This window comes from Kitasatospora sp. Root107, assembly GCF_001424875.1.
In the GTDB taxonomy this organism is placed as follows: domain Bacteria; phylum Actinomycetota; class Actinomycetes; order Streptomycetales; family Streptomycetaceae; genus Kitasatospora.
In genome coordinates this window covers 1-55653 of sequence record NZ_LMCT01000073.1, presented here as the reverse complement: position 1 = coordinate 55653, position 55653 = coordinate 1, and the positions used below count along the sequence as shown (strand labels likewise).

Below are 55653 nucleotides of genomic sequence, written 5' to 3'. Positions count from 1 at the left end.
GGGTTGCGGCAGCTGCGGTCGACGTTGCCGGTCAGCGCGTCCAGCCAGACCACCCGGCCGGCCTCGAGCGGGTCGACGTCGATCATGCCGGGCTTGAAGTCCCGGGCGCCCGGCAGGTAGTCCATGCCGAGGTTGCGCCCGGCGCTGCCGCGCAGGATGTCCTGGATCTCCGGGTCCGGCTCGTGTGCGGCCACCTCGGGGTCGAAGTCCACCAGGACCAGCTCGGGCACCCGCAGGCCTAGCCGCCGGGCGAGTTCGCCGACCACCACCTCGGCGATCAGCGCCTTGTGGCCCTGGGCGGCGCCGCTGAACTTCACCACGTAGGTGCCCAGGTCGTCGGTCTCCACGATGCCGGGCACGGAGCCCCCGGCGCGCAGCGGGTCCAGGTAGCGAAGAGCGGTCACCTCGGTCAGCACACCGGTCAGGGTAACCCGGGGGCCGCTGTGGTTGGCTTGGATTAAACGGTGCTACCGGAGCAGTCAGAGGAGAGTACGGATCATGGGACAGGTGTACGCCACCACCGAGCGCAGCTACCCGGCGAGCCCCGAGCGGGTGTACGAGGCGCTGGCCGACTACGCGGTGACGCGGCCGAAGCTGCTGCCGGCGCAGTACAGCGAGTACGAGGTGCGGGCCGGCGGGACGGGCGCGGGGACGCAGGTGCACTGGCGCCTGCAGGCGACCGAGAAGCGGGTCCGGGACTGCCTCTTCAACGTGACCGAGCCGGGCAGCCGCACCCTGATGGAGACCGACGCCAACTCCTCGATGGTGATCACTTGGAAGGTCGTCGAGCAGGGCGCGGGCAGCAAGGTCACCGTGCAGGCGAGCTGGACCGGGGCGACCGGCATCGGCGGCTTCTTCGAGCGGACCTTCGCCCCCAAGGGCCTGAACCGGATCCACGACCAGATCCTCGTAGCCCTCGCGACCGAAGTGGCCTGATTTCCCGAACGAGTGGTTCTGATCGCCGGTCCGGGTGACAGCGGGATCACGTAGCGTACGCGCCGATCTAGGCTCACGGCCGTGCATATGACGATCCTTCATGTCTCCCAGCCCGTGGACGGCGGCGTCGCCCGGGTGGTGGTCGATCTGGTGCGGGGCCAGCGCGAGGCGGGCTGCCGGGTGCTGGTGGCCTGCCCTGCGGGTGGCCGGCTGGCGGCCGAGGCGGCCGCGGCCGGGGCCCTGGTGAGGCGGGCCGCTCGCCGGGTCCGGGGACCCTGGCGGAGGCGTGGCGGCTGCGCCGGATCGTCCGCGGGGCCAACCCCGATGTGCTGCACCTGCACAGCGCCAAGGCCGGCCTCGCGGGCCGGCTGGCCGTCCGGGGGGCCGTCCCCACCGTGTTCCAGCCGCATGCCTGGTCGTTCGCCGCCGTGCAGGGTCCGGTGGCGGCGGCCAGTCTGCGTTGGGAGCGGTTCGCCACCCGGTGGGCCCGTGCGGTGCTCTGCGTCAGCGGGCAGGAGCGGCGGGACGGCGAGCAGGCCGGGCTGACGGCCCGTTGGCAGGTGATCCCGAACGGGGTGGACCTGCGGCACCACGCGCCCGCCGACTCGGCGGCCCGCCGGGCCGCCCGGATGTCGCTCGGTCTGGATCTGGAGGACCCGCTCGCGGTCTGCGTCGGGCGGCTCTGTCGGCAGAAGGGCCAGGACGTCCTGCTGGACGCCTGGCCGGCCGTCGCCGAGCGGCTGCCGGGGGCCCGGCTGGCGCTGGTCGGCGGCGGTCCGGACGCCACCGCACTGGCCGACCGGGTGCGCGAACTCCCCGATCCGTCCAGGGTCCGGCTGGCCGGGGACGTCACCGACCCCCGGCCCTGGCTGGCCGCCGCCGACCTGGTGGTGCTGCCGTCACGCTGGGAGGGGATGGCGCTGGCCCCGCTGGAGGCGATGGCCACCGCCCGCCCGGTGCTGCTCTCGGACGTGCCCGGCGCGCGGGAGTGTCTGCCGCCCGAGCTGATCGGTACCGGTCTGGTCGAGCCGGAGAATCCGACCGAACTCGCACGTCTGATCGTGCAGGCACTGAGAGATCCGATCGAGTGCGAACGGCTCGGCCTGTTGGCGCGTGAACGAATGTCCGATTATCACGATGTCCGAGGGGTGGTCCGCCAGGTGGAGCTGCTCTATCGAAACCTTCTTCGGGACGGCGTTCCCGGCCCCCGCGCGGCGCAGCGCCGCGACACCCGTGTCCCAGGGCGGTCCTGATCGTTTCTCAGACCGTGAATGCTCGCCGCGAAGGTGCTGCCGTGTTCGCATCTCGACCGGGTGACCGAGGATTCAAAGTCCGAAAGTCTGATTAATGGGCGGGTGGAATGAAATGGCAAGTCAACTTCCTGCAATCAAGCCAGCGTTCGGTATTGTCTGATTTTGCCTGCTTCGTAGTCATTTCTGAGCGCGGTTCTCGGAATGACCCGAATGCCGCCCTTGGCAGCAGGTGCTACCTGGACCGCATCCGTCGGCCGGGATTAACTCGTCGGTCCGACTCCGGGTCCGGGTGTCCCGTCAAGGCGGGTACACAGCAGGGGAGTTCGCGCGCTGATGACCATTGACCACGAGAGTGTGCCACGGCCGGGCCGACCCCTGCCGCCCTCCCGACAGGTCACCACCGGGCTCCTCGACCGGCGCCCGCCCCGGCGCCCGGTCCAGGCCAGATCCGCTCCGCAGGTCGGGCGGCACCGTCGCCCGTTCCGCTCCCGACTGGCCCGCCCGGCCGGGCTGCTGGCCGCCGACGGCCTCGCGGTCTGCGCCGCCACCGTGCTGACCGCCACCGACCCGGAGCGACCACTGCTGGGCGCCGCCGCCGTGCTGCCACTGCTGCTGCCGCTCAACCTGACCGGCGGGCTGTACCGCAACCGGCTCACCCTCTCCGCACTGGACGAGTTCCCCGCGCTGGCCGCCCGGGCCACCGTCGCGACGGCCTTCGCCGTCACGCTCTCCGCCTGTCTGGACGGCTGGCCGGACAGCGGCCCGGCCACCCCGCTGCGCCTGCTCACCCTGGTGGCCGCCTTCCTGCTGGTCGCCTCGGTCGGCCGGGCCTTCGTCTACCACCTGCTCCGCAAGGCCCGTCGCCGCCGCCCCAGCCCCGTTCTGGTGCTCGGTGCCGGGCAGCTCGGCCAGCAGGTGGCCGCGGCCCTGACGGAGCGTCGGGAGTACGGGCTGCGCCCGGTCGGCTTCCTCGACCCCGACCCGGTGCTGCTCGCCGAGGACACCAAGCTCCCGGTGCTCGGCGGTCGCGAGGTGCTGGAGCGGGAGATCCGCCGCCACCGGGTGCACCACGTGGTGGCCACCGAGGGCGCCGCCGACGAGGCCGAGACCGCCGCCGCGCTGCGTGAGGCCGCCCGGCTCGGCTGCCGGGTCTGGCTGGTGCCCGCCCTGCGCGAGTACGGCTCGGTGGCCGACCGGAGCCGGGGGGACCACCTCTGGGGCTTCCCCTGTCTGCAGCTCGACCGCCCCGCTATGCGCCGGCACGGCTGGGCCGCCAAGCGCGCCCTGGACATCACCGCAGCCCTGTTCGGCCTGCTGCTGGTCTCCCCGGTGCTGGCCGTCTGCGCCCTCGCGGTCCGGGTGGACACCGGCCCGGGCGTGCTGTTCCGCCAGCAGCGCACCGGTCTCGACGGCAAGGTCTTCACCCTGCTGAAGTTCCGCACCCTGCGCCCCGCGAACGAGCACGAGTCGGCCACCCACTGGAACATCGCCCAGGACCACCGGATGAGCCGGGTCGGCCACTTCCTCCGGCACAGCTCGCTGGACGAGCTCCCGCAGCTGTGGAACGTGCTGTGCGGCGACATGAGCCTGGTCGGCCCCCGGCCCGAACGCCCGTACTTCGTCATGCGGTTCAGTCAGGCGTACCCCGAGTACGCCGACCGGCACCGGGTCCCGGTCGGCCTGACCGGGCTGGCGCAGGCGAACGGCCTGCGTGGCGACACCTCGATCGAGGCCAGGGCCCGGTTCGACAACCGCTACATCGAGAGCTGGAACCTCTGGCTCGACGTCAAGCTGCTGTTCCGCACCGCCGCCCTGATGCTGCATCCGGACGGAAGCTGAGCCGATGGCCCTGACCCTCCCTCAAGGACTCGCCTTACCCGGGCGGCTGACCGCCCGGCCCAGTCTGCTGGCCGCCGCCACCGTCCTGCTGGTCTGCGTGCCGACCGGCGACAAGGACGTCACCGCCGCCGTGCACGTCACGGCCGCCGACCTGGCCTCGCTGGCGCTGGTCGCCACCATGGCGCTGGGCCTGCTGCGCGGTCGGCTGCCCGCCCTCAACCGCACCGTCTGCGTGCTGTTCGGCGCGGTGGTCAGCTCGGCGGCGGTGGCCACCGTGCACTCGATCGACCCGCTGGCCAGTGCCACCGGTTTCGTCCGGCTGGTGCAGGTCTTCGTGCTGGTACCGGCCGCGGTGCTCTGCTCGCTGCGCGACCGGCGGGACCAGCAACTGGTGCTCGGCTCCCTGGTGCTGGCCGCGCTGGTGCAGGGCGTGGTCGGGGTCAAGCAGTTCCTGACCGGGACGGGGGCCTCGTACACAGGGCAGCCGATCCGGGCGATCGGCACCTTCGGGGCGCTCGACATCATGGCGATGTCCACGGTGGTCTGTTTCGGCCTGCTGGCCGCGCTGGCACTGGCCCTGGGGGAGCGCGGTCCCGGCGGCAACCGCCGTCTGCGGATCGGCTGTTGGGCCGTCGCCGGCTTCCTGACCTTCCCGCTCGCGGTCTCGTTCAGCCGGGGCAGCTGGATCGCCTGCGCGGTCGCCGCCGCCGTGCTGCTGCTGCGGGCCGACGCCCGGCTGGCGATCCGGGGCGCGGTGCTGACCGCCGCCCTCGCGGTGGTGCTGGTCGGCGGGCTCGGCCTCGGCGGCTCGGGGGTGACCAACCGGCTCTCCAGCATCGGCGCGGTCTCCGACACCCCCGACCAGTCGGTGACCGACCGCTACGACCTCTGGGGCACCGCCGGGCGGATCTGGCAGGACCACCCGGTGACCGGCGCGGGCCCCAAGGCCTTCCAGCAACTCCGGGACAGCCACGCCCCGTTGCGGCTCTCCTCGGGCAGCGACGCGGCCGACTCGCAGATCGGCTTCACCCGCGAACCGCTGCTCTCCCCGCACAACATGTACTTCCTGGTGCTGAGCGAGCAGGGCCTGGTCGGGGTGCTGGCCTATCTGGCCCTGTTCCTCACCCTGCTGGTCAACTGCCTGCGCCGGGTGGGGAATCCGGCCGCCGGACCCCGGCTGGCGGCCCTCGGGCTGCTGGTCTGGGTGCTGGTGGACTTCCTGTACGCCGACATCGGGGGGACCACCACGGTGCTCACCTCGGTGATCCTCGGCCTTGCCGCCCGAACGGCGCTGCCTGGCCCGAACGCCGGTGAGGCAAACCAGACATGAGTACGGATCAGCACGTCGCCGTGGTCGGGGCACCCGCCCCGCCCGGCCCCCCGGCGCCCGGGCGCGACTTCCTCGCCAAGGCCTTCGGGGTCACCGCGCTGCTCACCGCCGCCGGCTCCGCCTTCGGCCTGCTCCGCGACCTGCTGCTGGCCAGGTACTTCGGGGCCAACCAGGGCACCGACGCCTTCCTGGTGGCCTGGACGGTGCCGGAGACGGCCGCACCGCTGCTGATCGAGGACGCGATGGCGTTCCTGATGGTCCCGGCGTTCAGCCTGGCCCTGGTGCTGCGCGAGGAGAACCCGCGGGGTGCCGACCCGGTGCGGCAGTTGGTCCGGGCCACGCTGCCCTGGCTGCTGCTGGCGCTGTGCGGCCTCTCGGTGCTGACCGCCGTCGGCGCCCCGCAGCTGGTCCGGTTCCTGGCCCCCGGGCTGGTCGACCCGGGGCTGGCCGTCACCTGCACCCGGATCACCGCGCTCACCATCCTGCCGTTCGGCATCGCGGGCTATCTGGGCAGTGCGCTGCGGGCCCACCACAGCTTCACCGCACCGGCCGGCATCTACGTCGCGTACAACCTGGCGATCCTCGGCGTCCTGCTGGTCGGCCACACCGCCTGGGGCGTCCGGTCGGCCGCGCTCGGCGTCGCGCTCGGCAGTCTGCTGATGGCTGGGGTGCTGGTCGGCCCGTTCCTGCGCCGGCTCCGGGTGAGCCGCCGTCGGCCCCGGAAGTCCCGCCGGGGCGGCCCGGCCGGGCTGGTGCTGATCCCGCTGGCGATACTGCCGGTCGCGGGCTTCACGCTGACCCGGCAGTCCCAGGTGTTCATCGAGCGCCACCTCGGCTCCGGCCTGCCGCCGGGCACCATCTCGCACCTGAACTACGCGGCCAAGGTCTCCCAACTCGCGATGACCGCCGCCATCCTGATCTGCACCGTCACCTTCCCGCTGGTCGCCCGCGCGCTCGCCGCAGGCGACCTGCGGACCGCCCGGGACCGGGTGGAGAAGGACATCGGCCAGGCCACCGCGCTGGTACTGGTCGGCACCGCGTTCCTGATGGCCTGTGCGCCCTCGGTGGTGGCCCTGCTGTTCGAGCGCGGCGCCTTCACCGCCCACGACACCGCCGCCACCGCCGCCGTGATCCGGGTCTACAGCTTCGGGCTGCCCGCCCAGGCGCTGATCGGCGTGATGGTCCGGCCGTACTTCTCGGTCCGCCCGGTGGTCCGCCGGGCCGACGAGGACCCGGCCAGCTTCCGGGTGACCCGGCTCGACTGGTACCCGGTCGGCGCGATGGCGATCGGCCTGCTGGTCACCGTCACGGTCGGCCTGGCCGCCACCCCGCGCTACGGCGGCCTGGGCCTGGCAGCCGGGAACGCCGCCGGGATCACCACCACCGCCGGGCTGCTGCTCCGCGGGCTGCTGCTGCGCGGCATCGCGCTCCGGGTGCCGAAGGTGATCACCGGTCAGTCCCGCCTGCTGGCGGCCGCGGTGGGCGCCGCGGCCGTCGGGTACCTGGCCGACGGTCTGACCGCCTCCCCGCTGCTGGCCACCCTGGTCGGCGGGCTGACGGTGCTGCTCGTCTTCGCCGGTCTCGGCACCGCCTTCGGTGCGGCCGAGATCCGCGGACCACTGCTGGGGGGCCTCGCCCGGTTCGGCCCCGGCCCGCGCCCCCGGGCCGAACCGGTCGGGCCCGGCACCGCCGGCCCGCCCGCTTCCGGGCCCACCCACCACCTTCGGCCGCTGAAGGGAAGCTGCCCCATGGACGTCGACTCCGCCCAGCAGTTGCGCCTCCCGGCGCAGGCATCCGCCGGTCGCACCAAACGTCGGGCCGGGTCCGGCCGGAGCGCCCCGTGGATCCTGATGTACCACTCGGTGGCCGAGGAGGAGGAGGATCCGTACCTGCTCACCGTCAGCCCCGAACGGTTCGCCGCCCAGATGGCCTGGCTGCACCGCACCGGCCGACGCGGCGTCAGCGTCCGAGAGCTGCTCCGGGCCAGGGCCGAGGGCACCGCCGGGCAGCTGGTCGGTCTGACCTTCGACGACGGCTACGCCGACTTCGCCCGGTACGCCGTCCCGGTGCTGCACGAGTACGGCTTCACCGCGACCGCCTACGTGGTGCCCGACCTGCTCGGCACCGAGAACGGCTGGGACGTCGAGGGCCCGCGCAAGCAGCTGCTGACCCTCGATCAGGTCACCGAACTGGCCCGGGCCGGTTGGGAGATCGGCTCGCACGGCCTCGGTCACCAGGCACTGCCGGGACTGCCCGCCGACCGGCTGGCGGTGCAGACCAGGGAGAGCCGCCGGGCCCTCGAGGAGCTGATTGGCGGCCCGGTCACCGGCTTCTGCTACCCGTACGGCGCGGTCGACCTGGCCGCCACCCACGCGGTCCGGGACGCCGGGTACGACTACGCCTGCGCGATCGCGCACGGCGGGCTCACCGGCCGCTACGCCCTGCCCCGGAGCTATGTCGGCGACCGGGACGGCGCCTTGCGGCTGCGGGCCAAGCGCGGGCGGCACCAGGTCAGGGACGTGCTCACCGCGCTGCGCGCGCGCCGCCCGGGGAGGGCCGGCCGATGAAGGTCCTGCACGTGATCACCGGCCTGGCCTCCGGCGGCGCCGAGCGCCAGCTGGAGCTGATCCTCCGTCACCTGCCCGAGCGGCACCGCTGCGAGGTGGCCACCCTGACCAATCCCGGCACGGTGGCCGCCGCGCTCACCGCCGAAGGCATCCCGGTGCACGACCTGGCGATGCGCGGCAACCGTGACCTCGGGGTGCTGCCCCGGCTCACCGGCCTGATCCGGCACGGTCGGTACGACCTGGTGCACACCCACCTCTACCGGGCCGGGCTGTACGGCCGGCTGGCCGCCCGGCTGGCCGGGGTACGCCAGGTGCTGGCCACCGAGCACTCGCTGCACGCCACGGTGATCGAGGGCCGACCGGTCACCCCCGGCGTCAAGGCGCTCTACCTGGCCGCCGAACGGCTCGGCTCGACCACCGTCGCGGTCTCCCGGCAGGTCGCCGCCACGCTGGACGACTGGGGGGTGCCGCCGCAGCGGGTGGAGCTGCTGCCGAACGGCATCGAAACCGCCAGGTACAGCCTGCCGACCGCCTCCAGGGCGGCGCTCCGGCAGGGCGTCCGGGCCGAGCTGGGCCTGCCCCAGTCCGCCTGGGTGATCGGCGCGGTCGGCCGGTTGGTCCCCGGCAAGCAGTTCGGGCTGCTGGTCTCGGTACTGGCCGAGCTGACCAGGCTGGGCGCCCAGCACCCGGCCCTGCGGGAGCCCTGGCTGCTGCTGGTCGGGGCCGGACCCGAACGGGCGGCGCTGCTCAGGCAGGCCGGGGAGCTCGGGGTGCTGCACCGGCTGCTACTCACCGGCGAGCGCTCCGACGTGCCCGAACTGCTCACCGCGATGGACGTGTTGGCCGCCCCGTCGGCCGAGGAGACCTTCGGCCTGACCGTGCTGGAGGGCCTGGCCGCCGGACTCCCGGTCCGGCACAGCGCCTGCCCGGCGCTGGACGAGCTGCCTCCCGAGGCGGCCCCTGGAGCGGTCCGGCTGCCCGGCTCGGCCGCCGCCTACACCACCTCGCTGTGTGAACTCTGGAGCCGTCGCAGCACCGTGCTGCCACAGCCCCCGGCGGTCGCCCACTACGACATCGCCCGGATCGCCGACCGGCTGGCCCTGCTCTACGACCGCCTCGGGGGAGTGCCGGGCCGGGTGCCCGCACCCCCAGTCCTGAATCGAACGTTCTAGCCAAGGAGCTTCCCATGTCCGAACTGCGCAGGCGCTCGCGCACCCTGACCCGCCGTTGGTGGCCGGTTGCGCTCGCCGTGCCGCTGGGTGCCATGGCCGGCGCCGGATACGCCGTCGTCTCGCACCCCAGCTACACCGCCAACTCCTATGTGGTGGTGGTCCCGCAGGGCCCGGGCGAGGGCGCTGTCGCCGTCAACTTCGCCCAGGCGTACGGCCGGCTGGCCGGCCAGCCGCAGGTGCTGGCGGGCGCGGCGGCCGAGACCGGCCGGACCATCAACGAGCTGGCCGAGCTGGTCCGCGGCACCACCTCGCCGGACGCCCCGGTGATCGAGATCACCGGCTCCGGCGCCAAGGGCACCGACGCCGCGCGGGCCGCCGACGCGGTGGCCAAGTCGCTGATCGCCTTCGCCAACACCAGCACCAAGGAGACCGGCGTCAAGCTGGTCCCGCTGGCCGGAGCCGCCGTACCGGACCGCCCGGCCACCCCCTCCGCCCAGCTGGACGTCGCGGTCGGTGCGGCCGGCGGGCTGCTGCTCGGCGCCCTGGTGCTGATGACCCGTCGCCCGAAGAGCGCGAGCGCCGCCGAACCCGGCGCCCCGGCCGAGACCCCGTCCGAACAGACCGTCGCGCTCTCCCTGGAGGTCCCCAAGCGCCGCGCGGAGACCGCCGCCAAGGAGCCGCAGCAGACCGGGAGCCGAGGATGACCACCGAACTCTCGGTCGGCTCGCTGCCCGCGCAGAGCGGCGCGCCGCGCTGGCACACCGAGGTCCGCCGGGAGGACGACGCCCTCGACCGGGTCGCCGCCGAGTGGGACGAGCTGGCGGCCCGCTGCGCCACCGCCACCTCCTTCCAGTCGGCCGCCTGGCTGGCCTCCTGGTGGCGCCACTACGGGCGCCCGGGCGCCCTGGTGCTGGTGCTGGTCCGCCGGGACGACCGGCTGGTGGCCGCCGCCGCACTGCAACGCCGGGGCCCGTTCGGCGGGTTGACCAATCTCGGCGCGGGCCTGGTGGACTTCACCGACGTCCTGCTGGACGACTCCTGCGCCGACCTGGCCGCCGCCGAGCTGGCCGCCGCCCTGCCGCTGACCCGCCCCTGGCACTCGCTGGAGCTGCGCGAGGTCCGGCCGGAGGCCGCCGTCCAGCAGGTGTTCCGGCACTGGCGGGGCCGACGGCACCGGTTCGCCGACTCGCTCTGCCAGTACCTCCCGGCGGTCCCGATGGAGGAGCTGCTCAAGCGGCTGCCCGGCAAGACCGCCCAGCGCAGCCGGGTCAAGCAGCGGAAGATCGCCGAGTCCGGCGTCCAGGTCCGCAGCGCCACCCCGGCCGAGGTGCCGGCGGCGATCGAGGGCCTGCTCCGGCTGCACATCGAGCAGTGGCAGGACCGCGGCGTCACCCCCGAGCACCGCACCGAACGGTTCGCCGCCCACCTGTCCGAGTCCACCACCGGGCTGGTCGCCGCCGGCCGGGCCGCGGTCCACCGGTTCTACCTGGACGAGGAGTTGGTCGCGGTGAACCTGCTGCTGCTCAGCCCGCCGTTCGGCGGCCTCTACATGTACGGCGCCAAGCCGGCCCTGCGTGAGCGGCTCGACATCGCCGGTCTGCTGTTCGGCGCCGCGCTGGACGAGGTCAGGGCCGCCGAGATCCCGGTGCTCAGCCTGCTGCGCGGCCAGGAGCCGTACAAGCAGCGCTGGCGCCCCGACCAGCTCCCCAACCAGCGGCTGGTGCTGGGCCCCGGCCGGCTTGCCCCGTGGGCGGCAGGCCGGGCGGTCCGGGTGCTGGTCAGGCAGGCCCTGGTGCACCAGCTGCGCACCAGGCTGCCCGGGGTGAAGCGGGTGCTACTGGCCCGGATGCGGAGCTGACGGCGCGGCGGCGCCCTTCGACCCGGTCATCAGCTGCTTGAACGCGGCGGTCGACCTGGGGTTGCGGTCGCACTGCCAGAAGCCGTGCGGGCAGTAGTCGGTGACGGTCTGGTAGGCGGTGTCGTGAGTGCGCATCCACTCCACCATCCGCCGGACGAACTCCGGGTTGTCGCCGTTGCGGAACAGCCCCCACTCGGGGTACGAGACCGGCTTGCCGCGCTTGGCCGCGAACTCCACCTGGTCCTGCAGCCCGTACGGCTCGGAGATGTACTCGTCGAAGGTGCCGCCGGCGGGCTGGTCGTAGCTGTCCATCCCGATGATGTCGACCACGTCGTCGCCCGGGTAGCAGCGCGTCCACGGGATGGCGTCCAGCCCCCGGGTCGGGTTGAAGTCGAACCTGAAGTGCTGCCCGGGCACCGAGCGCATCACCGTCACGATCCGCCGCCAGTACGCCTTCCAGGCGGTCGGGTCGGGCTTGCAGCGGCTGGTGTAGGTGGTGCCGTTCATCTCCCAGCCCAGCGTCATGACGGTGTCCTGCCCGCCGAGCGCGACCAGCTTCCTGGCCAGCTTGAGGAAGTGCTGGTCGAACTCGCCCTTGTTCCCCCTGGCCAGCAGCCGGGCCACCTCGGCGTCCGGCGTGTTGTTCTCGTTCGGCACCAGCATCGGCACGCCGAGCACCAGCTTGCGCTGCGGGTCGGCCAGCTTCCACTGCGACCAGAGGCCGAGCACCACCGGCTCGCCCTCGACGTCCCCCCAGCCGTTGCCCGCCAGGTAGGTGTGGCCGACCTGCATGTCGGCGCCGTTCAGCCAGGTGGCCATCTTGGCGATGTTCGGGATGTAGTTGTCCCACGATCCGACGAAGGCGCCGAACGGCGGCTCGTGCCTGGCCCGCTGGACGGCCGGGCGGGGGGCCGCTCCGCGCGGTTCGATGGCGTCCGAGGAGAGCGCGGTGTGCCGCTCGGTCTGGCTCAGCGGAGTACCGGAGGGAACGCTCGCCGTGGTCACCAACAGCAGCGCGGCGGCGGCCAGCGTCAGGCGGGCCAAGCGCATGGGTCTTCTCCTCGGGGCGGCGTGCGGGGCCTGTCCAGGCCAGTAGGCACGACGGTAATCCCACAGACCGTCAGAAAAGCCTCATGTCACTCGATAGTGGTAGGTCGCGCGGGAGGGTTGGCCCAGCAGGGCCCCTGCCGGGGCCGCCCGCTCACCCGAAGGTGTTGCGTACCACCTCTGTAACAGTCCGTCCAGTGACCGCAGTCGCACCCCAGCCGCGCTCCGGACCGGTTGCCCGTTGGCCGACCTGGGCTTCTGACGTGCCGGTGAGCCCCGGAGGTCCCGTCGGCCCCGGGGGTGTTCCGCCGTGCCTGGCTGACGGAGGGCGCGCGGGTTGGATACGCTCCGCCCGTGTCCAGGAAGCCGCTGCGTGCCCTCACCCGCCGATCCGTGCTGCCCGCGCTCGCCGTGCTGGCGGTCCTCGGGGTGGGTGCCGCCGCGCACGCGAACCGCCCGGTGCCGTTCGGTGACCGCCTGGTGAAGCCGGGCGACGCGGACAGCGTGGAAGCCAGCCCGGTCGGTGCCCAGACCCGCTCGGCCGACAGCCTGGAGCTCCGGGTCGGCCCCGGACTGGAAGCCTTCGACCGGCAGAGCGGCGAACTCCTCTGGTCCTACCGCCGGGAGGGTGCCACCGCACTGCACCAGGCGATGGCCGGCGAGAGCGCCGTGGTGATCTGGGACGACGGCATGGTCACCTCGGTCCGCCCCAGCGACCACGAGGTCCGCTGGCACCGGGCCGTCCCCGGCCTGGCCGACTGGCTGCACGGCGAGGACGTCAAGGAGGGCCTCGAGCGCACCGAGGCGGAGAAGCAGGCCGGCCTGGTCCAGCGGGCCGCCGCAGCGCTCCAGACGGTCGGCGGCGACGAAGCCTGGGTGGCGGTGGTCACCCCCGCCCTGACCATGGGCTTCCGCGACAGCGACGGCGACCTCCGGTTCAACTCCCGCCCGCTGGCCGGGTGTTCGTACGACCCGCTGCGGGCGGTGCACACCGGGTACGCGGTCCTGGTGCCACGCTCCTGCACCGGCACCAACGGCGCGGGCAACCCGCTGCCCGGCGGGATCACCGGCTTCCGCCTCTCCACCCGCGGCTTCCAGCTCGAAGCCGGGCCCAACGTCCAGCTGCGCCGCCTCGACGACCAACGCGTCAGCATCGAGGACGGCCCCGTCCTGGGCGCCCGCACCTACGACACCAAGCTCGCGGTCCCCGAATCCACCTGCACCGTCCCCTTCGCCGCCCTCCACCCCACCCCGGGCTGCCCGGCCAAGTAGCCGCTGCGCTCAGCCAGAGCCGACCAGGGGCTCGGGGAACTGCGAGGAGATCTGGCGTTCGGGTCACTGCGAAAGTGCCTGACCATCTACGCAGGTGCAACGCTCCAAAGGTCGGCGCCGCCGTTCCCCGGGCCCCTGGTGTCACGTGGCTGAGCATCTGCCTGACGAAAAAGGCTCTGGACCGGTGCCGGTAGACTGGGCCGCATGGCTGTTCTCTCTGGGCATTAGCGGGCGCGCGGCGCCCGAGGCGCCTCACCCCAGCCCCGCCCCCATCCGCCGCCCCGCCTGTCTCAGGAGTTTTCCACAGCCATGATTTCCGCCAACGCCCTGGAGCTGCGCGCCGGCGCCCGCGTCCTGATCGAGTCCGCCAACTTCCGGATCGCCCCGGGCGACCGGATCGGTCTGGTCGGCCGCAACGGCGCCGGCAAGACCACGCTCACCAAGGTGCTGGCCGGCGAGGGCCTGCCGGCCGGCGGCAGTGTGACCAGGACCGGCCAGGTCGGCTACCTCCCGCAGGACCCGCGGACCGGCGACCTCGACGTGCTGGCCAGCGATCGGATCCTGTCCGCCCGTGGCCTCGACACCGTGCTGAAGAAGATGCGCGAGAACGAGGACCGGATGGCCAACGGCCAGGGCGCCACCCGGGACAAGGCGATGAAGAAGTACGCCAGCCTGGAGACCGAGTTCCTGACCAAGGGCGGGTACGCCGCAGAGGCCGAGGCCGCCACCATCGCCGCCGCGCTGGGCCTGCCGGACCGGATCCTCGGCCAGCAGCTGCACACCCTCTCCGGCGGTCAGCGCCGCCGGGTCGAGCTGGCCCGGATCCTGTTCTCGGACTCGGACATCCTGCTGCTCGACGAGCCCACCAACCACCTGGACGCCGACTCGATCGTCTGGCTTCGGGACTTCCTGAAGACGTACAAGGGCGGCTTCATCGTGATCTCGCACGATGTCGAACTGGTCGAGACCGTGGTCAACAAGGTGTTCTACCTGGACGCCAACCGGTCCCAGATCGACGTCTACAACATGGGCTGGAAGCAGTACCAGCAGCAGCGCGAGGACGACGAGAAGCGCCGTAAGCGCGAGCGCGCCAACGCCGAGAAGAAGGCCGCGACGCTCAACTCGCAGGCCGACAAGATGCGGGCGAAGGCGACCAAGACCGTCGCCGCGCAGAACATGGCCCGCCGGGCCGAGAAGCTGCTCTCCGGCCTCGAGCAGGTCCGCGCCTCCGACAAGGTCGCCAAGCTGCGCTTCCCGGACCCGGCCCCATGCGGGAAGACGCCGCTGACGGCGAGTGGACTCTCCAAGTCCTACGGCTCGTTGGAGATCTTCACCGACGTCGGCCTGGCGATCGACCGGGGTTCCCGGGTGGTCATCCTGGGCTTCAACGGCGCCGGCAAGACCACCCTGCTGCGGATGCTCGCGGGCGTCGAGCAGCCGGACACCGGCGAGGTGATCCCCGGCCACGGTCTGAAGATCGGCTACTACGCCCAGGAGCACGAGACGCTCGACCCGGAGCGGACGGTGCTGGAGAACATGCGCTCCGCCGCGCCGGACACCGACCTGGTGCAGATCCGGAAGATCCTCGGATCCTTCCTGTTCTCCGGCGACGACGTCGACAAGCCGGCCGGGGTGCTCTCCGGTGGTGAGAAGACCCGCCTCGCGCTGGCCTCGCTGGTGGTCTCCAGCGCCAACGTGCTGCTGCTCGACGAGCCCACCAACAACCTCGACCCGGCCAGCCGCGAGGAGATCCTCGGCGCGCTGCGCACCTTCTCCGGCGCGGTGGTCCTGGTGACCCACGACGAGGGCGCGGTCGAGGCCCTCCAGCCGGAGCGGATCATCCTGCTGCCGGACGGTGTCGAGGACCTGTGGAGCCCCGGCTACCTGGACCTGGTCGCGCTGGCCTGACGGCCGGTAGACGCCGAGTAGGTTCTCTGGCGTAGAAAATCCGGTCACCGACGGAATCCGGGAATGGGAGAGTCCCGGATTCCGTTTGAAAAGTTCCGCTGGCCGCGGAGCAGTGTTCATCCACCGGCTCGCCCGCGCTGATCAGCAATTTCGCCCCCCACCGCGCCCGGTCGGCTGCCTCGGTGGGGGGCGTGAGCACCCTCTGTGAGCGCCCTTGTGCGCAGCGATCACGACCGGCAGACTGCGCTTTCCCGGTATCGACCTTGTCGAATGGGTGGCCAGGAGCCTGGCTATGGGTGATCATGGGAATCTGACCGAGCAAAGCTACGAGGAGGCACGGGTGGCCGAGACTCTGAAAAAGGGCAGCCGGGTAACTGGTGCCGCGCGTGAGAAGCTCGCGGCCGATCTGAAGAAGAAATACGACTCCGGGGCGAGCATTCGCGCGCTTGCGGAGGAGACCGGCCGCTCCTACGGCTTCGTGCACCGCATGTTGAGCGAGTCCGGAGTGATCCTCCGAGGCCGCGGTGGTGCCACGCGTGGCAAGGGCAAGGTGGCTGCAGCAGCCGGGTCCTGACGCATTGTCAGGAAATCCGACCCGGCCGGGTAGTGCCGGCTGAGTTGCAGTGCCGATTGAGTGCAGTGCGGCTTTTGAGCAAGGCGCCAGCAGTTCAGTGAACAGCAAGCAGCTCGAGACGAATCGGCGGCCGGAGATCCGGACCGCCGATCGTCGTTCCCGGTGTCGTGGGAGTAGGTCCGAGTGGGCCTGTCCGGCGGCGCCGGTTTTTTGTTACTCTCCGGTAGCCAACCGCACCGTCGCCGGAGGTACCGCCATGAGCACCCCCATCCTGGACACCGACCCGCAGCTCTGGGAGCAGGCCGGAGTCCGGCTCGAACTCGACGGCGAGACCGCCGTGGTGACGCTCTGTCGGCCGGAGCGGCGCAACGCCCAGTCCCCGGCGATGTGGCGGGCGCTGGCCGGGATCGGCCGCAGCCTGCCGGGCACCGTACGGGTCGTGGTGCTGCGGGCGGAGGGCGTCTCGTTCTCGGCCGGTCTCGACCGGGCGATGTTCTCCCCCGAGGGCATCCCGGGGGAGCGGAACTTCCTGGAGCTCGCCGCCGCGGACGACAAGGACCTGGACGAGACCATCGCGTCCTACCAGGAGGCGTTCACCTGGTGGCGCCGGCCGGACGTGATCAGCATCGCCGCCGTCCAGGGGCACGCGGTCGGCGCGGGCTTCCAGCTCGCGCTCGGCTGTGACCTGCGGGTGGTCGCCGAGGACGTCCAGTTCGCGATGAAGGAGACCTCGCTCGGCCTGGTGCCGGACCTGGCCGGGACCAAGCCGTTGACCGAACTGGTCGGCTACGCAAGGGCGTTGGAGATCTGTGCGACCGGCCGCTGGGTCGGCGCGGAGGAGGCGGTGGCCACCGGCCTGGCCAACCTGGCCGTCCCCGCCGCCGAGCTGGACGGCACCGTCCGGGACCTGACCGCCGCCCTGCTGGCCGCACCGCGCAGCGCGGTGATCGAGACCAAGGCGCTGCTCCAGGGTGCGGGCGGCCGCTCCTTCGAGCAGCAGCGGGCCGCCGAGCGGGCCGCCCAGGCCCGCCGCCTGCGCGACCTGGCGGGCCTCGGGGACTGACGGCCGGTCACCTGCTGGCAGAGGGCTCACCCCGGCGGGGTGAGCCCTTTGCGCTGTCCGGAGGTCTCCGGCGGGCAGGGGTCGTGGCGGAATGTCAGAGTTGGGCTGATTTGCGATATAGCTTGACCGCACACAGAGGGAGCCCGCCATGCCCGACACCCCGACGCCCGCCGCCATGCCGAAGACCGACACCCACAAGGCCGCCGCCCCGCAGCCCGCCGAGGAACGCGGCCGTACCGCGCTGGCGGTCGGTGTGGTCGAGAAGATTGCGGGCATGGCCGCCCGGGAGGTCTCCGGCATCCACGCACTCGGCTCCGGCCTCTCCCGCACCTTCGGTGCCATGCGGGACCGGGTGCCAGGCGGCAAGTCCAGCATCGGACGCGGCATCAAGGCCGAGGTGGGCGAGAAGCAGACGGCGATCGACATCGCGCTGATCGTCGAGTACGGCGTGGTGATCCCGAAGCTGGCGGCCGAGGTGCGGGCCAACATCATCGCGGCGGTGGAGCGGATGACCGGCCTGGAGGTGGTCGAGGTGAACATCGCCGTCAACGACGTCCACCTGCCGGACGAGCCGGACACCGACGAGGAAGAGGAGTCGATGGCCGGCAGCGGTCAGCGGCCCAGGGTCCAGTAGAGCAACAGACAGGAGCAGAGGCGGATGAATCTCGGCCTGATCGGGCTGGTGGTGGGGATGGCCCTGGGCTTTGCCGGGTACTTCGGCGGGTTCGCCGCTTTCCTTCTGGTCGCCGTCCTCGGCGGCGTCGGCTTCGTGGCCGGCCGGGTGATCGAGGGCGACCTCGATCTCGGCGACCTCCGTGACCTGCTGCGCGGTCGCGACCGGCGCCGCTGATGTCGGCGGCCACGGTCTCCGCCGCGCTGCCGGCCGCCGAGCGCGGGCGGCTGCGGATCGCCGACCGGGTGCTGGTCCGGCTGGCCGAGCGGGCGGCCGGGCAGGCCCTCGGCCGGTCCGGCGCGGTCCGGCGGATCGCGGTGACCGGCCCGGGCGACCCGGTCCGGCTGACCCTCGGCGTCGAACTGCCCTTCCCGGCCGACCTGGCCGCCCTGGCCACGGCGGTCCGGGCAGCCGTGGCAGCCGAACTGGCCGCGCTGACCGGACGCACGGTCGGTGAGGTCGTGGTGGTGGTCGAGCGGCTGGTGCCGACGGTATGACAGTGGATCAGGTCCCGCTCAAGCGCCGCCGGTTGCGGTCGAACCGGACGGGCTGGACGGCGTTGGTGGTGGTGGCCGCACTGGTGATCGGTGGCGGCCTGCTGTACGACGCGGTGGCCGTCCGCACCGGTCACCGGGCCCGCCCCTGGCGGGCCGAGGCCGCTGACCAGCTGGCCACCCTGCACCTGGACGACCCGGTGGTGCTGATCTCCGCCGGAGTGGCCGTGCTGACCGGAGTGCTGCTGCTCGGGCTCGCGGTGGCGCCCGGGATGCGGCGCTGGCTGCCCCTGCGGCAGCCCGGCGCGGTGATCGACCGGGCCGGGGTGGCCGCACTGCTCACCCGGCGGGCCGGGCAACTGGACGGGGTGAGCTGGGTGAAGGTCAAGGTACGCCGCGCCAGGACCTGGGTGACGGTGGCCGGGCCCGCCGACCCGGCCGAGGTGCAGCGGGAGCTGCGGACGGAGTTGGCCCGGGTACCACTGGCCGGAGAACACCGGCTGGACGTCCGGACCGGAAAGGGGCGGCGATGAGCCGGAGCACGGTGAACCGGGTCCTGCTCGGCCTGGCCGGGGTCCTGCTGCTGGTCGGCGGAGCGCTGGTGCTGGCCGGGGGATTCGACCTCTACGGCCGGCTCGATGTACGGATGCCCGACTGGTGGCCGCTCACCTCACCGGACCAGCCGGTGCTGAGCGACGCCTCGCGCACCCGCTGGTCGGGGGAGACCTGGTGGTGGCCGGTGGTCTTCGCGGTGCTGGGGCTGACGGTCGCGCTGAGCCTGTGGTGGCTGTTCGCCCAGGTGCGGCGGAGCGGGCCGAGTTCGGTGCCGCTGCCGGTGGTGGCGGAGGGGGTGACGCTCCGGCTGCGCTCGCGCGCGCTGGCTGACGCGGTCGAGACCGAGACGGTGGCGCAGCCCGAGGTGGCCCGGGTGCAGGCCCGGCTGACGGGGCGTCCGAAACGCCTGCTGCTGCGGGCGGCGGTCCGCCTCACCCCCGACGGCGACCCGGCCTCGGCGGTCGACCGCTTCCTCACCGGCCCGCTCGCCCACGCCCGCATCGCCCTCGGCCAGGACCTCCCCGCCGACCTCCGCCTCCAGGTCGCCCGCCCCCGGCCCCCGGCCCGCCAACCGGCCCCCCGCCGGGTCATCTGAGGCACATGCCCAGGTGGCACCCGCCAGGGGCTCGGGGAACTGCGAGGAGATCTGGCGTGCGGGTCACTGCGAAAGTGCCTGACCGCCCATGCACGGATCACCTTTTTCGAGGTCGGCGTCGCAGTTCCCCGAGCCCCTGACCGTAGACGCCTTACTCTAGAGGGAGCGCAGGGCGCCGCCGTCGATCGGGATCATCACGCCCGTGAGGTAGGACGCGGCCGGGGAGAGCACGAACGCCGCGACCTTGCCGAACTCCTCCGGCGTGCCGTATCGGCCGAGCGGGATGGTGGCCCCCGCGCGGGCGCGGGCTGCGCCCGCGTCGCCGCCGAGCGCGTCGAGCTCGCGGAGCCGGTCGGTGTCGATCCGGCCGGGCAGCAGGCCGAGGACCCGGATGCCCCGGGGGCCGAGCTCGTCGGCGAGGGACTTGGCGGCCATCGCGAGACCCGGGCGCAGACCGTTGGAGATGCCGAGGCCGGGGACGGGCTGCCGGACCGAGGTGGAGAGCACGAAGGCGATCACACCGCCCTCACCGAGCGCTGCGGCTGCGGTGCGGGCGATCCGCAGGGCACCGAGTACGACGGTCTCGAAGGCGTGCTGCCAGTCCGCCTCGGTGGAGTCGAGCACGGTGCCGGCCGCCGGGCCGCCGACGCTGACCAGTACGCCGTCGAGGCGGCCGAAGGTCTGCTGGGCGGCGGAGACGAGCCGCTGGGCCGAGGTGGGATCGGCGTTGTCGGCGACCACGCCGTGCACCCGGCCGGGGGCGTCGAGGGCGGCGACCGCCGCGTCCACGGCCTGCTGGGTGCGGCCGCTGAGCACCACCTTGGCGCCGTCGCCGACCAGTTCGCGCGCGGAGGCGAGGCCGAGGCCCCGGGTCGCGCCGGTCACCACGTACACCCTGTCCTGAAGTCCGAGATCCATGAGGGCCATCCTGCCCGATCGACCCGGCTCGATCGACGCAGCGTCAGACGGTGACCAGTTCGGGCTCGGGCTCGGCGGCGGCCGGTGAGCGGGCCTCGCGGCGGGCCAGCACCACCAGGCCGACCGGGACCAGGCAGGCGAACAGCCACCACTGGACGGCGTACGCCATGTGCGGGCCGATCGAGGAGTGGTCGGGCTCCTCGAGCAGGATCGGGGAGTCGCCCTGGGCGGGGGTGGAGGCGGCGAGTTCCAGGTAGCCGCCGAGTACCGGGGCGCCGGTCAGTTCGGCCTGCTGGGTGCTGCTGATCAGGTGGAACTGACGGTCCGGCAGCTTGCCGCGGACATTGATGCCGCTGCTCTCCCGGGTCTCGTCCGCGCGCAGCCGGCCGGTGACGGTGACCTGGCCGGTGGGCGCGGCGGGGACCGCGGGGTAGCTGGTGGCGTCCTCGCCGGAGTCCACCCAGCCGCGGTTGACCAGCACCGAACCGTTGCCGTCGGCCAGCTTGAGCGGGGTGATCACGAAGTAGCCGATGCTGCTGCCGCCGGGCTCGGTCCGCTTGCGGACCACGAACTCGTGCCCGCCGTCGTACTGCCCGGTGGCGCTCATGGTGCGCCAGGTGAGGTCCTTGGGCACCGCGTAGCCGGGCTTGGAGACCGAGTCGAAGGGGACCGGTGCGGCGGTCAGGCTCTGCGCGATCAGCTCGTTGCGGGCGACCCGGGCCTGGTGCCGGTGGAACTGCCAGAAGCCCAGCTCGACCATGGCCGGGACGAGCAGCGCGGCGAGCAGGGCAAGGGCCGCCCAGCGCCAGGAGAGCAGAAATCGGTACACATCGGCAAACTACGCGCACTTACGTCGTGCTCACACACCGGGGTGGGGGACGACCTCGCGGAGCAGGTGCAGGAAGGCGTCCTCGCCGACCACCGGGGTGCCGAGCTCGCGGGCCTTGCGGGCCTTGCCGCTCCAGCTGCCCGCCTCGTTGGTGACCAGCAGGCTGGTCAGGCGGCTGACCGAGGAGGCGATGTGCAGGCCGGCCTCGATGGCGCGGTCCTCCAGCAGCTCGCGGTCGGTGGCGGTGTCGCCGGTGATGGCCACCCGCATGCCCTGCACCAGCGGGCTGCCGTCCACCCAGCGGCCCGGGTTCGGGTACGGGCAGGCGGGGCGCTTGCGGCTCGGGCGGTAGGAGGAGGAGAACCCGGACCGAGGCGGCGAGGAGGCGTCCTCGCCCAGATCGGTGACGGCTACACAGTTGGTCAGCGGCAGCGGCACCCCGGCCTGGCGGGCCAGTTGCAGGCTGGGGCGGAACGCCTCGGCCAGCACCCGGGCGTCGTCCAGCGCGTTGTGCGCCTGGCGCTGCTGGACGCCGAAGTACTCGGCCAGGCTGGCCAGTTTGCCGTTGGGCAGCGGCAGGCCGAGGTCGCGGGACAGCACCATGGTGCAGAGCCGCTGCTCGACGGGGGCGCGCAGCCCGGCGCGCGAGTACTCGCGGGAGATCATGTTCCAGTCGAAGAGCGCGTTGTGGGCCACCATCACCCGCCCGGCCAGCCGCTCGCCCAGCTCGGCGGCGATCTCCGGGAAGGTCGGCGCCCCGGCCAGCTCCCGGCTGGTCAGGCCGTGGATCCAGGTCGGGCCCGGATCCCGCTCGGGGTTGACCAGGGTGTACCAGTGGTCGGTGACCTCGCCGAACGCGTCCAGTTGGTAGACACCGGCCGAGATGACCCGGTCGGTGCGGCCGAGCCCGGTGGTCTCGACGTCGACCACGGCGAAGCCCTGACCGTGCTCGGTGCTGCGCTGCGCCGGGAACGGCGCGGCCCAGGTGGGTTCGCCGCTCGGGGACTGGATCGCGTACATGGTGGACCAGCTTAAGGGCGCGCACCCACACCCAAGGTCATTCGGCGGATTCCGGACCGCCGGGGAGCGCCGAAAGTGGCGTACGCGACACCCCGGAATATCGTGGGAGCGGTGGTGGTCCTACCAGGGCGACCCCGCACCATGCACCAGGCAGAAGGAAGATCCCTCATGCGCGCCACCGTGATCCACGGCCCGAACGACATCCGGATCGAGGAGGTCCCCGACCCGAGGATCGAGCGGCCGACCGACGCGGTGGTCCGGGTGCTGAACGCCTGCATCTGCGGCAGCGACCTGTGGGCGTACCGGGGAGTGGCGGCCCGTCAGCCGGGGCAGCGGATCGGGCACGAGTTCCTCGGCGTCGTCGAGGAGGTCGGTCGTGAGGTCGCCGGGGTGAAGACGGGTGACCTGGTGGTGGCGCCGTTCGTCTGGTCGGACGGCGTCTGTGACTTCTGCCGCGAGGGCCTGCAGACCTCCTGCCCGCACGGCGGCTTCTGGGGCGAGGTCGGCTCGGACGGCGGGCAGGGCGAGGCGGTCCGGGTGCCGTTCGCCGACGGCACGCTGGTGAAGCTGCCTCAGGAGGCGGTCGGCGACGAGAAGCTGATGGCCTCGCTGCTGGCGCTCTCCGACGTGATGAGCACCGGCCACCACGCGGCCGTCTCGGCCGGGGTGCGCCCCGGGGCCACGGTGGCCGTGGTCGGCGACGGCGCGGTCGGCCTGTGCGGCGTGCTGGCCGCGCACCGGCTCGGCGCCGGGCGGATCATCGCACTCGGCCGGCACCAGGCCCGTACCGACATCGCCCGGGCGTTCGGCGCCACCGACGTGGTGGCCGAGCGCGGCGAGGCGGCGATCGAGGCGGTCCGCGAGCTGACGGGCGGTCAGGGCGCGCACGCCGTGCTGGAGGCGGTCGGCACCGAGGAGTCGATGCGCACCGCGATCTCGATCACCCGGGACGGCGGCGGGGTCGGCTACGTCGGCGTCCCGCACGGCGGCAGCGCGGGCGTGGACATCGGCCAGATGTTCAACCGCAACGTCTCGGTCGGCGGCGGCGTCGCCCCCGCCCGCGCGTACATCCCCGAGCTGCTCGCCGACGTGCTGGCCGGGACGATCAATCCGGGTCTGGTCTTCGACCGCACGGTCGACCTGGACGGGGTGCCGGACGGCTACCGGGCGATGGACGACCGCTCGGCGCTGAAGGTCCGGATCACCTTCTGACGGTTCCTCAGGATGGCGGCACCGCACGGCGGTGCCGCCATTTGACCTTTTCCGGTCAAAATCGGGTACGAGGTCTGTCGCTGATCGTTCGTAAGCCCTAACATGCAGCCGATCCCGCGACTGTGACGCCCCTCACGTCCCATTCGTTTCCCTCAGTGCCGCCCGAACACACAGGAGACGCCGCATGGATAGCCCACCCACCGCCGAGAGCGCCCCGACCCATGTCCAACTGATCGAGGAGAGCGCCGAGTTCATCGCTCTGCGGAAGACCTTCCGGGGGTTCGTCTTCCCGGTGACCGCAGGCTTCCTGCTCTGGTACCTGCTGTACGTGCTGCTCTCCAGCTACGCGCCCGCCTTCATGGGGATCAAGCTGTTCGGGCACATCAACATGGCGCTGCTGCTCGGACTGCTGCAGTTCGCCAGCACCTTCGCGATCGCCGCCTGGTACGCGCGCTTCGCCGACCGCCGCCTCGACCCGCCCGCCACCCTGATCCGCGAGCGGGCCACCGTCATCAACCCCCGGGAGTCGGGCGAATGAGCACACTGGCCACCGCTGCGACCGAACACCGCGGCCTCACCATGACGCTGTTCGGCGTCTTCGTGCTCGCCACCCTGGGCATCACCATCTGGGCCGGGCGGCAGACCAAGGACGCCGCCGACTTCTACGCCGGCGGGCGCGGCTTCACCGGTTTCCAGAACGGCCTGGCGATCTCCGGCGACTACATGTCGGCGGCCTCCTTCCTCGGCATCGCCGGGGCGATCGCGCTGTTCGGCTACGACGGCTTCCTGTACTCGATCGGCTTCCTGGTCGSCTGGCTGGTCGCGCTGCTGCTGGTGGCCGAGCCGCTGCGCAACTCCGGCCGCTACACGATGGCCGACGTGCTGGCCTTCCGGATGCGCCAGCGCCCGGTGCGTACCGCCGCCGGCATCTCCACCATCGTGGTGTCGATCTTCTACCTGCTGGCCCAGATGGTCGGCGCGGGCTCGCTGGTCGCGCTGCTGCTCGGGGTGAGCGGCGACAGCGCCAAGCGCTGGACCATCGTCGCGGTCGGCGCGCTGATGGTGATCTACGTGGCGATCGGCGGCATGAAGGGCACCACGTGGGTGCAGATCGTCAAGGCGGTGCTGCTGATCGCGGGCACCGCGCTGATGACCGTGCTGGTGCTGGCCAAGTACGACTTCAACGTCTCCGCCCTGCTCGGCGCCGCCGCCGACGCCTCCGCCAAGGGCTCGGCCTTTCTGGAGCCAGGACTCAAGTACGGCGCCACCGGCACCAGCAAGCTGGACTTCCTCAGCCTGGGCCTGGCCCTGGTGCTCGGCACCGCGGGCCTGCCGCACATCCTGGTCCGCTTCTACACCGTGCCCACCGCCAAGGCGGCCCGGAAGTCGGTGCTGTGGGCGATCGGCATCATCGGCGGCTTCTACCTGATGACCCTGGCGCTCGGCTTCGGTGCCGCCGCGCTGGTCGGCCCGAAGGTCATCAAGGCCTCCAACGCGGCGGGCAACACCGCCGCCCCACTGCTGGCCGAGCACCTCGGCGGCGGTGCGGGCACCACCGGCGGCGCGATCCTGCTGGCGGTCATCTCGGCCGTCGCGTTCGCCACCATCCTGGCCGTGGTCGCCGGGCTGACGCTGGCCTCCTCGGCCTCGTTCGCCCATGACCTGTACGCCAACGTGATCCGGCGCGGCAAGGCCAGCGAGAAGGAGGAGGTCCGCTCGGCCAAGCTGGCCGCGATCGGGATCGGCGCGGTCGCCATCGTGCTCAGCCTGTTCGCCGACAAGCTCAACACCGCCGCGCTGGTCGCGCTGGCCTTCGCGGTGGCCGCCTCGGCCAACCTGCCGACGCTGCTGTACTCGCTGTTCTGGAAGCGCTTCAACACCGCCGGTGCGGTCAGCTCGGTCTACGCCGGCCTGATCAGCTCGGTCACCCTGGTGTTCTTCTCCACCGTGGTCTCCGGCACCGAGAAGTCGCTGTTCCCGCACAGCGACTTCCACTGGTTCCCGCTGGAGAACCCCGGCCTGGTCTCCATCCCGGTCGGCTTCCTGGCCGGCTGGATCGGCACCGTGCTGGCCAAGGAGAAGGCCGATCCGGTCAAGGCGGCCGAGCTCGAGGTCCGCTCGCTGACCGGCCTCGGCGCGCACTGACGTCCCACCGGACGGATATCACTCCGACCCCGAGGGGCTACGGAGTTAAGCTGGCCCGGCCTACCGCGTTCGGTGGCCGGGCCAGCTGCGTTCCATGGGAAGGGGGCCGACACCGTGCTTCTCGACACCTTCGGCCGACAGGCCGTCGATCTCCGGGTCTCCCTGACCGACCGGTGCAACCTGCGCTGTACCTACTGCATGCCTGAGGAAGGTCTCCAGTGGCTCGGGAAGAGCGACCTGCTCACCGACGAGGAGATCGTCCGGCTGGTCTCGATCGCGGTCACCGACCTGGGGGTCACCGAGGTCCGGTTCACCGGCGGTGAGCCGCTGCTGCGGCCCGGTCTGGTGTCGATCGTGGCCGCCTGCGCCGAGCTGACGCCGCGCCCCGAGCTCTCGCTGACCAGCAACGGCATCGGCCTGGCCAAGACCGCCGCCGCGCTGAAGGCGGCCGGCCTGGACCGGGTGAACGTCTCGATGGACACCCTGGACCCGGAGGTCTTCTTCACCCTGACCCGGCGCCGCCGCCACCAGGACGTACTGGACGGTCTGGCCGCCGCCGAGGCCGCCGGGCTGACCCCGGTGAAGCTGAACGCGGTGCTGATGCGCGGGGTCAACGACCACGAGGCGGCCGACCTGCTGGAGTGGTGCCTGGCGCACGGCTACCAGCTGCGGTTCATCGAGCAGATGCCGCTGGACGCCCAACACGGCTGGGACCGCTCGCAGATGGTCACCGCCGAGGAGATCCTGGACCGGCTGCACAGCCGCTTCACGCTCACCCCCGAGCCGTCCGCGGTCCGGGGTGCGGCGCCGGCCGAGCGCTGGCTGGTGGACGGCGGCCCGGCGAGCGTGGGCGTGATCGCCTCGGTCACCAGGCCGTTCTGCCGGGCCTGCGACCGGACCAGGCTGACCGCCGACGGCCAGGTCCGCAACTGCCTGTTCGCGACCGGCGAGACCGACCTGCGGACCGCCCTGCGCGAGGGCGGCAGCGACGCCGAGATCGGTGCGCTCTGGCGGGCTGCGATGTGGGGCAAGAAGGCGGGCGCGGGGATCGACAACCCGGAGTTCCTGCAGCCCGAGCGGCCGATGTCGGCGATCGGCGGCTGACAGCCAGTCAGCCCTGGCCCCTCTAACCCAGGAACTGGTCGAAGGCGACGGTCTCCTTGAGGAAGCCCCGCACGCCCAGGAACTGGGACAGGTGCTCGCGGTGGTCCTCGCAGGCCAGCCAGGTCTTCCGGCGGTCCGGGGTGTGCAGCTTCGGGTTGTTCCACACCAGCACCCACTCGGCGGGCTTGCGGCACCCCTTGCCCGAGCAGACCGGCGGGCCCTCGGGGCCGGTCGGGCCGCCGAAGAGACTGAGCGGGGGCGTGTCCATGGTGTGCCGTCCTGGTGCCGTGGGCGGGAGTGTTCACCGCCAGTCTCGCACCCGCCCGAAGTCCCCCACCCGGAGCGGGGCATGACGACGCCGGGCAGCCACGGGGGGAGCCGCCCGGCGTCGGTCTGTCGCTCCGACGGGGGATGCGGAGCGCGTACGCAGTATGTCACGCCGAACCGCCGCTGTGCCTAGCTCTGCCAAGATTAATCTGAGGTTGTTCTGAGCTTTCTGTCGGTCAAATCGCTTGATACGGCGGCAAATCGGGCGGTGTGATCAGGCCTCGCTCCGGTCGCCGCCACCGCCGGTGCCGCCAGGGCCGAGCATCAGGGGGGTGTCGGCGGGCACCGCGAAGGTGCTCGGCAGGCCCGGCGCCCGCTCCCGCCCGGCGTTGGCGATCAGCACCGCGAAGTAGGGGAGCAGCACCCCGCCCGCGAGCGCGACGAAGGCGAGGTGGCGCTCCACATCCCAGAGCACCACCGCGAGCAGCACGCAGAGGGTGCGCACCAGCATCGAGATCACGTAGCGCCGCTGGCGCCCCCGGACATCCTCGGAGAGACTGCTCCGCGCCCCGGTGATCCGGAAGACCTCGCCCCGCTTGCCCATGCGTCTACCACCCTCGTCAGCACCCGGTACGGCTTCATCACCGTACGCCTGGTTCACACGACCGGAGGAGGGTGGGGGCACGAAACGGCCCGCCCGAGGTGCGGACGGGCCGGGTGGGGCAAAAACTGTGATCCAGAAGGGCGGCACCGTCGACGGTCGGCGGGCCGCGCTCTCGGGAGCTGACATGTGGTCGATCATCTCGGCGCTGATCGAGGGACTGATTCTGGGCGGCATCGCCCGGCTGGTGATTCCCGGTAAGCAGGACATCCCGATCTGGCTGACCATGGTGCTCGGCATGGCCGGGGCACTGCTGGGCAATGTGGTCGCCCACCTGTTCGGCGTCGCCGACACCCGGGGGTTCGACTGGTGGCGGCACGCCTTCCAGCTCGGCGCCGCCGTGCTGCTGATCGTGGTGATCTCCCCGGTCTGGGGCTCACGCAAGCGCGTCTAGGTCGCTGTCGCCAAGAACTCCGCCGGCACCCGGTCGGTCAGCCACACACCGTTGGCGCTGACCCGGAACTCGTGCCCCGCCGCCGCCATCGCGGCCGCGTCGACCGCCAGCAGCACCGGACGGCCGTGTCGGGAACCCACCCGCACGGCCGTCTCGGTGTCCGCGGACAGGTGCACGTCCTGACGGCTCATCGGCCGCAGGCCCTCGCGCTGGATCGCGTCCAGGTTCCGTCCGGTGGTGCCGTGGTAGAGCACCGGGGGCGGCTCGGTGGCGGCCAGACCGAGGTCGACCGCCACCGAGTGGCCCTGGCTGGCCCGGATCCGCGAGCCGTCCTCCGAGTACGCGAAGCGGCGCTTGTTGTTGGTCTCCACCACGTGGTCCAGCTCGGCCCGGCTGACCCGGGTGCCGCGCTTCGCCAGTGCGGCGAGCAGGGTGTCGACCGCGACCCAGCCGGCTTCGTCCAGCGTGATGCCGACCGAGGCCGGGTCGTGCCGGAGCACCCGGGAGAGCGTCTTGGAGACCCGTACGGTCCGCTTCGCGTCCAGGGTCATGACGCCTGGCTGACCGAGCTCATGTTGAAGTCGGCCACCCGGACCGGCGGCATCGCGGTGCGGGTGAACCAGTCGCCCCACTCGCGGGGCAGGCAGGCTTCGGTCTTCCCGACCTCGGTGATCCGGTTCAGCAGGTCCACCGGGGACTCGTTGAAGCGGAAGTTGTTCACCTGGCCGACCACCTCGCCGTTCTCGACCAGGTAGACGCCGTCCCGGGTCAGGCCGGTGAGCAGCAGGGTCGCCGGGTCCACCTCGCGGATGTACCAGAGGCAGGTGAGCAGCAGGCCGCGCTCGGTGCGGGCGATCATCTCATCCAGGGTGGGCGCGCCCTCCTGGTCGTCGACGGCCAGCACCAGGTTGTCGATCGGCGGGGTGAGCGGCAGGCCGGTCAGGCCGCTGGAGTGACGGGTGGTCAGCAGGTTGGTCAGCTCACCGTCCTTGATCCAGTCGGTGGCGGTCAGCGGCAGGCCGTTGTCGAAGGCCGAGCTGTCCTCGCCGGAGGCGTGGGTCAGCACGAACGGCGCGGCCTCCAGGCCCGGGTGGGCCGGGTCGGAGCGCAGGGTGAGCGGCAGCGGGCTGAGCCGCTCGCCGATCCGGGTGCTGCCGTTCGGCTTGGAGAAGACCGTGCGTCCCTCGGTGGCGTCCCGGCCGCCGGAGGACCAGCTCAGATAGACCATCAGGTCGGCGACCGCGGTGGGCGGCAGCAGCGTCTCGTACCGGCCGGCCGGGAGGTCGATCTTCTTCCGGCCCCAGCCGAGCCGCTTGGTGACCTCGGCGTGCAGCTCGCGCACGTCCACGTCGGTGAAGTCCCGGGTGGCGGCGCCGGCCCAGGCGGAGCCGGACAGGTCCTCGGTCTTGGCGTTCAGCTCGACCGTGCCGGTCGGCTGGTCGTGCCGCAGTCGCAGGCCGGTGGAGGTGCCCAGGTAGCTGCTGGTCAGCTCGTGCCGGGCGAAGCCGTACAGCAGCTGGCCGTCCTGCCGGGCCCGGGCGAAGGCCTCGCCGAGGGCCGGGGCGAACTTCGTGAAGACCTCGACCGAGGTCTCGGCGGGCGGCGCGGTGAAGTCAGGCGAGGACTCGCGGCCGAGCACCAGCGGCTGGGCGTCCTCGGCCGGGCCCGCGTCGCGGGCGGCGGCCTCGGCGGCCCGGACCAGGCTCTCCACCTCGTCCAGCGTGACGGCGTCGCGGGCGACCACGCCGGAGGCGGTGCCCTCGGCGCCGTCCACGGTGGCGATCACGGTGAGGCGGCGGCCCCGGGTGACGCCGTTGGTGGTCAGCGCGTTGCCGGCCCAGCGCAGGTTGGCGGTGGACTCCTCGTCGGCGATGACCACGCAGCCGTCGGCCTGGGAGAGTTCGAGCGCGCGCTCGACCAGCTCGTGCGGGTGGATGTAGGGCATCAGTGACCCGCCTCCTGCTGCGTGTTGAGCACGTTGACCTCGCGGAACAGCGCGGACGGGCAGCCGTGGCTGACCGCCGCGACCTGGCCCGGCTGGGCCTTGCCGCAGTTGAAGGCACCGCCGAGCACGTAGGTCTCGGGGCCGCCGACGGCGCTCATCGAGCCCCAGAAGTCGGTGGTGGTGGCCTGGTAGGCGAAGTCCTTGACCTGACCGGCCAGTTGGCCGTTCTTGATGGCGTAGGCGCGCTGGCCGGTGAACTGGAAGTTGTAGCGCTGCATGTCGATCGACCAGGAGCGGTCGCCGACGATGTACAGGCCGTTCTCCACCTGGGCGAACAGGCCCTCGGTGCTCGGCCCGTCGGCGGCCGGCTGGAGCGAGACGTTGGCCATCCGCTGCACCGGGACGTGCCCGGGGGAGTCCGCGTAGGCGCAGCCGTTGGAGCGGCCCAGGTCCTTCAACCTGGCCATCGCCCGGTCGAGTTGGTAGCCGACCAGGACCCCGTCCTTGACCAGGTCCCAGCTCTGGGTGGCCACCCCCTCGTCGTCGTAGCCGATGGTGGAGAGGCCGTGCTCGGCGGTGCGGTCGCCGGTGACGTGCATCAGCTCGGAGCCGTACTTCAGCGAGCCGAGCTTGTCGAAGGTGGCGAAGGAGGTGCCCGCGTAGGCGGCCTCGTAGCCGAGCGCGCGGTCCAGCTCGGTGGCGTGGCCGATCGACTCGTGGATGGTCAGCCACAGGTTGGACGGGTCGATCACCAGGTCGTAGCGGCCCGCCTCGACGCTCGGGGCCTTCATCTTCTCGGCCAGCAGGCCGGGCAGCTCGGCGAGTTCGGCGTTCCAGTCCCAGCCGGTGCCGAGCAGGTACTCCCAGCCACGCCCGACCGGCGGGGCCAGCGTGCGCATCGAGTCGAAGGCGCCGGTCCGCTCGTCCACCGAGGTGGCGTCCAGGGTCGGGTGCAGCCGGACGCGCTGCTGGGTGGTGACGGTGCCCGCGGTGTCCGCGTAGAACTTGTTCTCCTGCACCGTCAGCACCGAGGCCGAGACGTGCGAGACGCCGTCGGCGGCCAGCAGCCGGTGGCTCCACTCGGCCAGCAGCGCGGTCTTCTCCGCGTCCGGCACCTCGAACGGGTTGATCTCGTACGCGGAGACCCAGGTGGCGTCGGCGTGCACCGGCTCCGCGGCCAGCTCGACCAGGTCGGTGCCGCCGGCCGCCCGGCTGATCCCGCCGGACAGCCGGGCCACCGCGACGGCCTGCTCGGCGACCCGGACGGCCGCCTCCGGGGTCAGGTCGACCCCGGCCGCGAACCCCCAGGCGCCGTCCAGCAGCACCCGGACCGCGAAGCCCAGCTGGACGCTGTCGGAGGAGCCTGCCGGGCGGGCGTCCCGCAGCCGCCAGGCGGCGCTGCGGACCCGCTCCAGCCGGAAGTCGGCATGGGCGGCGCCCAACTGTGTCGCCCGGCCCAGGGCGGCGTCGGCGAGGGTGCGCAGCGGGTACGCGAGGAACAGAGGATCGACGGCACGGCCTTGGGTACGGCCTGTGCTGGGCGTCGGGGGCATCGGGCTCCCTGGGTCGGGGGACGAACGGCGGCGGGCGCCCCGGGCAGGGGCACCCGCATCGCATCATGTCCTGCCGGACGGGAGTTGGGCCAGCAGATTTACGGCGCGTCAGGGCATAGACCCTCCGGCAATTGGGGGGTGGGTGAAGGAGCGGCGGTGGGGTGCGTGGCTCGGCGGTGCCGAGGAGGGAGTAGCAGCGGAGCTGCGGCGACTGACGAGAAGCCGGCGAGGTGCGTGCCCCGGCGTCGCGCCGCCGCCCCCCAATTGCCGGAGGGTCTTACCCGAAGGCGATCGAGTGGTTCACGTTCTCCAGCACCGTCCGGTTGGCGGCAGCCGGGCCCTGGCCGTTCTCCTTCTTGTTGTTCAGCACGAACCGGACCGTCAGGTGCAGCACCCGGCCGTCCCTCACCAGGTACTGCTCGGTCGCCTCGTTGAGCGGGTCGTGCTTCAGGCACGGATATTCGTCCTCGGCCCGGGTGTTGTAGCGGTACTGGATCTCGGAGGCGTCGAGGTCGCCGTGCAGCACCGACTGCGGCTGGTGGACCACCTCGACGTGGAAGTAGTCAGGCACCTTCACCTTGTCGCCGCAGAGCGTGCCCTGACCCTGCTTCAGCACCTCCAGGCGGTCCCGCGCGTACTCCTCGGCGGTCCTGCTCGCCTTGCCCTCGTCCTTGACCTGGATCTGGGTCCGGCTGTCGGGGCTGGACCAGTTCGCCTCCTTGGCCCCGTAGCTCGCGCTGAAGCCCTCCGGGACCGCGATGCCCAGGCCGAGCGGTTCGTAGCTGTGCGCGCGGTAGCCGCCCGGCACGCTGACCGGCGCGGGCGGCCCGTCCAGCAGCAGCCAGGCGGTAGCGCCCGCCGCCGCCAGGACGGCCAGGGCGGCGCCGACCGGCAGCAGCTTCTTCCGGTTCTTCACCGCGGCCACCCTGAGCCGCACGGTCGGGGCGGGCCCGACGACCGTGGTCGGGGTCGGCACCGCCGACGGGAGGGTGAGCAGCCGCTCCGCCGCGGCGGCGGTCGGCCGCCGGTCCGGGTCGCGGGCCAGCAGGGCGGTCAGCGCGGTGGTCAGCGCACCGGCCCGCCGGGGCTCGGGCAGCGGGTCCTGGACGATCGCCACCAGGGTGCCCTGGCTGGACTGCCGGCGGTACGGGTGCACGCCCTCCACGGCCTCGTACAGCACCAGGCCGAGCGCCCACAGGTCGGCGGGCGGGCCGGGCCGCAGGCCGGCGGCGCGTTCGGGGGAGAGGTAGGGGACCGAGCCGACCACCAGGCCGGTCCGGGTGAGGGCGACGGCGTCCTCGACCTGTGCGATGCCGAAGTCGGTGAGCACGAACTCGCCGGCCGGAGTGCGCATGATGTTGGCCGGTTTGACGTCCCGGTGCACCACCCCGGCGGCGTGCACCACGGCCAGGGCGGCGGCGATCTGACGGCCCATCGACGCGGCCTCGGCCACGCTCATGGTGCCGGAGTCCAGCCGGCTCTCCAGGCTCTCGCCGTCGATCAGCTCCATCACCAGCCACGGCAGGCCGTCGACCGTCTCGATGTCGTGCACCCGGACGATGCCCGGATGCCGCAGCCCGGCGGCGGCCTGGGCCTCCCGCTCCATCCGCCGGCAGAGCTCGGCGCGGTGCAGGTCGTCGACGCCCTCCGGCAGGGTGGGCTCCTTGACCGCGACCTGACGGCGCATCCGCTCGTCGGTCGCCCGCCAGACGGTGCCCATGCCGCCCCGGCCCAGCCGCTCGTGCAGGCGGTAGCGGCCGGCCACCAAGGTGCCCGGCCCGCTGCCGCCCGACGGTCCCCCGTACTCGTTCATGGCGGACATCTTGGCCCGACCCGTCCCCGGGCCGCTCCGCCGGGGGCGGGTCTACACAGTTCCGTTACCGGTGGCGCCGTTCAGGCCGACCGGCCTCAGGCCACCGACTCCCACCAGCCGTCCAGCTCCGGCGGGTTGTCCACGTCCACCCGCTGACCCGGCCGGGGCACCGCGATCGGCACCGCCTGCTGCTTGGCCTCCGCGAGCAGCCGCTCGATCGGCTCGGCCCACGGGTGCAGGCCCAGGTCGAAGGTGCACCAGTGCACCGGCACCAGCAGCTCGGCCCGCAGCTCCAGATGCGCCCGGACGGCGTCCTCCGGAGTCATGTGGATGTCGGCCCAGGCCTGGTCGTACGCGCCGATCTGGACCAGCGCGGCGTCGAACGGGCCGTGCTGCTCGCCGATCTTCCGGTAGCCCTCGAAGTAGCCCGAGTCGCCGGTGTAGTAGACCTTGCGGCTCGGCCCGGCGATCACCCAGGAGCCCCAGAGCGTGGTGTTGCGGGTGGTGCCCCGGCCGGAGAAGTGGTGCGCCGAGGTCAGCGTCAGCGTCAGGTCGCCGAGCGTGCAGGTCTCGTCCCAGTCCAGCTCGATGATCCGGTGCTCCGGCACGCCCCAGCGGCGCAGGTGGCCGCCGATGCCCAGCGGCACCGCGAACGGGGCGGACTGAGCCGCCGTCAGCCGCTGGACGGTGGCCATGTCCAGGTGGTCGTAGTGGTCGTGCGAGATCAGCACCGCGTCCACCGGCGGCAGCTCCTCCAGCTCGACCGGCACCGGGTGCAGCCGCTTCGGGCCGATGTGCCCGGACGGTGAGCAGCGGTCGCTCCAGATCGGGTCGAGCAGCACCCGGCTGCCCTCCACCTCGACCAGCGCGGAGGCGTGGCCGAACCAGGTGATCTCCACCCCCTCGGCGGCCGGGCGGTGCGCACCGCCCTCGAACTGGGCCAGCGGCACCGGACCGCTCGGCTTGCCGTGCCGCTCGAACAGCATCCGGCGGAGGGTGTCGCGGTTGACCGGCGTCTCCGGGGTGGGCCTGGCCAGCTCGGACGGGGCGTTGTGGAAGACTCCGTCCCGGAACTGCGGGGAGTTGCGCACCCGGGGGTCGGCCGCGTCCGGCCGACGGCCGAAAGAGGCGGGTACTTCACGGAACGCCCATGCGGCGGCGCCGGCCGCTGCGGTCAGGGCGGCCAGTGCCAGCAGGGTCTTGCGGCTGCCGGGTCGTCGCTCGCTCATCCGTCTCTTCTTCGCTCTCGGTCCGTGGAGGCCGGTACCTGGCCCACGTGGCCAACGGCTTCGGCGCGGCGGGTGTTCCCGTCCGGCGTGGGCGGTTCGTCCGGACTTCGGTGGGTGCACGCATTGTCGGGATGCGACAGTTCGGGCCGGACGTACCTGTGGGAGCCGGATTCGTCGCTGGCCGGAAACGACCGATAGCGTCACAGTGCGTACGCGCGCACCGCGTACCCAAGCGGCCCGACCCGCACCCTACGTGCCGGTCTGCGGCCGCAGGTCTACTACGGAGAGAGGTGTGTCCGTGAGCCGCTCGGTTCTCGTCACCGGAGGTAACCGGGGCATCGGCCTCGCGATCGCCCTGGCCTTCGCCGAGGCGGGCGACAAGGTCGCCATCACCAGCCGCTCCGGCGAGCTGCCCGAGGAGCTGGCCAAGCACCAGGCCATCGCCGTCCGCTGCGACATCAACGACGCCGCGCAGGTGGACGCCGCCTTCACCGAGATCGAGGCCGCCAACGGCCCGGTCGAGGTCCTGGTCGCGAACGCGGGGATCACCAAGGACACCCTGCTGCTCCGCATGACGGAGGAGGACTTCACCTCCGTCCTGGACACCAACCTCACCGGCACCTTCCGGGTGGTCAAGCGGGCCTCGGCCAAGATGATGCGGGCCCGGAAGGGCCGCGTCGTGCTGATCTCCTCGGTGGTCGGCCTGCTCGGCTCGCCCGGCCAGGCCAACTACGCCGCCTCCAAGTCCGGCCTGATCGGCTTCGCCCGCTCGCTGGCCCGGGAGCTCGGACCCCGCAACATCACCGTCAACGTGGTCTCCCCCGGCTTCGTGGACACCGACATGACCGCGGTGCTCAGCGAGGAGCGCCGCAAGGAGATCGTCTCGGGCGTGCCGCTCGGCCGTTACGCCGCGCCCGCCGAGGTCGCGTCCGCGGTGCGCTTCCTCTCCTCCGACGAGGCCGCATACATCACCGGAGCCGTCATTCCCGTCGACGGCGGATTGGGCATGGGTCACTGAACATGAGTGGAATTCTCGAGGGCAAGCGCATCCTGATCACGGGTGTGCTGATGGAGTCCTCCATCGCCTTCCACACCGCGAAGCTGGCCCAGGAGCAGGGCGCGGAGATCATCCTCACCGCCTTCCCGCGGCCGAGCCTGACCGCTCGGATCGCCAAGAAGCTGCCGAAGCCGGTGCAGACCCTGGAGCTGGACGTCTCCAGCGAGGAGCAGCTGGCCGGCATCGCCGACCAGGTCCGCGAGCACCTGCCGACCCTGGACGGCATCGTCCACTCGATCGGCTTCGCCCCGCAGGACGCGCTCGGCGGCAACTTCCTGAACACCCCGTGGGAGTCGGTGGCGACCGCGATGCAGGTCTCGGCCTTCTCGCTGAAGTCGCTCACCACGGCGCTGCTCCCGCTGATGCAGGACGGCGGCTCGGTGGTCGGCCTGACCTTCGACGCGCAGTACGCCTGGCCGCAGTACGACTGGATGGGCCCGGCCAAGGCCGCCCTGGAGTCGACCAACCGGTACCTGGCGCGCTACCTCGGTGAGCGGAACATCCGCTGCAACCTGATCTCGGCCGGCCCGATCGGTTCGATGGCCGCCAAGTCCATCCCGGGCTTCCCCGACCTGGCCGCCACCTGGGAGGACCGTTCGCCGCTGAAGTGGGACCTCACGGACCCGGAGCCGACCGGTCGCGGCGTGGTCGCGCTGCTGTCGGACTGGTTCCCGAAGACCACCGGCGAGATCATCCACGTCGACGGCGGGCTGCACGCGATCGGTGCCTGACGCTTCGTCGGCAGAGGGGGTACGGGGCTTCGGCCCCGTACCCCCTCTCTCTCGTTCAGTCGCCGCACATGCCGATCGCCCGGCCCGCCTCGACCGAGGCCCGGGCGGCGTCCCTGGCCCGTACGGCGTCCAGGATGCCGCCGTGCCCGACGTACCGGTCGGCGATCAGCTCGGGGCCGACGTCGTGCCGCAGGTGGGCCCGCAGCACCTCGCCGAGGTCCGCGTACACCGCCGCGATCACGTCGTTGTGCGCGGCCGCCACCACGGCCTGGTGGAAGGCGGCGTCGGCCTGCACGAAGTCCTCGGCCACACCGGAGTGCCAGGCGGCCTCCCGGCGGGCCAGCGCGGTCTCCAGCAACTCCAGGTCGCGCGGGGTGCGGCGGGCGGCCGCCAGCCCGGCCGACGAGGTCTCCAACATCGAGCGCAGCTCGGCGACCTGGTCCTGGTCGGCGTCGGCGAACCGACGGTGCATCACCCCGGCCAGTTCGCTGGTGGCCAGCACGTAGGTGCCCGAGCCCTGCCGGATGTCCAGCAGCCCGTTGTGGGCCAGCGCCCGGACGGCCTCCCGGACGGTGTTGCGGGCCACCCCGAGCTGCTCGACCAGGGCCGCCTCGGTGGGAATCCGGGAGCCGACCGGCCACTCGCCGGAGGTGATCTGAGCCCGGATCTGGGCGATCACCTGGTCGGAGAGCGGGGTACGGCGAGTGGTCGACAGTGCCATCGGACTCCCTGTTCAGCTGGGAAGGACAGGTTCAGGATAGCGGGGTGCGTAAATTCATCCCATCATTCTATGATGGGGCGCATGCCCACCGCAGCAGAGACCACCACCGACCTGCCCGTCCAGGCCGCGTTGCCCGCCGTCCACCCCGCCCGCAGGCACCTCGGATGGCTGCTCGCGCTGGCCATCGCGGTGGCCGCGCTCAACCTGCGTCCGGTGGTCACCAGCCTCGGCCCGCTGCTCGACCAGGTTCGGGTGGACCTGCACATGAGCGGCACGGTGGCCGGGCTGCTCACCGCGGTGCCCTCGCTCTGCTTCGCGCTGTTCGGCCTGGCCGCCCCGGCGCTGTCCCGCCGGTTCGGGCCGACGGTGGTGGTCACCGCCGGGATGGGGGCGATCGCGCTCGGCGTGCTGGCCCGCTCGTTCGCCGGGGGCACGGGGGTCTTCCTGCTGCTGACCGCCGTCGCGCTGGCCGGCGTCGCGGTTTCCAACGTGCTGATCCCGGTGGTGATCAAGCGGTACTTCCCGGACCGGGTCGGCCCGATGATCGGCCTGTACTCGATGGCGCTCTCGGTCGGCACTGCCGCCGCGGCCGCCGCCACCGTCCCGCTGACCAAGGCGCTCGGCGGGAACTGGCGCGAGGGCCTGGGCAGTTGGGGCCTGCTCGCGGTGGGCGGCCTGCTGATCTGGCTGGTCACGCTGTTCCTGCGGCGGGACCGCTCCGGCGCCTCGGCGAGCGCGGCCCCGGCCGCCAAGCTGCCGATCCTGCGCAGCCGGACGGCCTGGGCGCTGGCCCTCTTCCTCGGCCTGCAGGCCACCAGCGCGTACGCCACCATGGGCTGGCTGCCCACCATCTACCAGGACGCCGGGGTCTCGGCCGGCAGCTCGGGGGTGCTGCTCGCGCTGGTGATGGTGATCAGCGTGCCGGCCTCGTTCATCCTGCCGAACCTGGCCGTCCGGCGTGGTGAGCAGGGCCTCTTCGTGGTCGTGCTGGCCCTGTGCGGCATCCTCGGCTACACCGGCCTGGCCTTCGCGGCGGGCACCGCCTCCTGGCTCTGGGCCTGCCTGGTCGGCCTGTCGATGTGCGCCTTCCCGCTCGCCCTCACCATGATCGGCCTGCGCGCCCGGACGCCCGGCGGGGTGGCCCAGCTCTCCGCCTTCGCGCAGAGCCTCGGCTACCTGATCTCCATCCCCGGCCCGATCCTGGTCGGCACCATCTACCAGGCCACCGGGCAGTGGTACCTGCCGCTCGGCTTCCTGGCACTGCTGCTGATCCCGCAGATGGCCGTCGGCCTGCGCGCCGGGCAGGCCAGGCACATCGAGGACGAAGCCTGACCCTCTAGGCCTGACCCGGCGGCGGGCCCGCAGGTAAACGGATGCGAGACTGCTGACCATGCCCGTACTCGAACCGAACCCCCCGGACGGCCAGAAGAAGCTGCTCCAGCTGCTCGGCGTGATCGCCGCCATCGTGGTGCTGGTCTCCGTGATCGCCACCGTCGCGAACGGCTTCGGCTGACCCGACCACCCCTGGGAGTGGCAGCGCCGCTGAGCGCCGCGCCCGATGGGCGGTTTTCTGGAAAGCTCGGGGTATGAGCGCCGACACCCTTCGCAGGATCATCGTTCTCCGCCACGCCAAGGCCGACTGGCCGAACCAGGTGGACGACCACGAGCGGCCGCTGGCCGACCGCGGCCGCCTGCAGGCTCCGGACGCCGGCCGCTGGCTGACCGACTCGGGCATCAACCCCGACTACGTGCTCTGCTCCACCGCGCTGCGGACCAGGGAGACTTGGAAGCTCGCGGTGCACGAACTGCCCAAGCGCGCGCGCAAGACGGTCTACGAGGACCGCGTCTACGATGCCAGCCCGGGCGAGATCATCGCGGTGCTCCAGGAGACCCCCGACGAGTACCGGGACGTCGTGCTGGTGGGCCACAACCCGGGCGTCCTCGGCCTGACCCAGATCCTGGCCGGCGACCAGGGCGACCCGGAGGCGCTGACCCGCCTTCAGAACGGCGGCTTCCCGACCGCCGCGATCGCGGTCCTGGGCTTCACCGGCTCCTGGAAGTCCGTCGAGCCCGGCGTCGCCCGGCTGGACACCCTGCACACCCCGCACGAGGACTGATCGACCGGACGGCGGCGGTGGCCCGGCAGGCTGCTGCCGCCGCCGTCCGGACTACTCGTCGGTCGGGGTGCCGTCCAGCTCGTCGGCCGCCTCGACCTCTTCGCGGGTGATGCCGAGCAGGTAGAGGACGGTGTCCAGGAACGGGACGTTGACCGCGGTGTCGGCGGCCTCGCGGACCACCGGCTTGGCGTTGAAGGCGACGCCGAGCCCGGCCGCGTTCAGCATGTCGAGGTCGTTGGCGCCGTCGCCGATCGCCACGGTCTGCTCCAGCGGCACCTTGGCCTGCTCGGCGAAGCGCTCCAGCCAGCGGGCCTTGCCCGCCCGGTCGACGATCTCGCCGATGACCCGGCCGGTGAACTTCCCGTCCACCACCTCGAGGGTGTTGGCGGCCGCGAAGTCCAGCCCGAGCTGCTCGACCAGATGGTCGGTGACCTGGGTGAACCCGCCGGAGACGATGGCCACCTGGAAGCCCAGTCGGCGCAGCGTACGGACCAGGGTGCGGGCGCCCGGGGTGAACCGGACCTCGGCGCGGACCTTCTCGGTCACCGCGGCGTCGAGACCGGCCAGCAGGGCCACCCGGGCGTGCAGCGACTCGGCGAAGTCCAGCTCGCCGCGCATCGCGGCGGCGGTCACCTCGGCGACCTCCTGCTCACAGCCCGCGTGGGCGGCGAACAGCTCGATCACCTCGTCCTGGATCAGGGTCGAGTCGACGTCCATCACCACCAGCCGCTTGGCCCGGCGCTCCAGACCGGCCCGGACCACCGCGATGTCCACCTGCTGGGCGGCGGCCTCCAGGGCCAGCACCACCCGCAGCTCCTCGGTCGCCACCCCGGAGACGGCCAGTTCGACCGCGGTCACCGGGTACTTGGCCAGCCGGAAGACGCGGTCGATGTTGCCGCCCGCCTCGGTGATCCGGCCGGTCAGGGCGGCGACGGCGGTGGCGGTCAGCGGGTGACCGAGCACCGTGACGTGCGAGCGGCCCTCGCGGCGCGGCCGGTTGTCACCGGTGCCGGAGATGATCTCGGCCTGGAGCTTCAGCTCCTCCGCCCAGCGGTGCACGGTGGAGCGCAGCGCACCCTCGGCGCCGGGCCCGCCGGCCGGGGTGGCCACCAGGGCGCACAGCGTTATCCGGCCACGAGTGACCATCTGCTCGATGTCGATCACGTCCACACCGAAGTCACCGAGCGTGCTGAACAGCCCTGCGGTGATACCGGGGCGGTCCTTGCCGAAGACCTTGACCAGCAAGGTGCGCTCGTCGTCGTACGACCGGGGCAGCGGGGGGAGGGGCGCAGCGTTCATGGTGCAACCCACGCTACCGGGCCGTTCGACCAGTACCGCAACGGCGTCCGCCCTCTGGACTACTGGCTGGACCCGCTCCGACCCGCGCGGATAGTGCTTCGCGTCCGTACCTGGAAGGATGGCGGGCCGTCAGTTGTCAGTACCAGCAGGGGCAGGCGGAGAGTGCCGCAACTCGTAGTGGAGATCGATGGGCAGCAGCTGGCCCTGGACCCGGACCGTACCTATCTGATCGGCCGCGACCCGGCGGCGGACCTCCGGTCCGAGGACGCCCGGGTCTCCTGGCGGCATGCCACCCTGGCCCATCGGGACGGGGGCTGGCTGCTCACCGACCACGACAGCACCAACGGCACCTTCGCCCAGGGTGTGCGGGCCCGGCAGGTGCCTCTGCACCCCGGTACCGAGATCCGGCTCGGCAGCGTCGCCAGCGGCCCCCGGCTGACCGTCCGGGCCCCGGTGGCCGCGCCGGTGCCGACCACGCCGGTGCTGCCGCCGGTGCCCTGGCACGCCGCGATCACCGGGCGCAGCACCCCCAGCCCGTTCCCGGCCGCCGCCTTTCCGCCGGCCGCCCCGGCCGTGCCGCCCGCCCCGCCCGCCGGGTTTCCGCCCGCCGCCTTCCCGGCGCAGCGCGACCGCTCCGCGCCCACCGTGATCCGTGCCCTCGCGCCGAGCACCCGGACCATTCGGATAGGCCGGGCGCTGGACAACGACGTGGTGCTGGCCGACCTGCAGATCTCCCGGCACCATGCCGAGCTGCGCCAACTCCCGGACGGCCGTTGGGAGATCGTCGACCTGGGCAGCCACAACGGGATCTTCCTGAACGGCCAGCCGGTGCAGCGCGCCCTGGTCGGCGAGCAGGACCGGCTGACCGTCGGCCGGTCCTCCTTCGCGCTGATCGGCGGTCAGCTCCAGGAGTACGTGGACGACGGCGCGGTCACCTTCTCGGCCCGGCACCTGAGCGTCGAGGTCCCGCACCGGGGCGGCCGCCGGACCCTGCTCCGGGACGTCGGCTTCACCGTCCCGGAGAAGTCGCTGGTGGCCGTGGTCGGCCCGTCCGGATCCGGCAAGTCCACCCTGCTGCGCGCGCTGACCGGCTACCGCCCGGCCGACCAGGGCCAGGTGCTGTACGACGGGCGCGACCTCTACCGGCAGTTCGCCGAGCTGCGGTCCCGGATCGGCCTGGTGCCGCAGTCGGAGATCCTGCACCACGAGCTGACGGTCCGTACGGCGCTGCGCTACGCCGCCGAGCTGCGCTTCCCCGGCGACACCGAGGCGGTCGAGCGCGAACGCCGGATCGACGAGGTGCTGTACGAGCTGCGGCTCGAGCAGCGCGCCGACAGCCGGATCAGTACCCTCTCCGGTGGCCAGCAGAAGCGGGTCTCGGTCGCCCTCGAACTGCTCACCAAGCCCTCGCTGATCTTCCTGGACGAGCCCACCTCGGGTCTGGACCCGGGTATGGACCGCGAGGTGATGCAGACCCTGCGCAAGCTCGCCGACGACGGCCGCACCGTCCTGGTGGTGACCCACTCGGTGGCCGAACTGGCGCTCTGCGACCGGCTGCTGGTGCTTGCCCCCGGTGGTTCGGTGGCCTACTTCGGGCCGCCGGACGAGGCGCTGTACTTCTTCGGCTACCAGAGCTGGGCCGACGTCTTCCAGGCCTTCGAGAACCACCCCGACCACGACTGGGCCGGCCGCTACCGCAGCTCCCCGCACCACCTGGAGTACTCCGCCGACTCGGCCGCCACCCCGCTGCCGGTGCTGCCGGTCGACCGGCCGAGGACCGAGCCGCCCAAGCCGCAGCGCTGGCGCTCCCAGCTGTGGACCCTGGTCCGCCGCTACCTCGCGGTGATCGGCGCCGACCGGGGCTTCCTGGCCCTCTCGCTGCTGCTGCCGCTGGTGCTCGGCGGGGTGAGCGCGCTGATCCCGGACAGCTGTGGGCTGGTGGACTGCGCAGGCCCGGCCCAGAACGCCGGGGCCCGGATGATCCTGCTGGTGCTCGCGGTCGGCGCCTGCCTGGCCGGGGCGGCCAACTCGGTCCGCGAGCTGATCAAGGAACGGCCGATCTACGAACGGGAACGGGCCACCGGCCTGTCCCGCTCCGCGTACCTGATGTCCAAGGTGACCGTGCTCGGTGCGGTCAGCGTGCTGCAGGGCGGGCTGATCTCCGCCGTCGGCTTCGGCCTGCGCGAACTCCCCGAGCGCGGTCTGCTGATCACCGGCGCCCCGGCGGTCGAGATGGCCGTCGGCCTGACCCTGCTCGGCTTCGTCGCGATGATGGTCGGCCTGGTGATCTCGGCCCTGGTCCGGACGGCGGAGAAGACCATGCCGCTGCTGGTGATGTTCACCATCGTCCAGCTGGTCTTCACCGGCGCGGTCTTCCAGGTCTACGACGAGCCGGGGCTGGAACAGTTCGCCTGGCTGATGCCCGCCCGCTGGGGCGTCGCCGCCGCAGGCAACACGCTCGACCTGGCCGGGATCTCCCCGGTGGCGCCGGGCACCGACCCGCTGTGGACCCACTCGGTCGGGACACTGATCCTCAACTGGCTTGTCCTGCTGGCCTTTGCGGGGCTGCTCGGTCTGCTGGTCAACCGGCTGCAGCGCCGCCACGAACCCGAGGTGATGCAGCGCGGCTAGTCCTCAGGGCCTAAGCCTGCTGCCCCATGCCCCGGTCAGGGGCCCGCAGGTAGCGTGGGGGCATGCCAGCCGAACCGTCCCCCTGCGACCCCTCCCTGAGCGGGATCGAGGCCGTCAGCAGCGCCGTTCTGGCGATGAGCCGCCACCTCGAGGTCCGTGAGGTGCTGCGCCGGATCACCGCCGAGGCCCGGGCCCTGCTCGGCGCCCAGTACGCCGCCCTCGGCGTGCCGGACGACCACGGCGGCTTCGCCCAGTTCGTGGTGGACGGCGTCACCGACGAGCAGTGGAAGGCGATCGGCCCGCTGCCCCGCCAGCACGGCGTCCTGGCCGCGATGCTGCACCAGCTCACCCCGACCCGGCTGGACGACGTCCGTCGCGCCCCCGACTTCGAGGGCTGGCCGGACGCACACCCCGACATGAGCGACTTCCTCGGGATGCCGATCGTGGACGGGACGGAGATCCTCGGGGCGGTCTTCTTGGCGAACAAGGTGGGCGGTTTCACCGCCCACGACGAGGAGCTGCTGCGGATCCTCGCCGCGCACGCCGCGATAGCGCTCGGCAACGCCCGGTTGTACGAGCGCAGCCGCGAGCTCACGCTGGCCGGGGAGCGGGCCCGGATCGCCCATGACCTGCACGACGCGGTCGCCCAGAAGCTGTTCTCGCTCCGCCTCACCGCCAAGGCCGCCGCCACCCTGGTCGACCGCGACCCGGCCCGGGCCCGGGCCGAACTCGCCGAGGTGGCCCGGCTGGCCGCCGAGGCCGCCGACGAACTGCGCACCGTGGTGATCGAGCTGCGGCCCGCCGCCCTCGACGAGGACGGTCTGGTGGCCACCCTGGCCTCGCAGGCCCAGGTGCTCGACCGCGCCCACACGGCGGAGGTCCGGTTCAGCTCGGACGGCGTCCGGACGCTGCCGCCCGGGCAGGAGGCCGCGGTGCTGAGGATCGCTCAGGAGGCCCTGCACAACGCCCTGCGGCACTCCGGCGCGAAGCTCGTCGAGGTCACCCTGACCGGTACGGCCGCGCGGGGCGCCCGGCTGCGGGTGCACGACGACGGACGCGGCTTCGATCCGGAGACCGTCCGCCGGGAGGGCCGGCACCTCGGGCTGGTCTCCATGCGGGACCGCGCGGCCGCAGTCGGCGGGACGCTGTCCCTGGAATCGGCCCCCGGCCAGGGGACCGCCATCGAGCTGGAGGTACCCGGTGCCTGACACCACGTCACCGATCCGCGTCCTGCTGGTGGACGACCACCAGGTGGTGCGGCGAGGGCTGCGCACCTTCCTGGAGGTCCAGGACGACATCGAGGTGGTCGGCGAGGCCGCGGACGGTGCCGAGGGTGTCGAGAAGGCGGAGGCGCTCGGGCCCGACGTGGTGCTGATGGACCTGAAGATGCCCGGGGTGGACGGGATCGAGGCGCTCAAGCTGCTCAAGGAGCGGGGGAGTGCGGCCCGGGTGCTGATCGTCACCAGCTTCACCGAGCACCGGACCATGGTGCCCGCGCTCCGGGCCGGCGCCGCCGGGTACGTCTACAAGGACGTGGACCCGGAGGCGCTGGCCGGGGCGATCCGCTCGGTGCACGCGGGCCACGTCCTGCTCCAGCCGGAGCTGGCCGCCGCCCTGCTCTCCGACGACACCCCACGCGCCCCGAAGGGCCGGGGCGGGACGCTGACGGAACGTGAGCGCGAGGTGCTCTCGCACATCGCGGACGGGCGCTCCAACCGGGAGATCGCGCGGGCGCTGCACCTGTCCGAAAAGACCGTCAAGACCCATGTGTCCAACGTCCTGATGAAGCTCGACCTCGCGGACCGCACCCAGGCCGCGCTCTGGGCGGTCCGCAACAACCAGGCTTAGCTTCTTTGCAGGGCGCTCGGTTGCACTATCCAGGGGCTCGGGGCTCTGCTGACTTGCGGCTCCGCCGCGGGGCGAGGAGATCTGGCGTGCGGGTCACTGCGAAAGTGCCTGGCCATTTACGTGCGGATCACCTTGCAAGGGTCGGCGTCGCAGTTCCCCGAGCCCCTGGTGGCTGGTGCCCGTAGCTCAGCCGCGGGGCTCGTCGACCAGGGCGTTGTAGGCCGCCGCCGTCGCCCGGCGGGCGGTGCGGCCGAGGGGGGCGAGGATCTCGCGGCGGGCGGCCATCTCGGAGGCGCTGACCGCTGCGCCGTGGCCGCCGAGGGCGATCGAGAGCAGGGCGGTGATCTGCCGGGCGGACTCCAGGACCCGGACGGCGCGCGGGGGGTAGCCGGGGGCGAGCAGCTCGGTGTGGCCGCGGCGGCGCCATTCGGTGAGGGCGCGGACGGCTTCGGGGCCGGCCCCGGCGACGTCCAGTCTGCTGAGCAGCAGGGTGGTCTCCCGCAGGCCCTCCGCGAGTTCGCGCTCCGCCTCGTGCAGTGACGGGACGTCAGCGGGCGGGGCCTCGTTGACGGTCGAGCAGTGCCAGAGCACCCGGACGCCCTGGTCGCCCTCGGGCCCGTACACCTCCACCTCGGGGACGAAGCCGATCGGCAGGCCGACCGCGAGCACGGCTTCGCCGGCGGCCAGTGCGGCTGCGTTGAAGGGGGCGGGGCCGGTCAGGCCGAGCGGGTGGCCGGGGGCGGGCCGGGCCAGCCGGAGGCCGGTGGCGCCGAGTGCGCGGAGCCGACCCAGGGCCCAGGCCGGGCTGTGCAGTTCGCCGTCGGCGTCGCCGGGCAGGCCGGTGAACCGGTGGCTCTCGTCGGTGCCGACCAGGGCCTCGGCGGCGTGGTCGGGAGAGGTGAAGCCGCCGAGCAGCGCGTTGCCCCACGCGGTCAGCCGCCCGGAGCGCGGCTCTTCGTACGGATTGTCAGTGGTTGAAGCTGGCATCCGGCCAGCCTACGGAAAGTACGGCCATCCGCGTGGCGTAGGTTTGGCCTGTGCTGTGAGCGGCGCACCCCCTCCGAGCCTTACCCGGCCCCCGGGGTAGGCTGCCCGCCCGCAGCCGACTGTCGACACGAGTGGACCGCACCCCGAGGACCCGCGCGCGCAAAGGCCCTCGGGCGGCCGAATTTTCTGCATTGGGGAAGGCGTAGGCATGAGCGACGTGCTGGAGCTGGTGGACGTTTCCGTGGTCCGGGAGGGGCGCGCGCTGGTCGATCAGGTCTCCTGGTCGATCTCCGAGGGCGAGCGCTGGGTGATCCTGGGCCCGAACGGCGCCGGTAAGACGACCCTGCTCCAGGTCGCCTCCACCTATCTCTTCCCGAGCACCGGTGCGGCCGCCGTACTGGGCGAGAAGCTCGGCGCGGTCGACGTCTTCGAGCTCCGCCAGCGGATCGGCCTGGCCAGCGCCTCGCTGCTGGACAAGCTGCCGGCCGAGCAGACCGTGCTGCAGACGGTGCTGACCGCCGCGTACGGCATGACCGCCACCTGGAACGAGCGGTACGAGACCACCGACGAGTCCCGCGCGCTGGCCCTGCTCGACCGCCTCGGCATGGCGGACTTCGTGGCCCGCAAGTTCGGCACGCTGTCCGAGGGCGAGCGCAAGCGCACCATGATCGCCCGCGCCCTGATGACCGACCCCGAGCTGCTGCTGCTGGACGAGCCCGCCGCCGGTCTCGACCTCGGCGGCCGGGAGGACCTGGTCCGTCGGCTCGGCGCGCTGGCCCAGGACGAGTTCGCCCCGGCGATGGCGATGGTGACCCACCACGTCGAGGAGATCGCGCCCGGCTTCACCCACGTGCTGATGATCCGTCAGGGCAAGGTGCTCACCGCGGGCCCGATCGACACCGAGCTGACGGCGCGCAACCTGTCGCTCTGCTTCGGCCTCCCGCTGACCCTCGAGCGGCACGGCGACCGCTGGTCCGCACAGGGCCTGCCGCTCGGCTGAACCCGCTACTGAACAGCCCGGAACAGGACTGAACTGGGGCCGGTCGTACGTACGGCCGGTTTCCGCCCGTCCACCTGCGGGAACTTTCCGCCGGGAGAGACCTCACCTCCCTAGGATGGACTTCGTGGACAGCTGGATTTGGTGGCTCCTGGCCGCCGTCGGTCTTGGTATACCGCTGGTACTCACGGCGATGCCGGAGTTCGCCATGTTCGCGGTCGGGGCCGGCGCGGCCGCCGGTGCCGCCGCACTCGGCGTGGGGGTGGTGGGGCAGTTCCTGATCTTCGTGGGGGTGTCGGTCGCACTGCTGGTTTTCGTCCGCCCGATCGCGTACCGGCAGTTGAAGCAGGGGCCCGGCCTGCGGACCGGGATCGACGCGCTGACCGGCGCCACCGCCATCGTGCAGGAGCAGGTCGACGGGCAGGGCGGGCGGATCAAGCTGAACGGCGAGATCTGGTCGGCCCGGGCTCTCAACCCCGGCAGTGTCTACGAGCCGGGTCAACAGGTCGACGTCGTCGAAATCCAGGGCGCCACCGCCCTGGTCGTCTAGGGGAGAACGCGTGGAACCCGTCCTTATCGTGCTGGTCGTCCTGGTCGTGGTGGCCTTCATCGCACTGATCAAGACGATCCAGGTGATCCCGCAGGCCAGTGCGGCCATCGTGGAACGTTTCGGCCGCTACACCCGGACGCTGAACGCCGGCCTGAACATCGTGGTCCCGTTCATCGACCGGGTCCGCAACCGGATCGACCTGCGTGAGCAGGTGGTCCCCTTCCCGCCGCAGCCGGTGATCACCCAGGACAACCTGGTGGTCAACATCGACACGGTGATCTACTACCAGGTCACCGACGCCAGGGCCGCCACCTACGAGGTGGCCAGCTACATCCAGGCGATCGAGCAGCTCACCGTCACCACCCTGCGCAACATCATCGGCTCGATGGACCTGGAGTCCACCCTGACGTCCCGTGAGGTGATCAACGCGGGGCTGCGCGGCGTCCTCGACGAGGCCACCGGCAAGTGGGGCATCCGGGTCAACCGGGTCGAGCTCAAGGCGATCGAGCCGCCGACCTCCATCCAGGACTCGATGGAGAAGCAGATGCGCGCCGACCGCGACAAGCGCGCCGCCATCCTCACCGCCGAGGGCGCCCGGCAGGCCGCCATCCTGCGGGCCGAGGGTGACAAGCAGGCAGCAGTCCTGACCGCCGAGGGTGAGGCGCAGGCCGCGGTGCTCCGCGCCGACGGTGAGGCCGCCGCGATCCGGACGGTCTTCGAGGCGATCCACGAGGGCGACGCCGACCAGAAGCTGCTCGCCTACCAGTACCTGCAGACCCTGCCCGAGCTGGCCAAGGGCGACTCCAACAAGCTCTGGATCATCCCGAGCGAGATCGGCGACGCGCTCAAGGGCATCGGCGGCGCGTTCGGCAACATGGCCGGCGGCGGTGCCCCCGGCGCCCCGGCGAGCTCCCCGATCCAGGTCGACCGCCCGGCCGGACCGCGCCCGGTCGACACCGACAAGGGCACCGCCCGCCCCCGGGTGGAGCCCAACCGCGAGTACCCCAAGCTCGACCCCGAGTAGACCCTCGACGGGCCTGCCTTCCCAGCGGGAGGCAGGCCCGTTCGCGTACCCTCTGGCCCCGGGCCGCCCTGTTGATGCATGATCAGCGGCGACAACTGCTCGGCCCCGTCCTGACGCGAGCCCCCGTGCCGTGTACCGGACCGGGCCAGAAACTGGGGTACTCATGACGCTCTGGGAGGGGCTCGCCGTCCTGCTCGCCGGGGTCGGCGCCGGGACCATCAACACCGTGGTCGGATCCGGCACCCTGATCACCTTTCCGGTGCTGCTCGCCTTCGGCGTGCCACCGGTGACCGCCAACGTCTCCAACACCATCGGCCTGGTGCCGGGCACGCTCAGCGGCGCGATCGGCTACCGCCGCGAACTCACCGGCCAGCGCGGCCGGTTGATCCGGCTGGGCACCGCCTCGCTGCTCGGCGGACTGCTCGGCGCGTACCTGCTGGTCAAGCTGCCCAGCGCGGCCTTCGACACCATCGTGCCGGTGCTGATCCTGCTCGCCCTGGTGCTGGTGGTGATCCAGCCCCGGGTGGCCAGGGCGATGGCCGCCCGGAAGCGGGACGGTTCGACCTCCGAGGTCGGCCCGCTGCTGCTCGGCGGGGTCTTCCTGACCGGCATCTACGGCGGCTACTTCGGTGCCGCCCAGGGCGTCCTGCTGGTGGCCCTGATGGGCATGCTGCTGCAGGACTCCATGCAGCGGATCAACGGTGCCAAGAACGTGCTCGCGCTGATCGTCAACGCGGTGGCGGCGGTGTTCTTCCTCTTCACCTCGGAGATCGACTGGCTCGCCGTGCTGCTGATCGCGGTCGGCTCCACCCTCGGCGGCCAACTCGGCGCCAAGGTCGGCCGCCGCCTCCCGCCACCCGCGCTGCGCGGGGTGATCGTCACGGTCGGGCTGGTCGCGGTGACCCGAATGCTGCTCGGCTGAGCGCCCTGCGTGCGCCCGCTCGTACGCTGAGCCCATGAGCAACCGCACGCGACTGACCGACGATCAGATCACGGCCGGCCTGGCCGCCCTCCCGGACTGGACCCGGGAGGGCGAGGCCATCGTCCGGACCGCCGAGACCGCGAGCTTCCCCACCGCGATCGCGGTGGTGGGGGTGGTGGCGGAGGCGGCCGAGGAACTCGACCACCACCCCGACATCGACATCCGCTGGCGCACCCTGCGGTTCGTCCTCTCCACCCACAGCGCGGGCGGCCTGACCGGTCTCGACCTCACCATGGCCGCCAGGATCGACCAGGCGCTGCGCACTGCCTGAGGCCGACCGGCCTGATCCTCCGTGAGATGCCCGATTGCTCCGGATCCGGACGGGATGGTCCGACCGGCGTGAGATGCTGGCTGCCGCAGAAAACAGTCGGACGGACGGAACGGTATGGCTCAGGACCACTCCGGCACGGCCGGGCAGGAGCCGGTCGGCTACGACTACCAGCAGGGCTGGTACCCGACCCAGGAACAGCAGCCTTACGGGTATCAGGAACAGCAGCAGCAGTGGCAGTCCGAGATGCCGCAGCAGCGCGAGCCCGAGCAGTACTACCAGCAGGCCGAGGCCGGGTACGAGCAGCAGCTGTACGCGCCGCCCGCCTACCAGGTGTACGAGCAGCCCCCGTCCTTCGAGCCCGCGCCGTCCTTCGAGCCCGCGCCGGTCGAGGCGGTGCCCGTGGTCGAGGAGGTCGCTGAGACCGAGCCCGCCGTCGCCGCCGACCGGGTCCGCAAGGTGTCACCCGCCGACCGGGTGAAGGACCTCGCCGCGTCGGTGATCTCCGGGGAGCACGCGCCGGGCAAGCGCGCCCTGCTGATCCGCTCCGGCGCGGGCGTCGCTGCGTTGGCCGTGCTGATCACGGCCGGAGTGATGGTGACCGCCGACGAATCCGACAGCGGTGCGGCCGGCGGTCCGGCCGAGATCCCGAAGACCTTCACCGTCGCGCACGCCAATGCGTGGGCCGCCCAGCCCGCCACCGCGCCGGCCGCCGGGGCCGACGACACCCTGGTCGGCAGCTGGCTGCTGGGTGATGCCGTGGTCCGGGCCGACAGCACCGGCGTGCACGCCTACGCGCTCGCCGACGGCAAGCCCACCTGGACGCTCGCCCCGCCCGCCGAGGGTGCCGTCCCGTGCGGACTCTCACCCACCGTCAGTTCGGCGGGCCTGGGCGCCGCGCTGTTCCGGGTCTCGGCCGACCCGAAGAGCGCCTGCACCCTGGTCTCCGCCGTCGACAGCAAGACCGGCAAGGCCAACTGGACCAAGCCGCTCTCCGACGCCAAGGACACCTACGGTGCCCACGTCGCGGTGCTGAACGACAAGGTGGTCGCGGTCGGCGACGACAAGGCCGTCGCCTGGGCCGCCGCCGACGGCAAGGACCTCTGGACGTACGGCGGCCAGGGCAAGTTCTGCACGCTGAGCGGCGGCGCGAGCGGCAACACCGTACTGCTGCACAGCACGTGCGCCGACAGCACGCCCGCCGACCAGGCGGTCGCGCTGAACGCCGAGGACGGCAAGGTGCACTGGTGGCGCGGGCTGAACAACCAGCCGAAGACCGTCACCGTGCTCTCCGCCGAGCCCGCCGTGGTGCTCACCACGGGGGAGCAGCCCGCCGACGACCGGATCTTCGCCTGGGGCGCCACCGGCGACCCGGCCGCCGAGATCCCGGTCACCGCCGAAGGCGGCCGGCTCGGCGTCACCCGGGGCAGCTTCGACGCCATCCCGACGGTCTTCTTCCAGGACCAGACCCTGCTGACCACCCGGACCGGAGCCGACGGCCGCTCGTCCGCCGTCGCCTACGACCTGACGACCGGTAAGCCGCGCTGGCAGACCCCGGTCGCCGAGAAGGGCAAGACCGTCCCGGTCGGCGTGGAGAACGGCGCCCTGCTGCTGTCCGGCGACGAGCGCCTCGACCAGCCCGCCCACCTCAGCCGCTACGCCGTCACCGACGGCCGGGCGACCGCGGGCGGCGGCTACCCCCAGGGCACCGGCTCACTGCTGACCTCCGGGCGGGTGCTCACCGGCGGTGGCAAGGTCGTCGTACTGCCCGAGCACTCGGCCAACTTCGGTGTGGCGGGCGCCTTCCAGGCCAAGAGCTGACGGTACGTAGGAAAATCTGGTGGGCCGACCTGTCCCCCGACCGGGTCGGCCCACCAGCTCGTGGGCAGCGGTTACGCCACCGCCGCAGCCGGCAGCCAGGCCGCCAGCTCGTTCATCTCAGTGCGGTGCAGCCCGAGGGCCAGCATCAGCGTCGCCTCCGGCGTAGGTTCGAACGGCTTCCGCAGCAGTCGCATTCCGGCCTGCTCCGGCGTCCGGTCGGCCTTGCGCTGGTTGTCCTCCGCGCAGGCCGCGACGGTGTTCAGCCAGGAGTCGGCACCACCGCGCGACTTCGGGTGGAGGTGGTCCACCGTGGTGGCCCGTCGCCCGCAGTACGCGCACAGGTGCTGGTCCCGGACCAGTACACCGCGCCGCGACCACGGGGCCCGTTGTCGGAACGGCACCCGGACGTAGCGTTGGAGTCTGATCACCCGGGGCACCGGTACCGAGATACCGGTCGCCCGCACCACACCGAGCGGATGGGCCTGCTCGACCACGGCCTTGTCCTGGAGTACCAGAACGATGGCGCGCTTCAGAGACACCGTCGTCAGCGGTTCATAGCTCGCGTTCAGAACCAGCGTGTTGCGCACCTCGGCCACCTCCCTGCGGACCGTGCCGACGGCACGCCCGTCCAGTACCTGTCCGCCGCTCGGCGGGACTCCACTGTGACCCGCGCCGGGGCTGCGAACAACGGAATTTCCGTGCGCCGGGCGGGGACCGCGAAAACCCGCTGGCCGGGACCGCGTAGGCTCTAGCACGCTGGAGTCGTCCAGATGCGGGGCCCGACGGAACGGGCCCGAGCGCGGAGCTGGCGCCCGACCGAAGGAGAAGCGTGACCGTGACGGACATCGTCGACGAGCTGCGGTGGCGAGGGCTGATCGCCCTGTCCACCGACGAGGACGCACTGCGCAAGGCGTTCGCGGACGGCCCGGTCACGTTCTATTGCGGCTTCGACCCGACGGCGCCCAGCCTGCACCTCGGCAACCTGGTCCAGATCCTCACCATGCGCCGGATCCAGCAGGCCGGAAACTTCCCGCTCGGCCTGGTCGGCGGCGCCACCGGCCTGATCGGTGACCCCAAGCCCACCGCCGAACGTGTGCTCAACGACCCCGAGACGGTGGCCGCCTGGGTCGACCGGCTGCGTGGCCAGATCTCGAAGTTCCTCGACTTCGAGGGCGAGTACGCCGCCCGCATGGTCAACAACCTGGACTGGACGTCAGGGATGTCGGCGATCAGCCTGCTGCGCGACGTGGGCAAGTACTTCCGGGTCAACAACATGATCGCCAAGGAGGCGGTCGCCCGGCGGCTGAACTCCGACGCCGGTATCTCGTACACCGAGTTCAGCTACCAGATCCTCCAGGGGATGGACTACCTGGAGCTGTTCCGCCGCCACAACTGCACCCTGCAGACCGGCGGCAGTGACCAGTGGGGCAACCTCACCGCGGGCAGCGACCTGATCCGCAAGGCCGAGGGCAAGCCCGTCCACCTGCTTGCCACCCCGCTCATCGTCAAGGCCGACGGCACCAAGTTCGGCAAGACCGAGTCCGGCACGATCTGGCTGGACCCGGAGCTGACCACCCCGTACGCCTTCTACCAGTTCTGGCTGAACGCGGACGACCGGGACGTCTCGAACTTCCTGCGCATCTTCTCCTTCCGCACCCGGGCGGAGATCGAGGAGCTGGAGCGCGAGACCGCCGAGCGCCCGCAGGCCCGGCTGGCCCAGCGGGCCCTGGCCGAGGAACTCACCACCCTGCTGCACGGCGCCGACCAGTACGACCGCGCGGTCGCGGCGTCGAAGGCCCTCTTCGGCCAGGGCGACCTGGCCGACCTGGAGCCGGCCACCCTGGCCGCCGCCCTGGCCGAGGTGCCGAAGGCAACGGTCACCGAGCTGCTCCCCGTGGTTGACCTGCTGGTCGAGGTCGGCCTCGCCCCCAGTCGCTCCGGCGCCCGCCGCACCATCAAGGAGGGCGGCGCCTACCTGAACAACGCGAAGGTCGCCGACGAGGAGGTCGTACCGGCCAACTCGGACCTGCTGCACGGCCGTTGGCTCGTGCTGCGACGTGGAAAGCGCAACCTGGCCGCGATCGAGCTGGTCTCGAACTAGTGTCAGTTGGCTGAAACCGTACGCCAGTTGAGCTGCGGAGAAGTCAATGTGGGGCCGGATCTGGACAGATCCGGCCCCACTGTGTTTGACGCAGCCTGCGCGGTGCCCTAACGTAGTCCGAGTCGCTGAAACCGGGTCACACCGGACAGCGGAACCCCCAAACCCTGACGAGCCACTTCGTCACGCGCCCATTCGGATGCATATTCGAGAGGGAAAAGCGGGCCGAATAGCTCTGGTAGAGTTCGGGAGTGCCGAAAGGCAAAAGCCGAAAGACGAAATAGACTCCGGGAAAACGGAGCGGAAAACRTCTGATAAGCTYGRAACACGAAAGAACGAAGCGCCCGGAGGGTCCGCCTGATAAGCGGCTCGAAGGAAGTGTCCGTTCCTTGAGAACTCAACAGCGTGCCAAAAGTCAACGGAGGGTCCGCCTGATAAGCGGCTCGAAGGAAGTGTCCGTTCCTTGAGAACTCAACAGCGTGCCAAAAGTCAACGCCAGATATGTTGACATCCCCGGCCTCAGATTATCTGGGGTTGGAGATTCCTTTATGAAGTAAAACACTAGCGAGGACGCAGTGCGCGGGGCCGCCTATTCCGGTGGTTGCCGTGCCGCTCWWCSSRAGTGGTTGCAGGATTACCTGCAGACATTCACGGAGAGTTTGATCCTGGCTCAGGACGAACGCTGGCGGCGTGCTTAACACATGCAAGTCGAACGATGAAGCTCTTCGGAGTGGATTAGTGGCGAACNAGACATTCACGGAGAGTTTGATCCTGGCTCAGGACGAACGCTGGCGGCGTGCTTAACACATGCAAGTCGAACGATGAAGCTCTTCGGAGTGGATTAGTGGCGAACGGGTGAGTAACACGTGGGAAATCTGCCCTGCACTCTGGGACAAGCCTTGGAAACGAGGTCTAATACCGGATATGACCTTCCTCTGCATGGGGGTTGGTGGAAAGCTCCGGCGGTGCAGGATGATCCCGCGGCCTATCAGCTTGTTGGTGGGGTAATGGCCTACCAAGGCGACGACGGGTAGCCGGCCTGAGAGGGCGACCGGCCACACTGGGACTGAGACACGGCCCAGACTCCTACGGGAGGCAGCAGTGGGGAATATTGCACAATGGGCGAAAGCCTGATGCAGCGACGCCGCGTGAGGGATGACGGCCTTCGGGTTGTAAACCTCTTTCAGCAGGGAAGAAGCGCAAGTGACGGTACCTGCAGAAGAAGCACCGGCTAACTACGTGCCAGCAGCCGCGGTAATACGTAGGGTGCGAGCGTTGTCCGGAATTATTGGGCGTAAAGAGCTCGTAGGCGGCTTGTCGCGTCGAGTGTGAAAGCCCGGGGCTTAACCCCGGGTCTGCATTCGATACGGGCAGGCTTGAGTGTGGTAGGGGAGATCGGAATTCCTGGTGTAGCGGTGAAATGCGCAGATATCAGGAGGAACACCGGTGGCGAAGGCGGATCTCTGGGCCATTACTGACGCTGAGGAGCGAAAGCGTGGGGAGCGAACAGGATTAGATACCCTGGTAGTCCACGCCGTAAACGGTGGGAACTAGGTGTTGGCGACATTCCACGTCGTCGGTGCCGCAGCTAACGCATTAAGTTCCCCGCCTGGGGAGTACGGCCGCAAGGCTAAAACTCAAAGGAATTGACGGGGGCCCGCACAAGCAGCGGAGCATGTGGCTTAATTCGACGCAACGCGAAGAACCTTACCAAGGCTTGACATATACCGGAAACGGCTAGAGATAGTCGCCCCCTTGTGGTCGGTATACAGGTGGTGCATGGTTGTCGTCAGCTCGTGTCGTGAGATGTTGGGTTAAGTCCCGCAACGAGCGCAACCCTTGTTCTGTGTTGCCAGCATGCCTTTCGGGGTGATGGGGACTCACAGGAGACTGCCGGGGTCAACTCGGAGGAAGGTGGGGACGACGTCAAATCATCATGCCCCTTATGTCTTGGGCTGCACACGTGCTACAATGGTCGGTACAAAGGGCTGCGATGCCGCGAGGCGGAGCGAATCCCAAAAAGCCGGCCTCAGTTCGGATTGGGGTCTGCAACTCGACCCCATGAAGTTGGAGTTGCTAGTAATCGCAGATCAGCATGCTGCGGTGAATACGTTCCCGGGCCTTGTACACACCGCCCGTCACGTCACGAAAGTCGGTAACACCCGAAGCCGGTGGCCTAACCCGTAAGGGGAGGAGCCGTCGAAGGTGGGACCAGCGATTGGGACGAAGTCGTAACAAGGTAGCCGTACCGGAAGGTGCGGCTGGATCACCTCCTTTCTAAGGAGCACATAGCCAG

52 protein-coding genes, 1 rRNA gene and 1 pseudogene (1 of these 54 only partly in view) are annotated in these 55653 nt (G+C 71.6%); 38 read left to right on the top strand and 16 right to left on the bottom strand.

Annotated features, from left to right (window positions below; translation table 11 throughout):
* Window positions 1-416, bottom strand: partial view of a HipA family kinase gene (locus tag ASC99_RS35870; RefSeq protein ID WP_057240153.1) — the start only. It extends 454 nt beyond the left edge of the window; the window shows 416 of its 870 coding nt (coding positions 1-416); the start codon lies at window positions 414-416; the stop codon falls past the left edge of the window.
* A gap of 82 nt (window positions 417-498) precedes the next feature.
* Here ASC99_RS35870 and ASC99_RS35865 point away from each other — a divergent pair, with 82 nt between their 5' ends.
* From ASC99_RS35865 to ASC99_RS35830, 8 genes and pseudogenes are all read left to right on the top strand, one after another.
* Window positions 499-936: an SRPBCC family protein gene (locus tag ASC99_RS35865; protein ID WP_057240150.1), complete on the top strand. Its 438-nt coding sequence runs from the start codon at window positions 499-501 to the stop codon at window positions 934-936.
* Window positions 937-1023: 87 nt separating this feature from the next.
* Window positions 1024-2189, top strand: a pseudogene (locus tag ASC99_RS35860) (glycosyltransferase).
* Between the two features lie 333 nt (window positions 2190-2522).
* On the top strand, window positions 2523-4028 hold the full coding sequence (locus ASC99_RS35855; protein WP_057240148.1) for a sugar transferase: 1506 nt from the start codon (window positions 2523-2525) through the stop codon (window positions 4026-4028).
* 4 nt (window positions 4029-4032) lie between these two features.
* Window positions 4033-5358: an O-antigen ligase gene (locus ASC99_RS35850; RefSeq protein WP_057240146.1), complete on the top strand. Its 1326-nt coding sequence runs from the start codon at window positions 4033-4035 to the stop codon at window positions 5356-5358.
* A complete protein-coding gene (locus tag ASC99_RS35845; RefSeq protein ID WP_057240144.1) occupies window positions 5355-7925 on the top strand; it encodes a lipid II flippase MurJ in 2571 nt (856 codons plus the stop codon). Before ASC99_RS35850 ends, ASC99_RS35845 begins: the two co-directional genes overlap by 4 nt.
* Window positions 7922-9097, top strand: coding sequence for a glycosyltransferase (locus ASC99_RS35840; RefSeq protein WP_057240142.1), 1176 nt, complete (start codon window positions 7922-7924; stop codon window positions 9095-9097). Before ASC99_RS35845 ends, ASC99_RS35840 begins: the two co-directional genes overlap by 4 nt.
* A 14-nt stretch (window positions 9098-9111) precedes the next feature.
* Window positions 9112-9801, top strand: a complete 690-nt coding sequence (locus tag ASC99_RS35835) for a Wzz/FepE/Etk N-terminal domain-containing protein (protein WP_057240140.1) — start codon at window positions 9112-9114, stop codon at window positions 9799-9801.
* The gene (locus ASC99_RS35830) at window positions 9798-10955 is read left to right on the top strand and encodes a GNAT family N-acetyltransferase (protein WP_057240138.1); all 1158 of its coding nucleotides are present in this window, start codon (window positions 9798-9800) and stop codon (window positions 10953-10955) included. Before ASC99_RS35835 ends, ASC99_RS35830 begins: the two co-directional genes overlap by 4 nt.
* Here the strand turns inward: ASC99_RS35830 and ASC99_RS35825 are convergent.
* Window positions 10932-12005, bottom strand: a complete 1074-nt coding sequence (locus ASC99_RS35825) for a glycoside hydrolase family 26 protein (protein WP_057240136.1) — start codon at window positions 12003-12005, stop codon at window positions 10932-10934. The genes ASC99_RS35830 and ASC99_RS35825 overlap by 24 nt on opposite strands.
* A 351-nt stretch (window positions 12006-12356) precedes the next feature.
* On the opposite strand from ASC99_RS35825, the gene ASC99_RS35820 reads away from it, so the two are divergent.
* The 9 genes from ASC99_RS35820 to ASC99_RS35780 all read left to right on the top strand — a co-directional run bounded on the left by ASC99_RS35820 (window position 12357) and on the right by ASC99_RS35780 (window position 19136).
* On the top strand, window positions 12357-13274 hold the full coding sequence (locus ASC99_RS35820) for a hypothetical protein (protein ID WP_057240134.1): 918 nt from the start codon (window positions 12357-12359) through the stop codon (window positions 13272-13274).
* A 309-nt stretch (window positions 13275-13583) separates the two neighbouring features.
* Window positions 13584-15182 carry an ABC-F family ATP-binding cassette domain-containing protein gene (locus ASC99_RS35815; RefSeq protein ID WP_057240132.1) on the top strand — a complete coding sequence of 533 codons (1599 nt, stop codon included), beginning with the start codon at window positions 13584-13586 and terminating at the stop codon, window positions 15180-15182.
* Window positions 15183-15522: 340 nt separating this feature from the next.
* Window positions 15523-15756 (top strand): helix-turn-helix domain-containing protein, encoded by a 234-nt coding sequence (locus ASC99_RS35810; RefSeq protein ID WP_057240394.1) that lies wholly within the window; start codon window positions 15523-15525, stop codon window positions 15754-15756.
* A gap of 256 nt (window positions 15757-16012) precedes the next feature.
* Window positions 16013-16819, top strand: a complete 807-nt coding sequence (locus tag ASC99_RS35805; protein ID WP_057240130.1) for an enoyl-CoA hydratase/isomerase family protein — start codon at window positions 16013-16015, stop codon at window positions 16817-16819.
* Window positions 16820-16994: 175 nt separating this feature from the next.
* Complete coding sequence (locus tag ASC99_RS35800; protein WP_057240392.1) at window positions 16995-17453, top strand: Asp23/Gls24 family envelope stress response protein; 459 nt, start codon at window positions 16995-16997, stop codon at window positions 17451-17453.
* Window positions 17454-17477: 24 nt separating this feature from the next.
* Window positions 17478-17669, top strand: coding sequence for a hypothetical protein (locus ASC99_RS35795; protein ID WP_057240128.1), 192 nt, complete (start codon window positions 17478-17480; stop codon window positions 17667-17669).
* On the top strand, window positions 17669-17989 hold the full coding sequence (locus tag ASC99_RS35790; protein ID WP_057240126.1) for an iron-sulfur cluster assembly protein: 321 nt from the start codon (window positions 17669-17671) through the stop codon (window positions 17987-17989). Before ASC99_RS35795 ends, ASC99_RS35790 begins: the two co-directional genes overlap by 1 nt.
* Window positions 17986-18519, top strand: a complete 534-nt coding sequence (locus tag ASC99_RS35785; protein ID WP_157531966.1) for a DUF6286 domain-containing protein — start codon at window positions 17986-17988, stop codon at window positions 18517-18519. The genes ASC99_RS35790 and ASC99_RS35785 overlap by 4 nt, the downstream gene beginning before the upstream one ends.
* Complete coding sequence (locus tag ASC99_RS35780; RefSeq protein ID WP_057240123.1) at window positions 18516-19136, top strand: hypothetical protein; 621 nt, start codon at window positions 18516-18518, stop codon at window positions 19134-19136. Before ASC99_RS35785 ends, ASC99_RS35780 begins: the two co-directional genes overlap by 4 nt.
* Window positions 19137-19292: 156 nt before the next feature.
* Here ASC99_RS35780 and ASC99_RS35775 read toward each other — a convergent pair whose 3' ends face one another.
* The 3 genes from ASC99_RS35775 to ASC99_RS35765 are packed head-to-tail and all read right to left on the bottom strand — an operon-like array spanning window position 19293 to window position 21903.
* Window positions 19293-20054, bottom strand: a complete 762-nt coding sequence (locus tag ASC99_RS35775; RefSeq protein ID WP_057240121.1) for an SDR family oxidoreductase — start codon at window positions 20052-20054, stop codon at window positions 19293-19295.
* Window positions 20055-20097: 43 nt separating this feature from the next.
* Window positions 20098-20883: an SURF1 family protein gene (locus ASC99_RS35770; protein WP_057240119.1), complete on the bottom strand. Its 786-nt coding sequence runs from the start codon at window positions 20881-20883 to the stop codon at window positions 20098-20100.
* Between the two features lie 30 nt (window positions 20884-20913).
* The gene (locus ASC99_RS35765; protein WP_057240116.1) at window positions 20914-21903 is read right to left on the bottom strand and encodes a DEDDh family exonuclease; all 990 of its coding nucleotides are present in this window, start codon (window positions 21901-21903) and stop codon (window positions 20914-20916) included.
* 168 nt (window positions 21904-22071) lie between these two features.
* Between ASC99_RS35765 and ASC99_RS35760 the strand changes: the two genes are divergently transcribed.
* The 4 genes from ASC99_RS35760 to moaA all read left to right on the top strand — a co-directional run bounded on the left by ASC99_RS35760 (window position 22072) and on the right by moaA (window position 26364).
* A complete protein-coding gene (locus tag ASC99_RS35760; RefSeq protein WP_057240114.1) occupies window positions 22072-23115 on the top strand; it encodes a zinc-dependent alcohol dehydrogenase family protein in 1044 nt (347 codons plus the stop codon).
* Window positions 23116-23299: 184 nt separating this feature from the next.
* Complete coding sequence (locus tag ASC99_RS35755) at window positions 23300-23653, top strand: DUF485 domain-containing protein (RefSeq protein WP_057240112.1); 354 nt, start codon at window positions 23300-23302, stop codon at window positions 23651-23653.
* Window positions 23650-25260, top strand: a complete 1611-nt coding sequence (locus ASC99_RS35750; RefSeq protein ID WP_057240110.1) for a cation acetate symporter — start codon at window positions 23650-23652, stop codon at window positions 25258-25260. Before ASC99_RS35755 ends, ASC99_RS35750 begins: the two co-directional genes overlap by 4 nt.
* Window positions 25261-25374: 114 nt before the next feature.
* Window positions 25375-26364: a GTP 3',8-cyclase MoaA gene (gene moaA, locus ASC99_RS35745; RefSeq protein ID WP_057240108.1), complete on the top strand. Its 990-nt coding sequence runs from the start codon at window positions 25375-25377 to the stop codon at window positions 26362-26364.
* 22 nt (window positions 26365-26386) lie between these two features.
* Here moaA and ASC99_RS35740 read toward each other — a convergent pair whose 3' ends face one another.
* Window positions 26387-26632 carry a hypothetical protein gene (locus ASC99_RS35740; RefSeq protein ID WP_057240106.1) on the bottom strand — a complete coding sequence of 82 codons (246 nt, stop codon included), beginning with the start codon at window positions 26630-26632 and terminating at the stop codon, window positions 26387-26389.
* A gap of 273 nt (window positions 26633-26905) precedes the next feature.
* The gene (locus ASC99_RS35735; RefSeq protein WP_057240105.1) at window positions 26906-27235 is read right to left on the bottom strand and encodes a DUF3099 domain-containing protein; all 330 of its coding nucleotides are present in this window, start codon (window positions 27233-27235) and stop codon (window positions 26906-26908) included.
* A gap of 127 nt (window positions 27236-27362) precedes the next feature.
* Between ASC99_RS35735 and ASC99_RS35730 the strand changes: the two genes are divergently transcribed.
* The gene (locus tag ASC99_RS35730) at window positions 27363-27686 is read left to right on the top strand and encodes a GlsB/YeaQ/YmgE family stress response membrane protein (RefSeq protein ID WP_369824325.1); all 324 of its coding nucleotides are present in this window, start codon (window positions 27363-27365) and stop codon (window positions 27684-27686) included.
* Here the strand turns inward: ASC99_RS35730 and ASC99_RS35725 are convergent.
* The 5 genes from ASC99_RS35725 to ASC99_RS35705 form a co-directional block, all read right to left on the bottom strand.
* A complete protein-coding gene (locus ASC99_RS35725; RefSeq protein ID WP_057240388.1) occupies window positions 27683-28231 on the bottom strand; it encodes an RNA 2'-phosphotransferase in 549 nt (182 codons plus the stop codon). The two genes, ASC99_RS35730 and ASC99_RS35725, sit on opposite strands and share 4 nt — an antisense overlap.
* 2 nt (window positions 28232-28233) lie before the next feature.
* Complete coding sequence (locus ASC99_RS35720) at window positions 28234-29631, bottom strand: metallopeptidase TldD-related protein (protein ID WP_057240103.1); 1398 nt, start codon at window positions 29629-29631, stop codon at window positions 28234-28236.
* Window positions 29631-31184 (bottom strand): TldD/PmbA family protein, encoded by a 1554-nt coding sequence (locus ASC99_RS35715; protein WP_057240101.1) that lies wholly within the window; start codon window positions 31182-31184, stop codon window positions 29631-29633. Before ASC99_RS35715 ends, ASC99_RS35720 begins: the two co-directional genes overlap by 1 nt.
* Before the next feature lie 277 nt (window positions 31185-31461).
* Window positions 31462-32997 carry a serine/threonine-protein kinase gene (locus tag ASC99_RS35710; RefSeq protein ID WP_057240099.1) on the bottom strand — a complete coding sequence of 512 codons (1536 nt, stop codon included), beginning with the start codon at window positions 32995-32997 and terminating at the stop codon, window positions 31462-31464.
* A gap of 95 nt (window positions 32998-33092) precedes the next feature.
* Window positions 33093-34226, bottom strand: a complete 1134-nt coding sequence (locus ASC99_RS35705) for an MBL fold metallo-hydrolase (RefSeq protein ID WP_057240097.1) — start codon at window positions 34224-34226, stop codon at window positions 33093-33095.
* Window positions 34227-34524: 298 nt separating this feature from the next.
* Here ASC99_RS35705 and fabG point away from each other — a divergent pair, with 298 nt between their 5' ends.
* Window positions 34525-35244 carry a 3-oxoacyl-[acyl-carrier-protein] reductase gene (gene fabG / locus ASC99_RS35700; RefSeq protein WP_057240386.1) on the top strand — a complete coding sequence of 240 codons (720 nt, stop codon included), beginning with the start codon at window positions 34525-34527 and terminating at the stop codon, window positions 35242-35244.
* 2 nt (window positions 35245-35246) lie between these two features.
* Window positions 35247-36014 (top strand): enoyl-ACP reductase FabI, encoded by a 768-nt coding sequence (gene fabI, locus ASC99_RS35695; protein ID WP_057240095.1) that lies wholly within the window; start codon window positions 35247-35249, stop codon window positions 36012-36014.
* Between the two features lie 55 nt (window positions 36015-36069).
* Here the strand turns inward: fabI and ASC99_RS35690 are convergent, their stop codons facing one another.
* Window positions 36070-36735 (bottom strand): FadR/GntR family transcriptional regulator, encoded by a 666-nt coding sequence (locus tag ASC99_RS35690; RefSeq protein ID WP_057240093.1) that lies wholly within the window; start codon window positions 36733-36735, stop codon window positions 36070-36072.
* Window positions 36736-36807: 72 nt separating this feature from the next.
* Between ASC99_RS35690 and ASC99_RS35685 the strand changes: the two genes are divergently transcribed.
* The 3 genes from ASC99_RS35685 (at window position 36808) to ASC99_RS35680 (ending at window position 38852) form a co-directional block, all read left to right on the top strand.
* Window positions 36808-38067, top strand: a complete 1260-nt coding sequence (locus tag ASC99_RS35685; protein ID WP_200948519.1) for an MFS transporter — start codon at window positions 36808-36810, stop codon at window positions 38065-38067.
* A gap of 58 nt (window positions 38068-38125) precedes the next feature.
* Window positions 38126-38248: an SGM_5486 family transporter-associated protein gene (locus ASC99_RS41850; protein ID WP_255359310.1), complete on the top strand. Its 123-nt coding sequence runs from the start codon at window positions 38126-38128 to the stop codon at window positions 38246-38248.
* 73 nt (window positions 38249-38321) lie between these two features.
* Window positions 38322-38852: a histidine phosphatase family protein gene (locus tag ASC99_RS35680; protein WP_057240088.1), complete on the top strand. Its 531-nt coding sequence runs from the start codon at window positions 38322-38324 to the stop codon at window positions 38850-38852.
* Window positions 38853-38903: 51 nt separating this feature from the next.
* Here ASC99_RS35680 and serB read toward each other — a convergent pair whose 3' ends face one another.
* A complete protein-coding gene (gene serB, locus ASC99_RS35675; RefSeq protein WP_057240087.1) occupies window positions 38904-40151 on the bottom strand; it encodes a phosphoserine phosphatase SerB in 1248 nt (415 codons plus the stop codon).
* 162 nt (window positions 40152-40313) lie between these two features.
* Between serB and ASC99_RS35670 the strand changes: the two genes are divergently transcribed.
* The 3 genes from ASC99_RS35670 to ASC99_RS35660 all read left to right on the top strand — a co-directional run bounded on the left by ASC99_RS35670 (window position 40314) and on the right by ASC99_RS35660 (window position 44630).
* Entirely contained in the window at window positions 40314-42782 is a 2469-nt protein-coding gene (locus ASC99_RS35670) for an FHA domain-containing protein (RefSeq protein WP_057240085.1), read from the top strand.
* 62 nt (window positions 42783-42844) lie between these two features.
* Window positions 42845-43990, top strand: a complete 1146-nt coding sequence (locus ASC99_RS35665) for a GAF domain-containing sensor histidine kinase (RefSeq protein ID WP_057240083.1) — start codon at window positions 42845-42847, stop codon at window positions 43988-43990.
* Window positions 43983-44630 carry a response regulator transcription factor gene (locus ASC99_RS35660; protein ID WP_057240081.1) on the top strand — a complete coding sequence of 216 codons (648 nt, stop codon included), beginning with the start codon at window positions 43983-43985 and terminating at the stop codon, window positions 44628-44630. Before ASC99_RS35665 ends, ASC99_RS35660 begins: the two co-directional genes overlap by 8 nt.
* Before the next feature lie 186 nt (window positions 44631-44816).
* Here ASC99_RS35660 and ASC99_RS35655 read toward each other — a convergent pair whose 3' ends face one another.
* Window positions 44817-45617 (bottom strand): hypothetical protein, encoded by an 801-nt coding sequence (locus ASC99_RS35655; protein WP_057240079.1) that lies wholly within the window; start codon window positions 45615-45617, stop codon window positions 44817-44819.
* A gap of 208 nt (window positions 45618-45825) precedes the next feature.
* Here ASC99_RS35655 and ASC99_RS35650 point away from each other — a divergent pair, with 208 nt between their 5' ends.
* The 6 genes from ASC99_RS35650 (at window position 45826) to ASC99_RS35625 (ending at window position 51259) form a co-directional block, all read left to right on the top strand.
* Entirely contained in the window at window positions 45826-46617 is a 792-nt protein-coding gene (locus ASC99_RS35650; protein ID WP_057240077.1) for an ABC transporter ATP-binding protein, read from the top strand.
* 115 nt (window positions 46618-46732) lie between these two features.
* Entirely contained in the window at window positions 46733-47164 is a 432-nt protein-coding gene (locus ASC99_RS35645) for an NfeD family protein (protein ID WP_057240074.1), read from the top strand.
* A gap of 10 nt (window positions 47165-47174) precedes the next feature.
* Window positions 47175-48188 carry an SPFH domain-containing protein gene (locus tag ASC99_RS35640; RefSeq protein ID WP_057240072.1) on the top strand — a complete coding sequence of 338 codons (1014 nt, stop codon included), beginning with the start codon at window positions 47175-47177 and terminating at the stop codon, window positions 48186-48188.
* Window positions 48189-48351: 163 nt separating this feature from the next.
* Window positions 48352-49110 carry a sulfite exporter TauE/SafE family protein gene (locus tag ASC99_RS35635; protein ID WP_057240070.1) on the top strand — a complete coding sequence of 253 codons (759 nt, stop codon included), beginning with the start codon at window positions 48352-48354 and terminating at the stop codon, window positions 49108-49110.
* A gap of 34 nt (window positions 49111-49144) precedes the next feature.
* On the top strand, window positions 49145-49441 hold the full coding sequence (locus ASC99_RS35630; RefSeq protein ID WP_057240068.1) for a 4a-hydroxytetrahydrobiopterin dehydratase: 297 nt from the start codon (window positions 49145-49147) through the stop codon (window positions 49439-49441).
* A gap of 114 nt (window positions 49442-49555) precedes the next feature.
* The gene (locus ASC99_RS35625; RefSeq protein WP_057240067.1) at window positions 49556-51259 is read left to right on the top strand and encodes a PQQ-binding-like beta-propeller repeat protein; all 1704 of its coding nucleotides are present in this window, start codon (window positions 49556-49558) and stop codon (window positions 51257-51259) included.
* 71 nt (window positions 51260-51330) lie between these two features.
* Here the strand turns inward: ASC99_RS35625 and ASC99_RS35620 are convergent, their stop codons facing one another.
* The gene (locus ASC99_RS35620) at window positions 51331-51846 is read right to left on the bottom strand and encodes an HNH endonuclease (protein WP_057240385.1); all 516 of its coding nucleotides are present in this window, start codon (window positions 51844-51846) and stop codon (window positions 51331-51333) included.
* 248 nt (window positions 51847-52094) lie between these two features.
* Between ASC99_RS35620 and tyrS the strand changes: the two genes are divergently transcribed.
* Window positions 52095-53360: a tyrosine--tRNA ligase gene (gene tyrS, locus ASC99_RS35615; RefSeq protein ID WP_057240383.1), complete on the top strand. Its 1266-nt coding sequence runs from the start codon at window positions 52095-52097 to the stop codon at window positions 53358-53360.
* 750 nt (window positions 53361-54110) lie between these two features.
* A 16S ribosomal RNA gene (locus ASC99_RS35610) occupies window positions 54111-55634 on the top strand.
* Window positions 55635-55653 lie beyond the last annotated feature (19 nt).

Excerpts from the sequence above, each read along its gene's own strand:
- ASC99_RS35765 (WP_057240116.1), bottom strand. The coding sequence starts at position 21,903 with ATGTACGCGATCCAGTCCCCGAGCGGCGAACCCACCTGGGCCGCGCCG.
- ASC99_RS35815 (WP_057240132.1), top strand. The coding sequence starts at position 13,584 with ATGATTTCCGCCAACGCCCTGGAGCTGCGCGCCGGCGCCCGCGTCCTG.
- ASC99_RS35630 (WP_057240068.1), top strand. The coding sequence starts at position 49,145 with ATGAGCAACCGCACGCGACTGACCGACGATCAGATCACGGCCGGCCTG.
- ASC99_RS35735 (WP_057240105.1), bottom strand. The coding sequence starts at position 27,235 with ATGGGCAAGCGGGGCGAGGTCTTCCGGATCACCGGGGCGCGGAGCAGT.
- ASC99_RS35690 (WP_057240093.1), bottom strand. The coding sequence starts at position 36,735 with ATGGCACTGTCGACCACTCGCCGTACCCCGCTCTCCGACCAGGTGATC.
- ASC99_RS35830 (WP_057240138.1), top strand. The coding sequence starts at position 9,798 with ATGACCACCGAACTCTCGGTCGGCTCGCTGCCCGCGCAGAGCGGCGCG.
- ASC99_RS35865 (WP_057240150.1), top strand. The coding sequence starts at position 499 with ATGGGACAGGTGTACGCCACCACCGAGCGCAGCTACCCGGCGAGCCCC.
- ASC99_RS35655 (WP_057240079.1), bottom strand. The coding sequence starts at position 45,617 with ATGCCAGCTTCAACCACTGACAATCCGTACGAAGAGCCGCGCTCCGGG.
- ASC99_RS35645 (WP_057240074.1), top strand. The coding sequence starts at position 46,733 with ATGGACTTCGTGGACAGCTGGATTTGGTGGCTCCTGGCCGCCGTCGGT.
- ASC99_RS35775 (WP_057240121.1), bottom strand. The coding sequence starts at position 20,054 with ATGGATCTCGGACTTCAGGACAGGGTGTACGTGGTGACCGGCGCGACC.
- ASC99_RS35685 (WP_200948519.1), top strand. The coding sequence starts at position 36,808 with ATGGGGCGCATGCCCACCGCAGCAGAGACCACCACCGACCTGCCCGTC.
- serB (WP_057240087.1), bottom strand. The coding sequence starts at position 40,151 with ATGAACGCTGCGCCCCTCCCCCCGCTGCCCCGGTCGTACGACGACGAG.
- ASC99_RS35800 (WP_057240392.1), top strand. The coding sequence starts at position 16,995 with ATGCCGAAGACCGACACCCACAAGGCCGCCGCCCCGCAGCCCGCCGAG.
- ASC99_RS35780 (WP_057240123.1), top strand. The coding sequence starts at position 18,516 with ATGAGCCGGAGCACGGTGAACCGGGTCCTGCTCGGCCTGGCCGGGGTC.
- ASC99_RS35720 (WP_057240103.1), bottom strand. The coding sequence starts at position 29,631 with ATGCCCTACATCCACCCGCACGAGCTGGTCGAGCGCGCGCTCGAACTC.
- ASC99_RS35625 (WP_057240067.1), top strand. The coding sequence starts at position 49,556 with ATGGCTCAGGACCACTCCGGCACGGCCGGGCAGGAGCCGGTCGGCTAC.
- ASC99_RS35710 (WP_057240099.1), bottom strand. The coding sequence starts at position 32,997 with ATGAACGAGTACGGGGGACCGTCGGGCGGCAGCGGGCCGGGCACCTTG.
- ASC99_RS35635 (WP_057240070.1), top strand. The coding sequence starts at position 48,352 with ATGACGCTCTGGGAGGGGCTCGCCGTCCTGCTCGCCGGGGTCGGCGCC.
- ASC99_RS35790 (WP_057240126.1), top strand. The coding sequence starts at position 17,669 with ATGTCGGCGGCCACGGTCTCCGCCGCGCTGCCGGCCGCCGAGCGCGGG.
- ASC99_RS35705 (WP_057240097.1), bottom strand. The coding sequence starts at position 34,226 with ATGAGCGAGCGACGACCCGGCAGCCGCAAGACCCTGCTGGCACTGGCC.
- ASC99_RS41850 (WP_255359310.1), top strand. The coding sequence starts at position 38,126 with ATGCCCGTACTCGAACCGAACCCCCCGGACGGCCAGAAGAAGCTGCTC.
- ASC99_RS35840 (WP_057240142.1), top strand. The coding sequence starts at position 7,922 with ATGAAGGTCCTGCACGTGATCACCGGCCTGGCCTCCGGCGGCGCCGAG.
- ASC99_RS35715 (WP_057240101.1), bottom strand. The coding sequence starts at position 31,184 with ATGCCCCCGACGCCCAGCACAGGCCGTACCCAAGGCCGTGCCGTCGAT.
- ASC99_RS35680 (WP_057240088.1), top strand. The coding sequence starts at position 38,322 with ATGAGCGCCGACACCCTTCGCAGGATCATCGTTCTCCGCCACGCCAAG.
- ASC99_RS35855 (WP_057240148.1), top strand. The coding sequence starts at position 2,523 with ATGACCATTGACCACGAGAGTGTGCCACGGCCGGGCCGACCCCTGCCG.
- ASC99_RS35850 (WP_057240146.1), top strand. The coding sequence starts at position 4,033 with ATGGCCCTGACCCTCCCTCAAGGACTCGCCTTACCCGGGCGGCTGACC.
- ASC99_RS35785 (WP_157531966.1), top strand. The coding sequence starts at position 17,986 with ATGACAGTGGATCAGGTCCCGCTCAAGCGCCGCCGGTTGCGGTCGAAC.
- ASC99_RS35665 (WP_057240083.1), top strand. The coding sequence starts at position 42,845 with ATGCCAGCCGAACCGTCCCCCTGCGACCCCTCCCTGAGCGGGATCGAG.
- ASC99_RS35845 (WP_057240144.1), top strand. The coding sequence starts at position 5,355 with ATGAGTACGGATCAGCACGTCGCCGTGGTCGGGGCACCCGCCCCGCCC.
- ASC99_RS35825 (WP_057240136.1), bottom strand. The coding sequence starts at position 12,005 with ATGCGCTTGGCCCGCCTGACGCTGGCCGCCGCCGCGCTGCTGTTGGTG.
- ASC99_RS35740 (WP_057240106.1), bottom strand. The coding sequence starts at position 26,632 with ATGGACACGCCCCCGCTCAGTCTCTTCGGCGGCCCGACCGGCCCCGAG.
- ASC99_RS35835 (WP_057240140.1), top strand. The coding sequence starts at position 9,112 with ATGTCCGAACTGCGCAGGCGCTCGCGCACCCTGACCCGCCGTTGGTGG.
- ASC99_RS35650 (WP_057240077.1), top strand. The coding sequence starts at position 45,826 with ATGAGCGACGTGCTGGAGCTGGTGGACGTTTCCGTGGTCCGGGAGGGG.
- ASC99_RS35805 (WP_057240130.1), top strand. The coding sequence starts at position 16,013 with ATGAGCACCCCCATCCTGGACACCGACCCGCAGCTCTGGGAGCAGGCC.
- fabI (WP_057240095.1), top strand. The coding sequence starts at position 35,247 with ATGAGTGGAATTCTCGAGGGCAAGCGCATCCTGATCACGGGTGTGCTG.
- ASC99_RS35755 (WP_057240112.1), top strand. The coding sequence starts at position 23,300 with ATGGATAGCCCACCCACCGCCGAGAGCGCCCCGACCCATGTCCAACTG.
- ASC99_RS35795 (WP_057240128.1), top strand. The coding sequence starts at position 17,478 with ATGAATCTCGGCCTGATCGGGCTGGTGGTGGGGATGGCCCTGGGCTTT.
- ASC99_RS35760 (WP_057240114.1), top strand. The coding sequence starts at position 22,072 with ATGCGCGCCACCGTGATCCACGGCCCGAACGACATCCGGATCGAGGAG.